At 36.2% G+C, this 57671-nt stretch carries 51 protein-coding genes (2 of these 51 running past the window's edge); 36 read left to right on the top strand and 15 right to left on the bottom strand.

Translation table 11 applies throughout. From position 1 onward, the window contains the following. Both galU and QSH13_RS08100 read left to right on the top strand, forming a co-directional pair. A protein-coding gene (galU, locus tag QSH13_RS08105) for a UTP--glucose-1-phosphate uridylyltransferase GalU (protein WP_006536427.1) crosses the window boundary here: on the top strand, window positions 1-249 show its end. 660 nt of this gene lie to the left of the window's left edge; 249 of the gene's 909 nt are visible here — the last part of the coding sequence; the start codon falls outside the window, past its left edge; the stop codon is at window positions 247-249. 267 nt (window positions 250-516) lie between these two features. Beyond that, window positions 517-1524 carry an NAD-dependent epimerase gene (locus tag QSH13_RS08100; protein ID WP_109397670.1) on the top strand — a complete coding sequence of 336 codons (1008 nt, stop codon included), beginning with the start codon at window positions 517-519 and terminating at the stop codon, window positions 1522-1524. Window positions 1525-1754: 230 nt separating this feature from the next. Here QSH13_RS08100 and hns read toward each other — a convergent pair whose 3' ends face one another. Beyond that, window positions 1755-2159: a histone-like nucleoid-structuring protein H-NS gene (gene hns, locus QSH13_RS08095; RefSeq protein WP_006536429.1), complete on the bottom strand. Its 405-nt coding sequence runs from the start codon at window positions 2157-2159 to the stop codon at window positions 1755-1757. 509 nt (window positions 2160-2668) lie between these two features. Here hns and QSH13_RS08090 point away from each other — a divergent pair. After that, window positions 2669-3265, top strand: coding sequence for a thymidine kinase (locus QSH13_RS08090; RefSeq protein WP_023581977.1), 597 nt, complete (start codon window positions 2669-2671; stop codon window positions 3263-3265). Window positions 3266-4487: 1222 nt separating this feature from the next. Here QSH13_RS08090 and adhE read toward each other — a convergent pair. Beyond that, on the bottom strand, window positions 4488-7154 hold the full coding sequence (gene adhE / locus QSH13_RS08085; RefSeq protein ID WP_185902059.1) for a bifunctional acetaldehyde-CoA/alcohol dehydrogenase: 2667 nt from the start codon (window positions 7152-7154) through the stop codon (window positions 4488-4490). 513 nt (window positions 7155-7667) lie between these two features. Here adhE and QSH13_RS08080 point away from each other — a divergent pair. Continuing rightward, complete coding sequence (locus QSH13_RS08080) at window positions 7668-8312, top strand: YchE family NAAT transporter (RefSeq protein ID WP_109397668.1); 645 nt, start codon at window positions 7668-7670, stop codon at window positions 8310-8312. Between the two features lie 82 nt (window positions 8313-8394). On the opposite strand, the gene QSH13_RS08075 is transcribed toward QSH13_RS08080, so the two are convergent. The 5 genes from QSH13_RS08075 to QSH13_RS08055 form a co-directional block, all read right to left on the bottom strand. Further along, a complete protein-coding gene (locus QSH13_RS08075; RefSeq protein WP_369961344.1) occupies window positions 8395-9111 on the bottom strand; it encodes an ABC transporter ATP-binding protein in 717 nt (238 codons plus the stop codon). Continuing rightward, window positions 9098-9934, bottom strand: a complete 837-nt coding sequence (locus tag QSH13_RS08070) for an ABC transporter ATP-binding protein (protein ID WP_109406206.1) — start codon at window positions 9932-9934, stop codon at window positions 9098-9100. The genes QSH13_RS08075 and QSH13_RS08070 overlap by 14 nt, the downstream gene beginning before the upstream one ends. Next, window positions 9927-10757: an ABC transporter permease gene (locus QSH13_RS08065; RefSeq protein WP_109397665.1), complete on the bottom strand. Its 831-nt coding sequence runs from the start codon at window positions 10755-10757 to the stop codon at window positions 9927-9929. The genes QSH13_RS08070 and QSH13_RS08065 overlap by 8 nt, the downstream gene beginning before the upstream one ends. Continuing rightward, entirely contained in the window at window positions 10757-11800 is a 1044-nt protein-coding gene (locus tag QSH13_RS08060) for an ABC transporter permease (protein WP_109406207.1), read from the bottom strand. The genes QSH13_RS08065 and QSH13_RS08060 overlap by 1 nt, the downstream gene beginning before the upstream one ends. Before the next feature lie 77 nt (window positions 11801-11877). After that, a complete protein-coding gene (locus tag QSH13_RS08055; protein WP_286038991.1) occupies window positions 11878-13443 on the bottom strand; it encodes an ABC transporter substrate-binding protein in 1566 nt (521 codons plus the stop codon). Between the two features lie 328 nt (window positions 13444-13771). Here QSH13_RS08055 and nirB point away from each other — a divergent pair, with 328 nt between their 5' ends. From nirB to QSH13_RS07975, 16 genes are all read left to right on the top strand, one after another. Further along, window positions 13772-16318 (top strand): nitrite reductase large subunit NirB, encoded by a 2547-nt coding sequence (nirB, locus tag QSH13_RS08050; RefSeq protein ID WP_286038992.1) that lies wholly within the window; start codon window positions 13772-13774, stop codon window positions 16316-16318. Next, complete coding sequence (nirD, locus tag QSH13_RS08045) at window positions 16315-16659, top strand: nitrite reductase small subunit NirD (RefSeq protein WP_196544492.1); 345 nt, start codon at window positions 16315-16317, stop codon at window positions 16657-16659. Before nirB ends, nirD begins: the two co-directional genes overlap by 4 nt. Window positions 16660-16673: 14 nt before the next feature. Then, entirely contained in the window at window positions 16674-18056 is a 1383-nt protein-coding gene (gene cysG, locus QSH13_RS08040; RefSeq protein WP_286038993.1) for a siroheme synthase CysG, read from the top strand. Window positions 18057-18693: 637 nt separating this feature from the next. Further along, window positions 18694-20331, top strand: coding sequence for an ABC transporter substrate-binding protein (locus tag QSH13_RS08035; RefSeq protein WP_109397660.1), 1638 nt, complete (start codon window positions 18694-18696; stop codon window positions 20329-20331). A 274-nt stretch (window positions 20332-20605) separates the two neighbouring features. Further along, entirely contained in the window at window positions 20606-22243 is a 1638-nt protein-coding gene (gene oppA / locus QSH13_RS08030) for an oligopeptide ABC transporter substrate-binding protein OppA (RefSeq protein ID WP_109397659.1), read from the top strand. Window positions 22244-22321: 78 nt separating this feature from the next. Beyond that, a complete protein-coding gene (oppB, locus tag QSH13_RS08025) occupies window positions 22322-23242 on the top strand; it encodes an oligopeptide ABC transporter permease OppB (protein WP_069368989.1) in 921 nt (306 codons plus the stop codon). 18 nt (window positions 23243-23260) lie between these two features. Then, the gene (oppC, locus tag QSH13_RS08020; RefSeq protein WP_100160272.1) at window positions 23261-24169 is read left to right on the top strand and encodes an oligopeptide ABC transporter permease OppC; all 909 of its coding nucleotides are present in this window, start codon (window positions 23261-23263) and stop codon (window positions 24167-24169) included. Window positions 24170-24179: 10 nt separating this feature from the next. Then, on the top strand, window positions 24180-25163 hold the full coding sequence (locus tag QSH13_RS08015) for an ABC transporter ATP-binding protein (protein ID WP_109397658.1): 984 nt from the start codon (window positions 24180-24182) through the stop codon (window positions 25161-25163). Further along, complete coding sequence (oppF, locus tag QSH13_RS08010) at window positions 25160-26167, top strand: murein tripeptide/oligopeptide ABC transporter ATP binding protein OppF (protein ID WP_286038994.1); 1008 nt, start codon at window positions 25160-25162, stop codon at window positions 26165-26167. Before QSH13_RS08015 ends, oppF begins: the two co-directional genes overlap by 4 nt. A 791-nt stretch (window positions 26168-26958) precedes the next feature. Beyond that, a complete protein-coding gene (locus tag QSH13_RS08005; protein WP_072064083.1) occupies window positions 26959-27294 on the top strand; it encodes a helix-turn-helix domain-containing protein in 336 nt (111 codons plus the stop codon). A gap of 265 nt (window positions 27295-27559) precedes the next feature. Further along, entirely contained in the window at window positions 27560-28120 is a 561-nt protein-coding gene (fimA, locus tag QSH13_RS08000) for a type 1 fimbrial major subunit FimA (protein WP_286038995.1), read from the top strand. A 65-nt stretch (window positions 28121-28185) separates the two neighbouring features. After that, a complete protein-coding gene (locus tag QSH13_RS07995) occupies window positions 28186-28728 on the top strand; it encodes a fimbrial protein (protein ID WP_109397655.1) in 543 nt (180 codons plus the stop codon). 24 nt (window positions 28729-28752) lie between these two features. After that, window positions 28753-29445: a fimbria/pilus periplasmic chaperone gene (locus QSH13_RS07990; RefSeq protein ID WP_109397654.1), complete on the top strand. Its 693-nt coding sequence runs from the start codon at window positions 28753-28755 to the stop codon at window positions 29443-29445. A 33-nt stretch (window positions 29446-29478) separates the two neighbouring features. Next, on the top strand, window positions 29479-32070 hold the full coding sequence (locus tag QSH13_RS07985; protein WP_286038996.1) for a fimbrial biogenesis usher protein: 2592 nt from the start codon (window positions 29479-29481) through the stop codon (window positions 32068-32070). A 17-nt stretch (window positions 32071-32087) separates the two neighbouring features. Beyond that, window positions 32088-33083, top strand: a complete 996-nt coding sequence (locus tag QSH13_RS07980; protein ID WP_286038997.1) for a fimbrial protein — start codon at window positions 32088-32090, stop codon at window positions 33081-33083. Window positions 33084-33102: 19 nt separating this feature from the next. Continuing rightward, the gene (locus QSH13_RS07975; RefSeq protein WP_109397651.1) at window positions 33103-33660 is read left to right on the top strand and encodes a fimbrial protein; all 558 of its coding nucleotides are present in this window, start codon (window positions 33103-33105) and stop codon (window positions 33658-33660) included. Window positions 33661-33723: 63 nt separating this feature from the next. Here the strand turns inward: QSH13_RS07975 and QSH13_RS07970 are convergent, their stop codons facing one another. Next, window positions 33724-34881, bottom strand: coding sequence for a pyridoxal phosphate-dependent aminotransferase (locus QSH13_RS07970; protein WP_109397650.1), 1158 nt, complete (start codon window positions 34879-34881; stop codon window positions 33724-33726). Window positions 34882-35096: 215 nt separating this feature from the next. Further along, entirely contained in the window at window positions 35097-37133 is a 2037-nt protein-coding gene (locus QSH13_RS07965; protein ID WP_196544335.1) for a choline transporter, read from the bottom strand. 208 nt (window positions 37134-37341) lie between these two features. Here QSH13_RS07965 and betI point away from each other — a divergent pair, with 208 nt between their 5' ends. The 5 genes from betI (at window position 37342) to QSH13_RS07940 (ending at window position 44044) form a co-directional block, all read left to right on the top strand. Continuing rightward, a complete protein-coding gene (gene betI, locus QSH13_RS07960; protein WP_109397648.1) occupies window positions 37342-37932 on the top strand; it encodes a transcriptional regulator BetI in 591 nt (196 codons plus the stop codon). A 35-nt stretch (window positions 37933-37967) separates the two neighbouring features. After that, window positions 37968-39443 carry a betaine-aldehyde dehydrogenase gene (betB, locus tag QSH13_RS07955; protein ID WP_196544336.1) on the top strand — a complete coding sequence of 492 codons (1476 nt, stop codon included), beginning with the start codon at window positions 37968-37970 and terminating at the stop codon, window positions 39441-39443. Window positions 39444-39482: 39 nt separating this feature from the next. Next, window positions 39483-41153, top strand: coding sequence for a choline dehydrogenase (gene betA, locus QSH13_RS07950; RefSeq protein WP_286038998.1), 1671 nt, complete (start codon window positions 39483-39485; stop codon window positions 41151-41153). 373 nt (window positions 41154-41526) lie between these two features. Continuing rightward, the gene (codB, locus tag QSH13_RS07945) at window positions 41527-42777 is read left to right on the top strand and encodes a cytosine permease (RefSeq protein ID WP_109397645.1); all 1251 of its coding nucleotides are present in this window, start codon (window positions 41527-41529) and stop codon (window positions 42775-42777) included. Then, entirely contained in the window at window positions 42767-44044 is a 1278-nt protein-coding gene (locus QSH13_RS07940) for a cytosine deaminase (protein WP_286038999.1), read from the top strand. Before codB ends, QSH13_RS07940 begins: the two co-directional genes overlap by 11 nt. Before the next feature lie 145 nt (window positions 44045-44189). Here the strand turns inward: QSH13_RS07940 and QSH13_RS07935 are convergent, their stop codons facing one another. From QSH13_RS07935 to QSH13_RS07920, 4 genes are all read right to left on the bottom strand, one after another. Then, window positions 44190-44654, bottom strand: coding sequence for an HIT family protein (locus QSH13_RS07935; protein WP_036912868.1), 465 nt, complete (start codon window positions 44652-44654; stop codon window positions 44190-44192). 205 nt (window positions 44655-44859) lie between these two features. Next, window positions 44860-45837 (bottom strand): porphobilinogen synthase, encoded by a 978-nt coding sequence (gene hemB / locus QSH13_RS07930; RefSeq protein WP_036912871.1) that lies wholly within the window; start codon window positions 45835-45837, stop codon window positions 44860-44862. Between the two features lie 406 nt (window positions 45838-46243). Continuing rightward, complete coding sequence (locus QSH13_RS07925; RefSeq protein WP_109397643.1) at window positions 46244-46606, bottom strand: hypothetical protein; 363 nt, start codon at window positions 46604-46606, stop codon at window positions 46244-46246. A 736-nt stretch (window positions 46607-47342) separates the two neighbouring features. Beyond that, window positions 47343-47564 carry a DUF2594 family protein gene (locus QSH13_RS07920; protein WP_006536484.1) on the bottom strand — a complete coding sequence of 74 codons (222 nt, stop codon included), beginning with the start codon at window positions 47562-47564 and terminating at the stop codon, window positions 47343-47345. Window positions 47565-47825: 261 nt separating this feature from the next. Here QSH13_RS07920 and QSH13_RS07915 point away from each other — a divergent pair, with 261 nt between their 5' ends. The 6 genes from QSH13_RS07915 (at window position 47826) to QSH13_RS07890 (ending at window position 51894) form a co-directional block, all read left to right on the top strand. Then, entirely contained in the window at window positions 47826-48710 is an 885-nt protein-coding gene (locus QSH13_RS07915) for an NAD(P)H-hydrate dehydratase (protein WP_109397642.1), read from the top strand. Between the two features lie 142 nt (window positions 48711-48852). After that, a complete protein-coding gene (locus QSH13_RS07910) occupies window positions 48853-49281 on the top strand; it encodes a universal stress protein (protein ID WP_036912874.1) in 429 nt (142 codons plus the stop codon). Between the two features lie 118 nt (window positions 49282-49399). Then, window positions 49400-49738: a hypothetical protein gene (locus tag QSH13_RS07905; protein ID WP_072064066.1), complete on the top strand. Its 339-nt coding sequence runs from the start codon at window positions 49400-49402 to the stop codon at window positions 49736-49738. 66 nt (window positions 49739-49804) lie between these two features. Continuing rightward, window positions 49805-50242 (top strand): universal stress protein, encoded by a 438-nt coding sequence (locus tag QSH13_RS07900; RefSeq protein ID WP_109397641.1) that lies wholly within the window; start codon window positions 49805-49807, stop codon window positions 50240-50242. A gap of 384 nt (window positions 50243-50626) precedes the next feature. Next, window positions 50627-51430, top strand: coding sequence for a threonine/serine exporter family protein (locus QSH13_RS07895; RefSeq protein ID WP_109397640.1), 804 nt, complete (start codon window positions 50627-50629; stop codon window positions 51428-51430). Then, complete coding sequence (locus tag QSH13_RS07890; RefSeq protein WP_109397639.1) at window positions 51421-51894, top strand: threonine/serine exporter; 474 nt, start codon at window positions 51421-51423, stop codon at window positions 51892-51894. Before QSH13_RS07895 ends, QSH13_RS07890 begins: the two co-directional genes overlap by 10 nt. A 4-nt stretch (window positions 51895-51898) precedes the next feature. On the opposite strand, the gene QSH13_RS07885 is transcribed toward QSH13_RS07890, so the two are convergent. Further along, window positions 51899-52081, bottom strand: coding sequence for a hypothetical protein (locus tag QSH13_RS07885; protein WP_036912881.1), 183 nt, complete (start codon window positions 52079-52081; stop codon window positions 51899-51901). 253 nt (window positions 52082-52334) lie between these two features. On the opposite strand from QSH13_RS07885, the gene QSH13_RS07880 reads away from it, so the two are divergent. Then, window positions 52335-53318 (top strand): endonuclease, encoded by a 984-nt coding sequence (locus tag QSH13_RS07880; protein ID WP_235376271.1) that lies wholly within the window; start codon window positions 52335-52337, stop codon window positions 53316-53318. Window positions 53319-53323: 5 nt separating this feature from the next. On the opposite strand, the gene QSH13_RS07875 is transcribed toward QSH13_RS07880, so the two are convergent. Beyond that, window positions 53324-53767 carry a methyltransferase family protein gene (locus QSH13_RS07875; protein WP_109397637.1) on the bottom strand — a complete coding sequence of 148 codons (444 nt, stop codon included), beginning with the start codon at window positions 53765-53767 and terminating at the stop codon, window positions 53324-53326. Between the two features lie 344 nt (window positions 53768-54111). Between QSH13_RS07875 and phoH the strand changes: the two genes are divergently transcribed. The 4 genes from phoH to QSH13_RS07855 form a co-directional block, all read left to right on the top strand. Next, entirely contained in the window at window positions 54112-54897 is a 786-nt protein-coding gene (gene phoH, locus QSH13_RS07870) for a phosphate starvation-inducible protein PhoH (RefSeq protein ID WP_286039000.1), read from the top strand. Between the two features lie 454 nt (window positions 54898-55351). Next, window positions 55352-55942, top strand: a complete 591-nt coding sequence (locus tag QSH13_RS07865) for a fimbrial protein (protein WP_072064062.1) — start codon at window positions 55352-55354, stop codon at window positions 55940-55942. A gap of 45 nt (window positions 55943-55987) precedes the next feature. Then, window positions 55988-56680, top strand: a complete 693-nt coding sequence (locus tag QSH13_RS07860; RefSeq protein WP_109397635.1) for a fimbrial biogenesis chaperone — start codon at window positions 55988-55990, stop codon at window positions 56678-56680. Window positions 56681-56693: 13 nt separating this feature from the next. After that, on the top strand, window positions 56694-57671 hold the beginning of the coding sequence (locus QSH13_RS07855; protein ID WP_286039001.1) for a fimbria/pilus outer membrane usher protein. Its footprint extends 1536 nt past the window's final position; the window shows 978 of its 2514 coding nt (coding positions 1-978); it begins with the start codon at window positions 56694-56696; its stop codon lies beyond the right edge, outside the window.

The following is a 57671-nucleotide window of genomic DNA, read 5'->3' as shown; positions in this document are numbered from 1 at the left end:
GTGTTATCTGAAAGTATTTGGCCACTCTTGGCGAAAACCGCTCCGGGTGCTGGAGATGAAATTCAGTTAACTGATGCAATTGCAATGCTGATTGAAAAAGAAGCTGTTGAAGCTTATCACCTACAAGGGAAAAGCCACGATTGTGGTAATAAATTAGGGTATATGAAAGCCTTCGTAGAGTACGGAATACAGCACGAAGAGTTTGGTGAAGATTTTGCACAATGGATAAAATCATTAAAAATACAGTAAAATAAAGCTTATTAATAATCATTTATATGGTTAATCTCACTGTATAATTCCTGCAAATGTATAATGCATAATAAGTGGATTATTTTGTGGGAAAAGCTAGATAAAGCGATTGTAAGAGATTAAGGTATGGCTCAATGCATTTAGTATTGAGCCATGTTGATTTCTGTAATGTATGATGATGTTAAGCGTTATGATGTTTAATCGAGGTGATATTAAGCATGATAGCGTTGGCATAAAAATAAATTATTGGGCTATTTGAGTGATAATATGAAAATATTGGTAACAGGTGCGGCGGGTTTTATTGGCTATCATATGAGTCAGCGTTTAATCGAAATGGGTTATCATGTTGTTGGAATAGATAACTTGAATGATTATTATGATGTGCGCTTAAAAGAAGCTCGATTAGCTAAATTGCAACAGCAAGAAAATTTCCATTTTGAGAAACTTGATATCGTTGATTCAGCAAAAGTGGCTCAATTATTTGCATCACACCAATTTGATCGAGTTATTCATTTAGCTGCTCAACCTGGGGTTCGTTATTCAATTGAAAACCCAATGGCATATATTGATGCGAATATTGTTGGTCATATAAATATATTAGAAGGATGTCGCCATAATAAAGTCGGACATCTTATCTACTCCTCATCAAGCTCTGTTTATGGTTTAAATCAGAAACAGCCTTTCTCAACAGAAGATAGTGTTGATCATCCTGTTTCATTATATGCAGCAACAAAGAAAGCCAATGAGTTAATGTCTCATAGCTATTCACATTTATATCAATTACCAACAACGGGATTACGTTTCTTCACGGTATATGGCCCTTGGGGACGTCCTGATATGGCATTATTTAAATTCACTAAAGCAATGCTAGCTGGTGAACCTATTGATGTTTATAACGGCGGAAATATGACGCGTGATTTTACTTATGTCGATGACATTGTGGGATCAGTTGTTCGATTGGTTAATGTTATACCAGAAGCAGATGAAAACTGGACAGTAGAGAAAGGCGAAACATCTTCGAGTTCTGCTCCTTATAAAATCTACAATGTGGGTAATGGACAACCAACCAAATTGATGGCATTTATTGAAGCGATAGAAAAATCATTAAATATTAAAGCTAAATTGAATTTAATGCCGATGCAAGATGGTGATGTTCTTTCTACTTGTGCCGATTGCCAAGACTTGTCTGAAACAATAGGTTTCTCGCCAAATACAGAAGTAGAATATGGCGTAAAACAGTTTGTTGATTGGTATTTAAGTTATTATAAAAATTAATAACATTAGTTTCATTAAATCAAAGAAAAAAGGAGCGATAAAGCTCCTTTTTCATTATAAATAAAAATAAATAACGTAGTTATTACAGTTTTTATTTTTGTTTACCCACATCTAATACAAACAACATCAGCACATATTAAAATTAAACGCTTGTTTAATTAAATAGGATAAACAACAAAATACCCTTTTAAGTAATTAAAAGGGTATTTCAAATAGAGTATTGACTTAAATTACAGCAGGAAATCTTCTAATGATTTGCCTTCTTCATCAATAGCACGTTTGATTACAGCTGGTGTACGACCTTGGCCTGTCCAAGTTTTAGTTTCACCATTATCATCAACGTAAGAGTATTTAGCTGGGCGAGCTGCACGTTTAGCACGGCCAGTTTTATTAGTTGCACTTGCTTCAAGTAAGTCTGTTGGATCAATACCGGCTTCTTCTAACATTTCACGGTATTTTTGTAATTTCTGAACACGTTCTTCTTCAGCTGCTTTTTCTAATGAGAATTCTTCACGACGCTCATTAACGACAACTTCAAGTTTCTCTAGCATTTCTTCTAAAGTTTCTAAAGAAGTTTCTCTTGCTTGTGCGCGAAGAGTACGGATGTTATTTAATATTTTTAAAGATTCGCTCATTTTCCTGGTCTCAAATAAATGTTGTTGGCTGATGTAATACTAATAATAGATTGCTATTTAAATTTCTGCAATACCTAAATACAAACCTTACGTAAAATTTCTTTTTTTTAAACTAATATCTCAACGAAAAAAATAATAAAAGCTGAGGCATCTTTAGTCAATAAAGGAAATATTAGTAAGGAAATGCATCTTTTAACTGATGATAGCGCTAATGCTAAAGAATAGAAAGCTTTGTTCATTTTTTTATAATAACGGACTTTTTTCTAAAAATGGAATCGGACTAACTTTCATACTTTAATAAAGGTATATCAAGGTGTGTTTTAATATGTTAAGTACTTATTAAAGCTATTTATTTTTTAAACAAAAATTAGCATTAACAACAAATTTGATCTTTCGATGGTATATCTAGAATAGAAATAAAGGTAATAAATACTTGTTATAGATAACTTGCAGATTGTTTATGTTAGACTGTCGCTCGTGAAAATAAACACTATTTAAGGAGAGAGCTGATGGCTCAGCTTTACTTTTATTATTCAGCCATGAATGCTGGAAAATCAACATCTTTATTGCAATCCTCTTATAACTATAATGAACGAGGAATGCGTACATTGATTTTCACAGCGGCTATTGATACACGTTTTGCAAAGGGAAAGATTAGCTCAAGAATAGGATTAAGTGCGGATGCATTACTCTTTAGTGATGATATGAATATTCGTGATGTTATTGTTGCTGAACATAACAAACAGCCTATTCACTGTGTATTGATTGATGAGTGCCAATTTTTAAGTAAGGCGCATGTTGAACAACTCTGCGAAATAACGGATACCTATGATATTCCTGTTCTCACTTATGGATTAAGAACGGATTTTAGAGGTGAGTTATTTACCGGCAGTGCTTATTTATTAGCATGGGCTGATAAGCTTGTAGAGCTTAAAACAGTATGTTATTGCGGTAGAAAAGCAAATAAAGTACTACGCCTAGATGATAAAGGAAATGTTCTGAGTGATGGTGCTCAAGTTGAAATAGGTGGAAATGAAAAATATGTTTCAGTCTGTCGTAAGCATTATACGCAGGCAACATTAAAAGGGTGTATTGAACAAGAGTAACTTTTTCAATTTCCCTCTTTTACTAATTTGTCAGGGTGAAAGAGGGAGGATGAAATAAGAGTTCAAATAAAGCGTTATATTATGTAATACCAAAAAATGTTTATATATTTTTAATTTTTAGCCAATTTATTGGCTTTTTTTATATCAAAATGCGGTGAGTTTGATTTTCTTTTGTGAAGATATGTTATTTTTTGATAAGAAAATTTATTTATTTCATAGATTTCATTATCATTAATCAAAAAAGACATAATCAAATATACGTAAGGTGTTTATTTTGTGATGTCGATATTGTTTTTTACAAATGACAAGAGAGAGAGACATTTGATGCATTTATATTATTAATAGTTTAATAAAGTTGAATAAAGATAGGCACAAAAGGCTAAAAGATATTTCGTTTATCTATAGTTGGTATAATGAAACGTTTATATCGAGTTTTATAGATGCTGATTATAGACTGCTTAAGTTATTACTGAATAAATAAAACACTTCATTTTGTGGCTGTTAATAGGGATAAAAAGGTTCTTCTCATACTCCTAAAGGAGTAAGTTTCTAAGCGGAATGTACAAATAGTGACCTCTATTACGTTATTATTTTGGCAATAAGTGAGTAAGCTTCATTTTGATAATACTTATTGAAACTATGTCTTTTATAAATTCAACGTGGTTATAGATATAAAATATTTATATCTCCATATTTTGAATACAAATTAATAATCCAGATGATGAAGTCTATTTGTTTTTATCAGATAACAACAAAAATACAATTGTAAGAAATTGTAAGGTAAACACGATGATTTCAAATAACATTTTGTTATAGTCATTTTGTGAAGGACATAAGGTAAGAGTGAAATAATTAAACTAACTAATCAAAGAGGGGAGAGTTTGACGCGTCCTGTAATCATCCCAAAGGCGTTTTTTATAATGTGCTAATGCATTGGTATAGCTAGAGAGATAAGTTGTTCAGCGTCTTTTCTAGAGCTAATTATGAATACATAAAGGAAGACACTATTTTTATAGTAAAAAGAAAATCCATAAGCTAAGTATAAATACCTATAATTTATGGCTAAATAGTGACTTACCACGCCTTATTCCTTAATCTCAGAAACCAGTAGCAAATTACAAATGAGAAATCATAAAAAAACCCAGCCGTAGTAGGGCTGGGTTTTCTATTTAAGGATAAATAACCGAAATATTGAGGATCACACTAACACAGCGTGTTTCGATTATTTTTTACTGTTTTTTTTCGTCGCCTTTGTCTCTTGTTTCACTTCAACAACCGGATGCTCATTAAATTCACGACCGTAGTAAGAATCTAATAACAGTTGTTTTAGTTCAGAGATCAGTGGGTAACGAGGGTTAGCTCCAGTACACTGATCGTCAAATGCATCTTCAGACAATTTATCAACTTTTGCTAAGAAATCACTTTCTTGGACACCCGCTTCACGAATAGAAGATGGAATTCCTAATGAAGATTTCATCTCTTCTAACCAAGCTAATAACTTCTCAATTTTAGCCGCTGTACGGTCACCCGGAGCTGAAAGCTCTAAGTGGTCAGCGATTTCTGCATAACGACGACGTGCTTGTGGGCGGTCGTATTGGCTAAATGCAGTCTGTTTTGTTGGGTTGTCATTAGCGTTATAACGAATAACATTGGAAATTAATAACGCATTAGCTAAACCGTGAGGAATATGGAATTCAGAGCCTAATTTATGCGCCATTGAGTGACAAACACCCAAGAATGCGTTAGCAAAAGCAATACCCGCAATGGTCGCTGCATTATGAACACGTTCACGAGCAACTGGATTCTTCGCGCCTTCATGATAACTTGCAGGCAGATATTCTTTCAGTAATTTTAATGCTTGCAGAGCTTGTCCATCAGAATATTCGTTCGCTAATACAGAAACGTAGGCTTCTAATGCGTGAGTCACTGCGTCTAAACCACCAAATGCACATAGAGATTTAGGCATATTCATAACAAGGTTTGCATCAACGATAGCCATATCAGGTGTTAATGCATAGTCTGCTAATGGGTATTTCTGACCAGTTTCATCATCAGTTACAACGGCAAATGGTGTTACTTCAGAGCCTGTACCTGATGTTGTTGTGATAGCAACCATTTGTGCTTTCACACCCATTTTCGGGAATTTGTAAATACGTTTACGGATATCCATGAAACGTAATGCTAATTCTTCGAAGTGAGTTTCTGGATGTTCATACATAACCCACATGATTTTCGCCGCATCCATCGGGGAACCACCACCTAATGCGATGATTACGTCAGGTTTAAAGCTATTCATCTGTTCTGCGCCTTTGCGCACAACGCTTAATGTTGGGTCTGCTTCAACTTCAAAGAAGACTTCTGTTTCAACGCCAAATTTTTTCAGTACACGAGTTACTTCATCAACATAACCATTGTTGAATAAGAAACCATCGGTCACGATAAAGGCACGTTTTTTACCATCTGTCGCAATCTCTTCCAGTGCGATAGGTAAACAACCACGGCGGAAGTAAATAGATTTAGGAAGTTTATGCCACAACATATTTTCTGCTCTTTTCGCCACGGTTTTAGTGTTGATAAGGTGTTTGGGCCCTACGTTTTCAGAAATGGAGTTACCACCCCATGAACCACAACCTAATGTTAGAGAAGGAGCAAGTTTAAAGTTGTATAAGTCACCAATACCACCTTGAGATGCTGGTGTATTGATTAAAATACGAGATGTTTTCATCTTGTCGCCGAAATAGGCAACATGTTCAGGACAGTTATCTTGGTCTGTATATAAGCAAGAAGTGTGACCAATCCCCCCCATCTCAACTAATTTTTCAGCTTTTAGCACGGCATCTTCAAATGATTGAGCATGATACATTGCTAATAGTGGAGATAATTTCTCGTGAGCAAATGGTTCTGCTTCTGTGGTTTCTTTTACTTCACCAATTAAAATTTTGGTATTGACAGGTACTTCAATGCCGGCCATTTCAGCAATTTTTGTTGCTGGTTGACCTACAATAGCTGCGTTTAAGTTACCGTCTTTTAAGATGATATCTTGGACAGCTTTTAATTCTTTACCTGTTAGCATGTAACCGCCGTGAGTTGAGAAACGCTCACGAACTTGTTTATAAATGCTGTCAACAACGATAACAGATTGCTCTGATGCACAAATTACGCCGTTATCGAAAGTTTTAGACATTAAGATTGAAGCCACTGCACGTTTGATATCAGCAGAGTCATCAATAACAACAGGAGTATTACCTGCACCAACACCGATAGCAGGTTTACCCGAACTATACGCTGCTTTAACCATGCCTGGACCACCTGTTGCTAAAATCAGGTTAATATCATCATGGTGCATCAATGCGTTAGATAGGGCGACAGAAGGCTCATCAATCCAACCAATAATATCTTTTGGTGCGCCTGCAGCGATAGCTGCATTTAATACGATTTCAGCGGCACGGTTTGTCGCTTCTTTTGCTCGTGGGTGTGGAGAGAAGATAATACCATTACGTGTTTTTAAGCTAATTAGTGCTTTAAAAATCGCAGTAGAAGTTGGGTTAGTTGTTGGTACGATACCACAGATGATCCCAATAGGTTCAGCAATGGTTATTGTGCCGTAAGTAAGGTCTTCAGATAAGATCCCGCAGGTTTTTTCGTCTTTATACGCATTGTAGATATACTCAGAAGCAAAGTGGTTTTTTATCACTTTATCTTCAACGATACCCATACCAGACTCTTTGACAGCCAATTTTGCAAGAGGGATACGAGCATCAGCGGCAGCTAATGCAGCAGCACGGAAAATAGCATCAACTTGTTCTTGAGAGAAATTAGCAAATTCACGTTGGGCTTTTTTTACACGAGCAACCAAATCATTGAGTTCAGTAACGTTAGTTACAGACATAAAGAGACTCCTGATAAAATGTTAAATTTTTTAAGCAAATTAGCTGTTTTCATCATAATTAATAAGAATAGCTTAGAAAGATAATAATGTGCTCAATTCAATAATAATTATTAGAGAGTATAATTTGCTTAAAAAACTTAAAAAAAACAATAACCAAGGCAAATGTATTTTCGAAGTAACCCTCTTTTTCTGAATGATAACAGCTTACCATCTTTCTAATTAATTAACGTGATATATGTCACAAAATTAGCAAGCTGACACCTTTCAGCATGACTTTTTATGAGAATGATTCTTATATGTAATAAATCTTCAACGATTTTTTTGTCGTACACTCGATTTCGATATAAAATTAAACCACTAGGTTTTAATCAGTTTACAATAGAATATTTTAGGTAAAAACTTGTTAACTAATAGAATTAACTGGTTTATTGATTTAAAGTAACGCGCATTTTTTAGAGTTAATCTATCTTTTATAGATAATTCGCATGTTTATTAGCCAAGAAGGGGCTTTTCATGGGGTCATTGCTGGATTTATCCGGTTATATTAAATTTTTTGTCGGTCTTTTTGCGATTGTAAATCCAATTGGTATTTTGCCTGTTTTTATCAGTATGACGAGTTATCAAACTGATGCAGGGCGCAATAAAACAAACTTAATTGCGAATGGCTCCGTTGCAATTATTTTAGTTTCCTCTCTGTTAATTGGTGATTCTATACTGAGTATTTTTGGTATTTCTATCGACTCGTTTCGTATAGCAGGTGGGATGCTGATTGTTACCATTGCAATGACGATGATAAATGGGCGTTTAGGGGAAGATAAACAAAATAATCAAGAAAGAAACGAATCCGCAGTACGTAATAGCGTTGCTGTTGTGCCTTTAGCATTACCATTAATGGCGGGACCCGGGGCAATCAGTTCTTGTATTGTGTGGAGCTCTCGCTGGGAAGGTCTTACTAATTTTATAGGATTAGCCGCAACCAGTATCTTTTTTGCCTTTTGCTGTTGGTTGCTGTTTCGCAGCGCAACACTATTAGTAAAATATTTAGGGCAAACGGGCATTAATGTGGTGACTCGTATAATGGGCTTATTATTAATGTCGTTAGGTATTGAATTTATTGTGACCGGATTACGTTCTATTTTTCCTGGTTTATTAGTTTAAACACAGTGTAGAACAATGAAAAAGAGCAGTATTAATAACCTAATACTGCTTGGATCTTTCTTTTTATTTATTCTCTTTTATCTCAATCGAGACGGTGTATTCCCTTTGATAACGCATCCCGATCATAATGTTGTGTTAGTTCACCATTTTCCATTAATGCAGCTCTATCCGACATATGTGCAATCACATCGGCATCATGGCTAACTAATAAGTACGTCATATTATGCTTTTTTTTCAGCGTGTTAAGCAGATTTAAGATCTCGGCTTGTACTGACATATCTAGCGCTGAAGTTGGCTCGTCTAAAAGTAATAATTGAGGTTGTAATAATAGGGCTCTTGCAATGGCGACACGTTGACGTTGCCCACCAGAAAGTTGATGAGGATAACGACTTGCCACATCCCCGGGCAAACCAACTTGGGCTAATGCTTGTTCAATCGTATCTTTATCAAAAGGCATTTGATGGATCTTTAAAGGCTCAGAGAACGCACGCTCAATACGGTGCTGAGGATGTAAAGAGGCATAGGGATCTTGAAACACCATTTGTATATTACGACGTAATGTCCCTTGAAAATGTTGTTGAGGTTTAATTGTTTGACCTAAAAGGGATATAGCACCTTGCCAATGAGGCAATAATCCTGCAATCACTCGTAAAATAGTCGATTTTCCGCAACCAGAACGACCTATTAAGCTGAAAGTTTCACCTTGTTGAACATGTAGATTAATCCCTTTTACAACGTGTTTTGCTTGTTTACCTTGTTCAAATTGAACATGTAAATCATGAATATCAATTAGCATGATGTAGCTCCTTGAAATTAAGCGTTCTATCTAATACAGGCAATTGCGTGCCATAAGTGCTTGCATTAGGTCTGCATGTCCAAAGAGTACGAGTATAAGGGTGTGTGGCAGTCGGTAGCGCTTTAGCATTGAGTTCGTCAACTTGTTCGCCTTGGTACATCACCATAACACGTTCGCAATATTCGGCAACAAGGGGCAAATCATGGCTAATTAACAATAAGCCCATGTTGCGTTGCTCACATTGTATGGTGATCAGTTCAAGAATTTGATGACGTAACTGAGCATCAAGTGCTGATGTCGGTTCATCGGCAATTAAAATAGTAGGGTTATTGATTAGCGCAATAGCTATCATTGCTCGTTGCCCCATACCACCTGATAATTCACCGGGATAGCGATAAATATTCTGTTCAGGTAAACCGACAGACAGTAGTGTATCGATGATAAGTTGGCGTCTATCTTGGCGCGAAAGTTTTTGATGCTGTTTTACGGTTTCTTCTACTTGCTGATAAATGGTTTTTACCGGATTTAAGGCATAACGAGGATCTTGTAATACCATTGAAATCGTATTACCTCGGATGTTATTCCATTGGCGAGATGAGAAATTCAATAAATTATTTCCCTGCAAATTTAGTTTATCTGCACTGACTTTTCCCGGCTGACGAACTAAGCCCATTAATGCACGTGCGGTCATTGATTTGCCTGAACCTGATTCGCCAACAACTGCCAAACGCTCTTGACCTAAAGAGAAAGAGACATTATTGACAACTCTTGCTTTTGGAAAATCGATACAGAGGTTATTTACCTCAATTAATGGTGTTTTATTCATGGGTATCTCCCAGTACGTCGCGTAATCCATCACCCAATAAATTAAATGCCAGACTGCTGATTAAAATCGCTGTACCTGGAATAGCGGCAACCCACCATTGATCAAAAATAACAGGCATACCTTCTGCGATCATTGCTCCCCATTCCGCCATCGGTGGGCGAGCACCCAATCCAAGAAAGCCTAATCCTGCAGCTGCGAGAATAATCACCGCTAAATTCAGCGCTAAACGGACAATGGCTGAAGGTAAACATAGCGGTAAAATATGTCCCCATAACAGCCTGATACCTTTAATCCCCATCATTTCGGCTGCTGCAAGATAATCACTATTGCGTAAATGTTGAATTTCACTGCGTGATTGTCGTGCATAAGCAGGCCATGCAGTTAAAGCCAGTGCTAATGCACCATTTAGCAGACCAGGGCCTAACATTGCAACAAAGGCAAAAGCGAGAATAAGAGAAGGCATTGACATCACAATATCGGTGACGCGCATTAAAATACGTTCAGTCCAACCGCCATAATATCCAGATAAAATACCAATCAATAATCCTAAAGGTAGCGTAATCAGCGCCACCAAGCCGACTAAACCTAGCATTGGGCGGGTACCATAGATAAGACGAGAAAGAATATCGCGTCCATAATTATCTGTGCCTAACCAATGTTCAGCATTGGGAGCTAACAAGCGTTGGGCTGCATGTTGCCAATTTGGATCATAAGGGGCTAGCCAAGGTGCAAAAATAGCAATAATTAACAGTAAAATAAGCAACGATAAACCGATAAAGGCAGAAGGCGAACGCGCTATTTTTCTTAAAAATGAAGATGTCATTAGCGGAGCCTCGGATCAGTCAAACGAATAACGATATCGGTCATATTATTAATAAAGACAAAGCATAAACCGATAATTAAGGTACCGCCCATAATAGCTGTGGTATCACCTGCAAAAAGTGCTGTTGTAAGATATCGACCAATTCCCGGCCAAGAAAAGACCGTTTCTGTCAATACGGCACCTTCTAACATGCCAGTATAAGAGAGGGCGATAATGGTCATTAAGACCCCCCGAATATTAGGCAATACGTGATAAAAAAGAATACGCAACTCACCAATGCCTTTTGCTCTCGCTAGTGTGACATACTCTTTACTCATTTCGTTTAAGCAGGCTGAACGAGTTAAGCGAGTGATAGAAGCAAGGGCAAAATAAGCTAATAGAGAAACAGGCAAAATAAGGTGTGATAACGCATTAAAAAAAGCATCGTTATCGCCAGCTAATAATGTATCAATTAATGCAAAACCAGTTATGGGCTCTATGGTGAATTGATAGATATCGTCTAATCGTCCGGGGCCTGCCGTCCATTGTAATGTGGCATAGAAGATCAATAGTAAAATCAAACCTAACCAGAAAATAGGAACTGAACTACCTAATAACGTTAGAATTCGCAAAATAAAATCGAGAGGTGTTCCTACAAATCGTGCACATAAAACGCCGAATAAAATACCAAGACTGGCACCAATCAGTAATGCAACGGTTGCTAATTCTAATGTGGCGGGGAACGTTGCTAACAAATCATCAAGCACTGGCTGGCCTGTTGATGTTGCTGTGCCTAAATGCCCCTGTAGCAGTGCTTCCACATAGTGAAAAAACTGCATGTAGATAGGTAAATCTAGCCCTAATTCATGTTTGACTTGGTTATAGGTTTCAAGACTTGCGTGATCACCAACAATTTGTAAGACAGGATCGACAGGTGAAAGTGCAGAAAGTGTAAAAGTGATGACAAGAAGCCCTAAAAGAGTCAGCACCAGTGTCAATATTCCTTGAGCAAAGGTAATTAACTGACTTTTTAGACGAAAAGGTAACGTCATAGCAGTATTCATACAGCAATAGCCTAGTGAAATGGCAAAAAATAGACCATCCACAGTAACATGACTGTGGATGGTTTCAGAACAAAATATTACTTAGTTACTTTGTCATAATAGACCATATCTGCATTTAGGCCTTGTGCATAACCTTTGACGTTATCACGCATGACGATTTGGTTTTTACCTTGATCGATAAATACATAAGGTGAGCTACGTTGTAATTCTTTTTGCATTTCAGTATAGAGCGATTGACGTTTTGTTTTGTCCGCTTCATTAAGTGCGGTCAATGTTTGCTGACTTAATTCAGGAATATTCCAGCCATTTAACCAAGCAACAGTATTGGATTGTCCGTCATTATAAGCAAAGGCACTGGCATTTGAGTGAGCATCAAAATAATCAGGGATCCAAAAGCGAATTGCCGCTTGATGCTGTTTAGCACGCACACGGCTATATACTTGGCTACCTGCCGCCGGTAATAAATCCACTTGTACACCTGCTTGAGCAAAGCTTGCTTGAATGGATTGCGCCACAGTGATGTAAGGGACTTTATTTTCTACATCCAATGTAAAGCGTGCATTAGTGATCCCTGCTTTGGCTAAAATTTCTTTAGCTTTTTTGGGATCAAAAGTGAATGGGTTATCTTTTAATGCGCCGGGTAAACCCACAGGTAAGAAACTTTGGTGAATAAAATACTGACCACGCATTAAATCTTCAGTAATACCTTTGTAGTCAATTAAATAACGAGAGGCTTCCCAAAATGCAGGGTTACTCAGTGCTGGATTTCCACTGGCAGTATTAAACGCCATATACACTTGCTCTGCTGAAGGGATATCTAATATTTTTATCCCTGCTTTGCCTGCTAACGCGGCAGTTTGGTCAGTGCCGAGTTCACGTGCAATATCTGCATCACCTTTTTCAATTAATAAGCGACGTGATGCCGGATCGGGCACGTTCTTAATAATAATATTCGCCATTTTAGGCGCACCAGTTGGTGATAGAGGGTTAGCTTCTAACACAATGGCTTGACGTGGTTGATAAGCACGCATTTTGTATGCGCCACTTCCTGCTGAGTTCATTTTCAGCCAGCTATTACCAAAATCATTATTTTTAACATGAGCGGAAACTAGCTTTTCATCAACGATAGAAGCAATTGGTGTTGAAAGAATATTGAGCACAACATCAGGGCTGACATCGGCGGTCCAGCGTACTTCTAATTCTTTGTCGCTGATTTTTTTCAGTAACGAATTAATGTTATCAGCTTTCCAACCCAAGACATTTAGAATAAAGGCTGGTGATTTATTCATGGTGATCGCACGCTGATAAGAAAAGATAATATCTTCAGGACGTACAGCGTTACCTGAAGCAAATTTTGCATCAGGTTTAATTTTAAATACGATTGTTTTTTGTTCAGTATTTGCTTGCCAACTTTCAACTAAAATAGGTTCATTAATTTCTGGATTATCACGATTAGGTTGAACAATACGTTGATATAAACTGGGTACAGTTTGAATACTGGATAGTTCATTACTTTCAGCAGGATCAAGGCTGACAATATCATCAAGCCCTTGTACCACAATTAATGTATTAGCAGGTGTTGCTGCAAATGCCGGTACGGAAAGGGCACCCACAACGAATAATGATAATAATTTTGCTTTCATGAGACGCTCCCTGAAATGGTGTAGCTAAAGTCGTTATGTCAATAACTTATTAGTTATTACTTTGTGAACTTAACTTAGGCAAAACGTGATCAATGCGCAAAGTTTTAATTACGCTTACATATAACACTTCGTTATAAGTGGCCAAAATTAATTATGGTAGAAGAATAATTAACCGCAAGTACAGGGTAATAAAATACTCCTTTAGTAGTAACTCATTGACTATTAAGTTGTAGTAGCTGAATTGATTAAGCTGTATTTGATATTCATCAATATCGCTTATGAGTAGTTTCGTATTTTAGCCTTAGAAATCTTTAAATCTGAGGCAAAAATGAGCAAGAAAACACTCGCAATCATCGGTAATGGTATGGTCGGGCACCGTTATATCGAAGAGCTGATTGATAAAGGTGGTAATGAAGAATTTAATATTGTCGTCTTTTGTGAAGAACCTCGTGTTGCATATGATAGAGTCCATCTCTCCTCTTATTTTTCCCATCACACTGCAGAAGAACTCTCTTTAGTTAAACAAGGTTATTACGAAAAATACCAAATAGAAGTATTAATTGGTGAGCGTGTAATAACCATTAATCGTGACGAAAAAGTGGTACATACAAATACGGGGCGCTGTGTTAGTTACGATAAGTTAGTCATGGCAACGGGCTCTTATCCATGGGTTCCTCCAATTAAGGGAAATAACTCATCAGATTGCTTTGTCTATCGGACTATTGAAGATTTAAATGCTATCGAATCTTGTGCACGTATTAGCCGTAAAGGAGCGGTGATTGGTGGAGGACTTTTAGGTTTAGAAGCCGCTGGCGCGCTAAAAAGTTTGGGTATTGAAACGCATGTTATCGAGTTTGCACCAACATTAATGGCAGAGCAGCTTGATACGTTAGGTGGTGAACAACTTAAGCGAAAAATAGAGCGTATGGGTGTAAAAGTGCATACGTCCAAAAATACACAAGAAATATTATCGACAGGAGAAAATGCACGTAAGACACTGCAATTTGCAGATGGTACTTCTCTTGAAGTTGACTTTATTGTGTTCTCTACGGGGATTCGCCCAAAAGATAAATTAGCTCGTCAATGTGATTTAGATATTGCCCCAAGAGGCGGTATTGTTATTAATGATTATTGCCAAACAACCGATCCTGATATTTACGCCATTGGTGAATGTGCATCTTGGCAAAATAAAACATTTGGCTTAGTTGCACCGGGCTACAAGATGGCACAAGTGGCAGTTGATAATTTATTAGGCCATCACACTGTCTTTCAAGGGGCCGATTTAAGTGCAAAATTAAAACTTCTTGGTGTTGACGTCGGTGGTATCGGTGATGCTCACGGTCGTCAAGAAGGGTGTCGTAGTTATATTTATCTCGATGAAGGCAAAGAAATTTATAAACGCCTGATTGTTAGTGAAGACAATAAATACTTACTCGGTGCTGTGTTGGTGGGAGATACCGAAGATTATGGCAATCTTTTGCAATTATCACTGAACACGATTGAATTACCAGAGCATCCCGACGCTTTAATTTTGCCTGTACATGCGGGAAGTAAGCCTGCAATTGGTGTTGATTCCTTGCCTGAAAGCGCACAGATCTGCTCTTGTTTTGATGTAACAAAAGGCGACATTATTCAAGCAATTGAACGAGGATGTCATACAGTCGCTACTATTAAAGCTGAAACCAAAGCCGGTACGGGCTGTGGTGGTTGTATTCCATTGGTGACTCAAGTCTTAAATGCAGAATTAGCTAAACAAGGTATCGAGGTTAATCATCATCTTTGTGAGCATTTCCACTATTCTCGCCAAGAGCTTTATCATCTTATTCGTGTGGAAGGGCTGAAAAGTTTTGATGAACTATTGAAAAAGCATGGTCAAGGCTATGGTTGTGAAGTGTGTAAACCAACAGTAGCTTCATTGCTTGCTTCATGTTGGAACGATTATATCTTGCGTGATGATTTAGTTCCTCTACAAGATACTAACGATAACTTCCTCGCGAATATGCAAAAAGATGGGACTTATTCCATTATTCCTCGCTCTCCTGGTGGTGAAATTACACCTGCAGGCATTATTGCTATTGGGCAAATTGCTCAAGAATATAATCTGTATACCAAAATTACTGGCTCGCAACGCATGGCTATGTTCGGTGCACATAAACAAGATTTACCTGCTATCTGGAAAAAATTGATTGCTGCCGGTTTTGAAACAGGTCATGCCTATGCGAAAGCTCTGCGTATGGTAAAAACGTGTGTGGGGAGTAGTTGGTGTCGTTTTGGCGTCGGAGATAGTGTCGGTTTGGGTGTTGCATTAGAACATCGCTATAAAGGCATTAGAACACCTCATAAGATGAAATTTGGTGTCTCTGGTTGTACCCGTGAATGTTCTGAAGCGCAAGGAAAAGACGTTGGTATTATCGCCACAGATAAAGGTTGGAATCTCTATTTTGGTGGAAATGGTGGTATGAAACCACGTCATGGGGATCTCTTTGCCTCTGATCTCGATGAAGAAACTTTAGTGCATTATATCGACCGCTTTATGATGTTTTATATTCGCACCGCCGATAAACTTCAACGCACTTCAGTGTGGCTAGATAATTTAGATGGCGGTATTGAATATTTACGTGATGTCATCATTAACGACAAATTAGGCTTAAATGCGCAGTTAGAAAAAGAACTGAACACCTTACGAGAACGTTTCGCTTGTGAATGGAAAGAAACTGTTGATTCTCCAAAAGCATTAAAACGGTTTGCCCACTTTATTAATAATCCAATGCCTGATCCGACTGTGCAAACGGTAAAAGAACGTTTTCAGCACCGTCCCGCACGTTTACATGAACGTATCGATATCAAAATGGTCACTGAGGAGGCGCAATCATGAGCCAATGGATAGCTGTTTGCCAATTAGAGGAGATTACGCCAGGAACAGGTGTTTGTGCGCTGGTGGAACAAGATCACGTTGCTATATTTCGCCCTTATTCTGATGCTCGTTTATATGCGTTAAGTAATATAGATCCCTTTGCACATTCTAGTGTTTTATCTCGAGGGCTGATCGCTGAACATGAAAATGAGTTGTATATCGTTAGCCCGCTAAAAAAACAGCATTTTCGTTTAACGGATGGTTTTTGTCTTGAAGATGAGCGTTTCTCGATCACCCATTTTGACGTCAAGGTTGAAGGCAGTACGGTTAGTGTACGCAGCCACAGTGAATCATCTCAATAAATAGGGGAATGAATATGGATTACTTTCCAATATTCTGTCAGCTCAGAGGTAAACCTTGTTTATTAGTGGGAGGCGGTGATATTGCTGAACGTAAAGCCCGACTACTTATGGAAGCGGGAGCTATTATTTCTGTTATCGCACCTTCGTTTACAGGACAGTTTATGCAGTGGCATTCTGAGCAAAAACTAAACTGTATCACGGGTATATTTACTGCGGATCATCTATCAGGTAAATGGCTTGTTATTGCGGCAACAGATAGTGAGCAAGTGAATCAACAGGTTTTTCAATCCGCAACAGAGAAACAGATATTTTGTAATGTGGTTGATTCACCAGAGCAAGCAAGCTTTATTATGCCTTCTGTTATCGATCGTTCTCCTATTGTAGTGGCGATTTCATCAGGTGGAAAAGCCCCTGTGCTAGCGCGTATTTTGCGAGAAAAAATTGAGCAACTGCTCCCTAATTATCTTGGTGTGTTAGCACAACTCGCCGGCAAGTTACGTAAGCAAATAAAACAGCGTTTTTCATCGATAAATGCCAGACGTTATTTTTGGGAGCAATTTTTCGAAGATAAATCATTACAAGCTGAAATAGAAGCGCAAAGAGATGACGGTATTGAGCAACGTATTAGCGCACTATTATCTGAACATCAGCAACCGCAAGGCAGTGTTGTTTTGGTTGGAGCTGGGCCGGGTGATGCTGGGCTAATGACTATTAAAGGTTTACAGCAGTGCCAGCAAGCTGATGTAGTGGTTTACGATAGATTAGTATCTGATGAGGTAATGGCATTAGTCCGCAGAGATGCACAGCGTATTTATGTTGGTAAGCAAGCCGGTTTTCACTGTGTTCCTCAAGAGGAAATCAATCAAATTTTAATCAAAGAAGCCACTGTAGGAAAACGAGTGGTGAGATTAAAAGGAGGCGATCCCTTTATTTTTGGTCGAGGCAGTGAAGAGCTAGAAGCTTTGATTGAACATCATATTCCCTTTTCAGTGATCCCCGGTATTACCGCAGCTTCAGGCTGTACAACATATGCAGGTATTCCCTTAACACATCGAGATTATGCACAAAGTGTCCGCTTTATTACTGGGCATGGCAAAGGATTAAACGAGGCTGAATGGCAATGTATTGCACAAGAAAACCAAACGTTAGTCTTTTATATGGGATTAAGTAAAGCTCGTTATATTCAGCAAATGTTACTTAGCCAAAATATGCGCGCGACCATGCCGATTGCAATTATTGAAAAGGGCACTTTAACCACACAAAAAGTAATGGTTGGTCAATTACGTCAACTGGCAGAGATGGCAGAAACAATGGAAAGCCCTGCACTAATTATTGTGGGAGAGGTTGTCACACTGAATGAGAAGTTACAATGGTTTCAATCCAAATCGGCTAACTAGCTGATTTTTATTGTTGATATCATTTTAAAATAAAAAACCTCTTTAATATCGATATGTATATTAAAGAGGTTTTTTATCTAACACATAGAAATATAAATGAAAAATTTTTAATTAAACATTTAGATTAAAAATTAAAAACAAATAATAAAATTGAATATTTAATAATCTATAAATATTTTTAGGCTAGAATTGTTATTCAGTCTAAAGATGAATTTATTGTTATTTTAAATTAATTTCAAAGAGAAATTCTTTACAAATAAAGCATCATAAAGTTCTGCAAGTCGGATAAAATCCATCCTAATTATATTAAATTTGTGAGCTAAGTAGGTTTTCTATCTATAAAACTTGCATGATGTTAATTTAATGTTTATTTGTTGTTTTGCTTCTCTCAATATATATATTTTATTTTCTCAGGATAGAACTCTAGAGGGCTCAATAAAGTTAAGTGATAAGAATACCGCATTAATTGACAAAATTTACGATAAGTGTAAAAAAGAAGAGTGTTGGTATCATTTTTATCTTATAAATATCTTTCAACCTTTGAGAGCCACAAATATTACAATCAAAATTTAACAACGATACATATCGTTAATTGAGCGACCCCGCTATAAATTATTGTTTATTAGGAGAGGTACCCATGAAAAATAAAGCCACGTTAAAAACAGTGTTTCCGCTTAGTATTATGTCACTTGTATTAACCTCCTTTTTTTCTCATGCCGTGACTCTTCCTGAAGGCACTATTCTCGCCAAACAACAGAATATTGTGATTAATAACGGTACTGAAGTTTCATCTCTTGATCCGCATAAAGTAGAAGGCGCACCAGAAACTAATATTATTTTAAATTTATTAGAAGGTTTGACCTATGTTGGACCTAATGGTGAAAGTATGCCCGGTGTTGCACAACGCTGGGAAACGGATGATAACAAGGTGTGGACATTCTATTTGCGAGAAGATGCAAAGTGGAGTGATGGTACACCAGTGACCGCAGACGACTTTGTTTATAGCTGGCGCCGAGTGGTCGACCCTAAAACAGGTTCACCTTATGCCAGTTATCTCGAATATGCTTATGTTGAAAATGTTGCAGATATTCTTAGTGGAAAAAAAACGCCTGAAGCACTGGGTGTGAAAGCGATAGATGCTCATACTTTGCAAATCAATTTAACCAAGCCAATTCCCTATTTAGTCGATATGGTCAGCCACACGCCATTAAAACCAGTTAAAAAAGAGATTGTAGAAAAATATGGTGTGAATTGGACTCGTCCCGAAAACTTTGTCGGCAATGGTGCTTATGTTATTGAAAGTTGGGTGGTGAATGAAAAGGTGACGTTAAAACGTAATCCACTTTATTGGGATAATAAAAACACCATTATTGAACAAGCCACATTTTTACCAATTAGTTCAGAAACCAGTGATATAAACCGCTATCGTAGTGGTGAAATAGATATCACTAATAGTGCTATTCCTCCTGTTCTTTATAGAAAAATGAAACAAGAACAGCCAGAGAATTTACATGTCACACCGTATTTATGTACTTTCTATTATGAATTAAATAATAAAAAAGCGCCTTTTGATGATCCTCGTGTTCGTGAAGCGGTGAAACTAACACTTGATAGAGAAGTCATTGCTGAAAAAATAATGGGGCAAGGGCAAATACCCGCTTATTCTTTTACTCCCTCTTTTATTGGTAACGGTAATTTTAAAGCCCCGAAATGGGCTTATTGGACACAACAGCAACGTAATGAAAGGGCGCGTGAATTATTAAAAGAAGCGGGATTTGATGCTCAAAATCCTCTGACTTTTACTTTGCTCTACAATACGTCTGATCAAAATAAACAGCAGGCCATTGCCGCTGCATCAATGTGGAAAAAAAGTATTGGTGCAAATGTGACGTTGCAAAATCAAGAGTGGAAAACGGCATTAGAAAATCGTAATCAAGGGAATTATCAAGTTGCGAGAGCGACGTGGTGTGCAGATTACAATGAACCTACCTCGTTTTTAAATTCATTTCTTTCCACAAGTAGTCTTAATACAGTCTTTTATGAAAATAATGATTACGATGATGCATTAAATAATGCTTCAATTGCGGTTGATAAAGGGGCTCGTCATCAACTCTATCAGCGCGCTGAAGCCTTGCTAGACAAGGACTCGGCGATAGTACCTGTTTATTATCGTGTCAGTGTTAGATTAGTTAGTCCAAAAGTAGGTGGATTTACAGGTAAAGACCCCTTTGATTATACGGACTTAAAGCGCTATTTTATAAAGGCAGATAACTAAAACTGGTAAATTACCGATATTCTATAGTTATGTGCGATTTTAATTATTAAAAGTTATTTAAAAAGTAGTGAAACAATAAAAAAAACTACACAAAAAAGATAACGGCATAAAAAAATGATAATGCTATCAGGCAATTAAGAACTGATAGCAAATAAGCAAAATTGATTTATTTTTTTGTAAAAACAATAAGTTGTGTAAACCGTTCTAAAACACAACTGAACATCACAGAATGGTTGTCTAACAACCCGCTCACTAACTGGGAGTATTTTATAAGATGAGTAATTTAACTAAAAAGAGTGCGTTGGCGATCGCAATAAGCGCAATCTTTGGATTGTCAGCACTAACCGCTAACGCTGCTGTTGTTCCTGACGGGGTGAAATTAGCTGAAAAACAAGTGCTGGTGCGTAATAACGGCTCTGAACCACAATCACTGGATCCTCATAAAATCGAAGGTGTACCAGAGTCTGCATTAGCGCGTGATCTTTTCGAAGGTGTTACGATTGTTGGACCAGATGGTGAAATTTTACCGGGCTCCGCAACTAGTTGGGAAAATAAAGATTTTACTGTTTGGACATTTAAAATTCGTGAAGGCGCTAAATGGTCAAATGGTGACCCTGTTACAGCACAAGATTTCGTTTATAGCTGGCAACGTTTAGCGGATCCTAATACTGCATCTCCTTATGAAAGTTATCTGCAATATGCGCATATCGTAAATATCGACGATATTATTGCAGGTAAGAAAAAAGCAACAGAATTAGGTGTTAAGGCATTAGATAACAACACATTAGAAATCACTTTATCTGAAGCAGTGCCTTATTTACCAAAATTATTAGCTCACTCCTCCATGTCGCCAGTTAACCAAAAAGTGATTGAAAAATTTGGTGAAAAATGGACACAACCCGCTAATTTCGTCGGTAACGGCGCTTATAATTTAAAAGACTGGACAGTAAATGAACGTATTGTGTTAGAGCGTAGCCCGACTTATTGGGATAACAAAAATACGGTTATTGATCAGGTGACGTTCTTACCTATTTCATCAGAAGTCACGGATGTAAACCGCTATCGTGCGGGTGAAATCGACATGACGTATAGCAATTTACCGATTGAATTTTTCCAAAAATTGAAAAAAGAGATCCCCGATGAATTGCGTATAAGCCCATATTTATGTACTTATTATTATGAAATTAATAATGAGAAGGCTCCATTTAACGATCCTCGTGTTCGTGAAGCACTGAAACTGTCAATGGATAGAGATATCATTACTTATAAAGTGAAAAACCAAGGTGATATCCCAGCTTATGGCTTTACCCCTCCATTTACAGATGGAATTAAAGAGAGCAAACCAGAGTGGTTTGCGAATTGGACTCAAGAACAACGTAATGAAAAAGCGCGTCAATTATTAGAAGAGGCGGGCTATAACAAAGCAAATCCACTGAAATTTAAACTTCTGTACAATACTTCTGATCTGCATAAAAAAGTGGCAATCGCCGCTTCTTCAATTTGGAAGAAAAATTTAGGTGCAGATGTGTCTCTTGAAAACCAAGAATGGAAAACGTTCTTAGATACTCGTCACCAAGGAACTTATGATGTTGCGCGTGCAGGTTGGTGTGCAGATTATAACGAACCTTCTTCATTCCTGAACATGATGCTGTCTTACAGCAGTAACAATACTGTTCACTATAAAAACACAGAATTTGACGCATTGATCAAAGAATCTTTACGTGTGAAATCTGATGACGAACGTGCTGCTATTTATCAAAAAGCTGAAGGCATATTAGATAAAGATTCGGCCATTGTTCCACTTTACTACTATGTAAACACCCGTTTAGTTAAACCTTATGTGGGTGGTTATTCCGGTAAAGATCCATTAGATAATTTACATACTAAAGACTTGTATATTATTGCTAAATAATCGGGCGAGACCTTGCCTTTTTAAGGCGAGGTCTTTTTATCGTCACGCCTGAATAGGTTTGTGTTATAGGAACGGGCAATGCTCAAATTTATTTTTCGTCGCTTTTTAGAAGCGATACCGACTCTATTTATTCTAATAACGATTTCGTTTTTTATGATGCGCTTAGCACCCGGTAGCCCTTTTACAGGGGAAAGGAAACTTCCACCAGAGGTCATGGCAAATATTGAAGCGAAATATCACTTAAATGATCCCATTTATAAACAATACTTTGATTATTTAATTCAATTGTCAAAAGGGGATTTAGGGCCTTCTTTTAAATATAAAGACTACAGTGTAAACACCTTAGTCGGTAAAGCATTCCCTGTTTCAGCTAAATTAGGGCTGTCGGCATTTATTTTTGCTGTCATTTTAGGTGTGGGGGCAGGCGTGATAGCCGCACTGAATCAAAACACCAAATGGGATTATACCGTCATGACATTTGCCATGACGGGGGTTGTCATACCGAGTTTCGTTGTTGCACCACTACTGGTTCTTATTTTCGCTATCTCTCTAAGGTGGCTACCGGCTGGTGGCTGGAATGGCGGTGCGGTGCAATATATGTTGCTACCTATGATTGCGTTGTCGCTTTCTTATATTGCCAGTATCTCGCGTATTACCCGTAGTTCAATGATTGAAGTTTTACACTCAAACTTTATCAGAACGGCAAAAGCGAAAGGCTTGCCGATGAAAAGAATTGTACTGCGTCATGCTTTAAAACCTGCGTTGCTACCTGTTATCTCATATATGGGGCCGGCATTCGTCGGTATTATTACGGGCTCAATGGTGATTGAAACCATCTTTGGATTGCCGGGTATCGGACAATTATTCGTTAATGGTGCTTTAAACCGAGATTACTCATTGGTATTAAGCCTAACCATTATCGTTGGTGCATTAACGATTTTCTTTAATGCGATTGTCGATATTTTATATGCCGTTATTGATCCGAAAATTCGTTATTAATAGACACTGGAGCGCGTTATGTTATCACTGAAAGAAAACAGCGAAGCTTTGGGGAATTTCTCGGAGCAATTAGATATTGAAGGTCGTAGTTTATGGCAAGACGCTCGTCGTCGTTTTATGCACAATAAAGCTGCCATCACGAGTCTTATATTACTTTTCTTTATTTTATTATTTGTCATTTTTGCCCCTATGTTATCGCCTTTTGTTTATGACGATACTGATTGGGAAATGATGTCAATGGCACCTGATTTTGCCTCTTCTCACTATTTTGGCACTGATTCATCTGGACGAGATTTATTAGTCCGTGTTGCGATTGGTGGACGTATTTCATTAATGGTCGGTATCGCGGCTGCCTTTGTTGCTGTTATTGTTGGTACGCTGTATGGTGCAATGGCAGGCTATATAGGTGGACGTGTTGACTCTGTGATGATGCGTTTATTAGAAATCCTAAACTCATTCCCATTTATGTTCTTTGTTATCTTACTGGTGACATTCTTTGGTCAAAATATCTTACTGATTTTTGTTGCGATCGGGATGGTATCTTGGCTCGATATGGCACGTATTGTAAGAGGACAAACTTTAAGTCTAAAACGTAAAGAGTTTATTGAAGCTGCATTAGTTTGTGGAGTGTCATCACGCAATATTGTGCTAAGACATATCGTACCTAACGTACTGGGTGTGGTTGTGGTTTATGCCTCTTTATTAGTCCCTAGCATGATTTTATTTGAATCCTTCTTAAGCTTCTTAGGCTTAGGAACACAAGAGCCATTAAGTAGTTGGGGAGCACTATTAAGTGATGGTGCAAACTCAATGGAAGTTTCTCCTTGGTTATTACTTTTTCCGGCTTCGTTCTTAGTTGTCACACTGTTCTGCTTTAACTTTATCGGTGATGGCTTACGTGACGCATTAGACCCGAAAGATCGTTAAGGAGAACAAAATGAATTCAACAAACAAATCGTTATTAAGTGTTAAAGATCTCTGTGTGACGTTTGGTACACCGGATGGCGATGTTACCGCAGTTAATAAACTCAACTTTGAATTATCTGCAGGTGAAACTCTGGGGATCGTCGGGGAATCGGGCTCAGGTAAATCTCAAACGGCATTCGCATTAATGGGATTATTAGCGAAAAATGGTCGCACAGCAGGTAGCGCGAACTTTAATGGTCGTGAGATCTTAAATCTTCGCCAAAGTGAATTAAATAAAATGCGTGCCGAAGAAATATCCATGATATTTCAAGATCCCATGACCTCATTAAATCCCTATATGAAAGTGGGATCACAGCTTATTGAAGTATTAATGCTTCATAAAGGCATGAGTAAAAACGATGCTTATGCAGAATCTGTGCGTATGTTAGATGCCGTAAAAATGCCGGAAGCCCATAAGCGTATGAGCATGTATCCTCATGAGTTTTCTGGAGGTATGCGTCAACGTGTAATGATTGCTATGGCATTGCTTTGCAAACCAAAACTTTTAATTGCTGATGAACCGACAACCGCACTTGATGTGACTGTTCAAGCACAGATCATGACCTTGCTCAATGAGCTTAAGAATGATTTAAATACCGCGATTATCATGATCACCCATGACTTGGGAGTCGTTGCGGGTATCTGCGATAAAGTATTAGTGATGTACGCAGGACGCACTATGGAGTACGGTAAAGCGCGTGACATCTTCTATCAACCATCACATCCATACTCTATCGGATTGTTACAGGCTGTTCCTCGCTTAGATGGTGAAGATGAACGACTAGCTACCATTCCCGGAAATCCGCCTAACTTATTGCGTTTACCAAAAGGCTGTCCATTCCAACCTCGTTGTCAGTATGCAACAGAACAATGCTTAACGAGTGAACCTCAATTAGCGCAATTTGCACAAGGGCGATTACGTGCCTGTTTTAAAGCGGTGGAGGAATTGGTATGACTCAGGCCATCTTACAAAATAGAAAAGTTATTCTAGAAGTGAATGACTTAAAAGTTTATTTCGATGTTCAAGATAATAAACAGTGGTTCTGGCAACCTAAAAAAAGCCTCAAAGCCGTCGATGGTGTCACACTGCGTTTATATGAAGGTGAAACATTAGGGGTTGTTGGTGAATCTGGTTGTGGCAAATCGACATTTGCGCGAGCCATTATTGGGTTAGTCAAAGCCTCAGGCGGTACAGTCACTTGGTTAGGTAATGATTTACTGGGTATGGGGAATAAGCAATGGCGCGATATTCGTCAAGATATCCAGATGATTTTCCAAGATCCGCTGGCGTCTTTAAACCCAAGAATGACGATTGGCGATATTATTGCTGAACCGCTTAAAACCTATCATCCTAAAATGAAACAGGTTGAAGTTGTTGAAAAAGTGAAAGCCATGATGATGAGAGTTGGATTATTGCCAAACTTAATCAACCGTTATCCTCATGAGTTCTCAGGTGGACAGTGCCAACGTATCGGTATTGCTCGCGCGTTAATTCTAGAACCTAAATTGGTGATTTGTGATGAACCCGTTTCAGCATTAGATGTATCAATTCAGGCTCAAGTGGTGAACTTGCTGAAAGATATTCAAAAAGAGATGGGATTATCTTTAATCTTTATTGCTCATGATCTGGCGGTGGTAAAACATATTTCAGATCGTGTTTTGGTGATGTATTTAGGGCATGCTGTGGAATTAGGAACTTATGATGAAGTTTATCATCAGCCATTACATCCTTATACCAAAGCATTGATGTCCGCAGTGCCTATTCCTGATCCTGATAAAGAGCGTAACAAGCATATTGATTTATTAGAGGGAGAATTGCCTTCTCCAATTAATCCACCATCAGGTTGTATTTTCCGTACACGTTGTCCAATGGCGGATGAAGAATGCGCTAAAACACGTCCTTTACTAGAGGGGAGCTTCCGCCATGCGGTCTCTTGCTTAAAGGTGGATCCGCTTTAAACTAATTTAGATATTCTGTTTCATAAAAAAGCCTGAATTTTATTCAGGCTTTTTTATCTAAAATATGAACGTCAATTCTATGTTATTTAATAAGCAAAAAATATTTTATTAATACATCTTGTTTTTGTGCTTATCATTATTTTTCAAAAAGCTTAAAAAGCCTAGTTTATAATTAATATTCTAATTATAAATCAATTAAGTTTCTTATTTTTAATATTAACTATATCTATTGTGTTTAGATATTTTAATATATTGAAAAACATTATTTTTTAATGAGTTAGGTGCGATTTAAGCGAGATTTATGCTTTCACTATTGTAATGAAATACTAATTAACACAAAGTTTGATTTTTATCAACAAAACTCAGCAGGAATTAGTTACAATTTACAATTGATAAGATTACTTAATGCCTTTATCTCTTTAACTTAATTCAAAAAGATGAAAAAGACTATTTTTTAACTTTGTCTTTGTCTTTACTTTTAATTAAATATTAATCCCTTCCAAATTATCCACTAATCATAAAATGATAAGTATTTATCTTTCCCATAAATGCAGAATATTATCTTTTATTTTGTCAAATAATCATTGTTTTTTAGATTTTATCACCTTACAAAAAAGATGATATAAAGAAAATAAATTATTAACCTCCTGATATAAGGTGATTGAGTATATTTACTTACACTTATTTAGTGTTTTATTATGTGCATTTTAATTGGTTAGAAAATTTTGAATGTTTGATTTTATTAATCTTATATCGTAAATTAAATACAAATACATTTGGGGAAGATAATTTTGGAAATAAATGATTTCTCATTGAATTTTAAATATATTTCAGAAAGAAAGATATTTTGTCATTCGATAGGATATGAACTTTCTCTCTTACGACAACGTAATTTTATGACGGGGGCTGAACTAGGAAAAATATTAAATATTTCTCAACAACAGATATCTCGTTATGAACGAGGTATAAATAAAATACCTGTAGATATATTATTTTATATACTAAATATATTTGATATTTCAATTAGTGATTTTTTTGATCGAGTGAGAAATAGAGTAATTACACTAAAGTATAAAATAAAATATGATACTGATAATAACATTCCTTTTTTTAAAAATGTTATTTAATATTTTTTGTTCTTTAAATTTATATAGATATACCAATATTACACTTTTAATAAGGATTTAATTTAAATCCTATTTATGTAATATCGACATGTCTATTGAGTTATTGTTACTTAATACTTTATTTTAATATCCATATCTTGATTTAATATTTAGATATAGAAATCCATTATTAATATTGCTCTTTAATATGAGTTTTATTGCCTTGAGTATATTTTGAAGTGAAGATGTTGTTTATATTTACCTGTAATATAAAAAGGAAAAGTCAATGCTTAAAAGAAAAATGCTAGTTAAAACCGTATTAGCTGTATCAGTTTTATCACTGAGTGGTATTGCTTCGGCGGCTACTATTGTTAATGGTGGTAAAATTAATTTTACGGGGCAAATAGTAAATGCTGCATGTGCTGTTAGTGCAAAGTCAATGAATCAAACTATCAATATTGGTCAATATCGAACAGCCCAATTTGATAGTGTTGGTAAAACTGTTGGAAACACTGATTTTTCGATTGATTTAGAAGAGTGTGATACTACAGTTGCAAAAAATGCCTCAGCATCATTTTCAGGTGTTAGTGATTCAAATGACAAAACAGTATTAGCTGTCAGTAATATTACAACTGGTGGCGCAGGCGCAGCTACAGGTGTTGGTATTGAGATTACAGACCATACGGGTAAAATTTTATCACCAGATGGTTCCGTGTTCTCTACCGCCAAACAGTTAATTGACGGAGCTAATACTTTGAATTTTGTTGCCCGCTATAAATCAACATTAGATACCGTAACACCGGGTCAGGCGGATGCCAATGTGACTTTCAGAATGCAATATGAATAAGTCTAATTAGTTTATTGAGAAGTATGGCCTAATAATAAAGGCCATACTTTTATATCGAGGCAAATATGAAATATAGTTTAATATATTCTATTGCACTGTTTTTTTCTATTTCATTTACAACACATTCTATAGAAAGGAATAAAATATTTTTAGATGATGGTATTGTTTATTTTAGGGGAGGTATTGTTGAGCCAGCATGTACAGTATCTCCAGAAAGTAAAAATCAGATTGTTGATTTAGGTATTATTAGTAGTAATCAATTTAGTGGTATAGGAACTCATTCAATAAAGCTCCCTTTTTTTATTAAATTAATGAATTGTAATGAAAATATGGCTGACAAAGTCAATTTGTATATTTTAGGTGATGTCAATAGCAGAGATAAACGATTATTTAATATTACAGAAAAACAAAATTCAGCTTCAGGTGTTGGTGTTGCACTATTTAATTCTGAAGATGAGATAATAATTCCAAATAATATTAATAAATATAAGTTTATTAAAGAAAATGAGTTAAAAATAGAATTTAAAGCAAGCTATTTGGCAACAAAAGAAACGGTTATTGGCGGTAAGGCCGATAGTGTTGTGTGGTTTGTTTTTAGTTATCACTAATTAAACCTGTTACTCGAGGCTCATATGTATTTAATATATAGAAACTATATTATTTTATTTTTTCTCTTTTGTTTTTCTTCATTCTCTAATGCTGGAGGTGTAGCATTGGCTGCAACTCGCATAATATATCCAATGGATGCTAAACAAACATCAATTACTATTAATAATACAGATAAAAAATTACGTTTTTTAATTCAGTCGTGGATTGATGATAACGATGATAAAAAAACAAATGAATTTATTGTGACTCCACCTCTTTTTGTGAGTAAGCCTGAAAGTGAAAATAAATTAAGAATTATATATGCAGGAAAAATTTTACCCACTGATAGAGAAAGTCTATTTTGGCTAAATATGAAAGCAATACCTGAAATTGAAAGAGAAGAAATTAAAGATAAAAATATATTGCAATTAGCCGTGTTATCTAGAATAAAAATATTTGTTAGGCCACAAGGTTTGGTATTTAGAACGGAAGATGTTCCTAATAGTATCGAATTTATATCTTCAGGGCAAAAATTAACAATAAAAAATCCAACACCATATTATGCAACCTTAATTAACATAAAAATCGGAGAAGAAAAGTTGAATAGTACTATGGTGCCGCCAAAAGGATCTATAGAAATAAAAGTCAACAATCCTAGCTATAATCAAATATCTTATCAAACTATTAATGATTATGGTGCCAGTACGCCAATAATAATAAAAAAGGTTAGTAAATAATATTATAAGATTAATTAATGATAAGGTTTTATTATGTTAAAATCTAAGACTATAATTTTTAATCTCTATTTCGTTTTAGGATCTTTTTATTCTAGCATTAGTTATGCAGATAGCTTTTTTAATCCTAATTTGATATCAAGCATTGATAGTGAAGTTGCAGATTTATCACGCTTTGATAAAGGTGAAGGCCAGCCTGAAGGAATCTATTCAGTCGAAATCTATGTCAATAATGAATATATTGAAACTAAAAGTATTCCCTTTTATGAAAATAAAAAATCATCTGATGGAACTGGGTTACTACCTTGTTTAAACAATAAAGAATTAAAAAATATAGGTGTGAATTTAAATGAAGATAGTAAACAAATTAATAGTAAAAATTGTATTGATATATTAGGTGAGATTGAAAAGTCAAACATTAGATTTGATTTTGAAAGTCAAAAATTATTTTTAAGTATTCCACAAGTAATGTTTAAAAATAATGTTCGCGGTTATATTCCACCAGAAAAATGGGATAACGGAATTAATGCTCTTTTATTAAATTATAATTTCAATGGAAGAAATAATAAAAATGATAAAGATGGCTCAAATAATAATAACTATTTCTTAAACTTAACGCCAGGTATTAATATAGGTTCATGGCGCTTTAGAAATGAAAGCTCATGGATCTATGCTAGAGGACAAAATAACCAAAACAAATGGAGAAATATTAGAACATATGTACAAAAGCCGATTATCTCGTTAAAGGCCGATTTGACGGTAGGTGATTCATTTTCTAATGGAGTTATCTTTGATAGCCTTGGTTTTAGAGGTGCTAAACTAGAATCTGATGATAATATGTTACCTGATAGTATGCGTGGATTTGCCCCGACAATTAAAGGAATTGCAAATAGCAATGCTATTGTGACCGTAAAACAAAATGGTTTTGTGATTTATCAAATTTCGGTGCCACCTGGTGCTTTTGAAATAAAAGATCTCTACGCAACTTCAAGTAGCGGTAATTTAGATGTTATTGTTGAAGAGAATAATGGAAAGATTACTCAATTTGTTGTTCCATATTCTAACGTGCCTATTTTACAAAGAGAAGGTCGATTAAAATATGAGCTTATTGCTGGTGAGTTTAGAAGTGGCTCAAATAGTCAAGATAAACCTAATTTTGGACAATTTAGCCTAATATATGGCTTGCCTTATAATACAACCCTCTATGGTGGTAGTCAGTTCTCTAATAATTATCAATCATACGCTATTGGGTTAGGGGGAAATTTAGGTAGTTTAGGCGCTATCTCAGCAGATATTATACAAGCAAATAGTATATTACCCAATGAAGAGCATAAAAAAGGGCAATCTGTTCGATTACTCTATGCTAAGTCAATAAATGAGACTGGCACTAATTTCCAAATTATGGGATATCGATATTCAACACAAGGCTATTATACGCTAAATGAAGTTAGCTATAAAAGAATGAAAGGGTATGAGATCAGACAACCTGATGGATTATTTGAAGGTAAGGATCAACTTTCTGATTACCATGATTTAAATTATTCTAAAAAAGGACGTTTTCAAGTTAATATAAATCAGCAAGTGACGGATAACAGTTCTTTATATTTATTGGGTTCTTATCAAAATTATTGGCGAACAACGGAAACAGAACAATTATGGCAGATTGGTTATAATGGAAATATAAAGCAAATTAATTATAGCTTGAATTTTTCTAAATCTAAATCGCCAGGTATGAATGGAGATAATAAAAATATTGCATTTAATATTTCTATTCCTATTAATGATCTTTTTAATCGAAATAGAGTTAATGATTTAAACTCTAGTCGAAATAGTATGTATGCCGTTTATTCTATGAACAGAAGTAATGACAATGTATGGGTTCAACAAGCTGGATTAACAGGAACACTACTTGAGGATAATAATTTAAATTATAATATCCAACAAGGGTATGCTCATAACGGTGGTGGTTATTCTGGAATGGTTTATGCTAACTATAAAGGGAAGTATGCTAATCTAGGGAGCGGATATAATTATAATAACGATTGGCATGAATTAAATTATAATTTAAATGGTGGTGTTGTTGCACATTCTGGTGGAATTACTTTAAGCCAACCTTTAGGCGATACAAATATTCTTATTAAAGCAAATGATGCTAATAATATTAGAGTTGAGAATGCTAATGGTATATTAACTAATAATAAAGGATATGCTGTTCTACCTTATGCATCTATTTATAAGAATAATCGTGTTTCTTTGGATATAAATTCGTTAGGTGAGAATGTTGAATTAGAGAATTCAATTCTAAATGTTGTTCCTACAAAAGGTGCACTGGTTCAAGCTGAATTTAAGACAAATATTGGTTACAGAGCAATGGTTACTTTATCAAAACAGAATGGTTCAGTGATCCCATTTGGTGCGATTGTTATTGATGAGGAACGTTCTGTGAGTGGCATAGTGGGTGATGATGGTCGAGTATTTATTTCTGGATTAGCGCCTGTAGGTAAGTTAAAAGCCAAATGGGGGCAGGCAGAAGATCAACAATGTTTATTTAATTATGAGATTAGCGAGACATCATCTAAAGAGAAAGGAATTTATTTTATATCTTCTACTTGTCAATCTGATAAATAACAACTTAATGGGTTTTTATGATGAGAATATTATTATTTATGATAATGGCCATTGCTTCAAATAGTGCTATTGCTGTTAACTGCATCAGTGGTTGTAATGCTAATGAAATTTCAACACTCAGCGGACAGTTAACAAAGAATGAAAATAAACTAGGGGTCACTAAAGATGCTTCTGATATTAATTTAACAAATAGAACAACATTAAGGTGGAATGCAGGTCAAGGACAAACCTGGGCAACATATTCTAATGGTAATATTCCTACAGCTAACACCAGTAATAATGATTGGGTATATTCAAGAATAGATGACTATATATCTGTAGCTTTAAGGATGACAAATAATTGTAGAACAATTTATGTTCCTTATAATGTACCAACTTTAAGTTCTACTTGTGGTCCTCGTTCTTATACTGAAGGTGAAGAAGGGGTCGTTTCTACACGAAAATATCAGACACGAATAAAAATAGATAAAGCGATTATTTCAGGTACTTATGTAAATAATATATTTGTTGGTGAATTTGGATTCTGCCAACCACAAAATTGCGCAACAAAACAAGCTGTGATCACTAAGTTATTTTTAAATCTTTCGATATCTGTACCACAATCTTGTGTGATTAATTCTGGTCAAGTATTAAATATTGATTTTGATAATATTCCTGCATCAAGTTTTAAAGAAGCGGGGAAAAGAGCGGAAGGAGTAAATACAATTTCGCGTAATTTAAATATTCAATGTGACAATATAGAGGCTAGTGCAGATTTGACAATGCGTTTACAAGCCGATTCTGTACGAGGCAATGCAATTGTTTCTAATAATAAAAGTGTTGGATTTATTATTGCGAACGCTAATGGTGCGGAATTAACCCCTAATGATTTATCTAGTTTTATTCCTTTTAAACTAAATGGAAATTCTGACTCTAATGTTACTATTAATGTGTATCCTGTCAGTATTGATGGAAAAACACCAGCAGAAGGTTCTGTGACATCTAGTGGTTTCTTAAGAGTCGATTTTCCTTAAATTTATATAGGCTCACATCATGAATGAGTTATTTTATAGTAACAGAATAATGCGCTCTTTATTATGGATACTATTTTTATTGATAGGGTGTTCAATATTTCGAGTTCAAGACGCAAAAGCTGAATTGGCAAATACCAATATCGTTATAAAAGCAAATATTGTTGCAAATACATGCAGAGTAAGCCCTGAATCAATGAATAAATTTGTAGATTTAGGTGTGTGGGGAACGAAAGATTTTCAGCAAAACAAAACAACAGAACCGATAAAGTTTACACTTAACTTAACGGATTGTAGTGTATTTACGACGGGAGTGAAAGTGACCTTTAAAGGGGATACTGATAATCAAGATAATACACTATTTAAATTGTCAGAAAATGACTCTGCAAAAAATGTTGGGATCGCAATTTTAGATAAAAATAAAAATAAGGTATTACCAGGTAAAAGTAGTGTTATTTATCCAGTAGGAACAATCAATAATATTGCTCTTGATTTTTATGCGCAATATGCATCAACAGGGGCAGCCGTTGTTAGTGGCAGTGCAAATGGCGAAGTTTTATTTTCTTTAGAATATCTTTAAATTATAAAGGGAACGTTTTAGTTCCCTTTATACATAAACTATTATGAGTGAATTTGAATAAAATCAAATCCAACCTTTAACCCGAAATTCTTTTAATGTTGCGACAAAATAGCTCATCTCTTCGGGTGTACCTAAAGTTAAACGGCTCCAGCCCAAAGCGGGTGGAAATTCACGGCCAACCATAATATTCGCGTCTTTCATTCTATTTTGATAGGTTTTTACATCGCCTTTAACTTTATGGAATATAAAGTTTGCATGAGAAGGTGCGTATTCAATATTGAGATCTTTTAAGGTATCAACGACTATCTGACGTGAAACATCAATCGATTTACGACTATATTCCACATAAGCTTTATCTTTTAGTGAGGCTAATGCGGCAACTGCACCTGCAGTGTTGGTATTATCAATAGAAACAAACACATCAACATCCGCAATAACCTCAGGTACAGCAACACCATAACCGACACGTAGCCCAGCTAAAGCATAAATTTTAGAGAAGGTACGAGTCACAATCAGGTTTTTATAACCCTCAGCCACTAGGGTAATTGCACTGACAAATGCAGGGGTAGAAACAAACTCGGCATAAGCTTCATCAATAATAAAAAAGACATTCTCTTTTGCTGATTTCACCCAATTCGATAGTTCTGCACTAGGGGTTAACATCGCCGTTGGGTTATTTGGATTGCACAAATAGACCATACTAATACCATCAAACTCTTGTGCTTTTTTCTGCATAGTTGCTAAATCGAAAGCTAGCGTTTTATCAACGGGTACTTTAACGATTTTTACACCTAAGGGTTCTGCATAAAGCTCGGCATAGTTAAATGTCGGATCAGGAACAATAAGTTGAACTGCTTTACCTTCTTTTTGTGCTTTGTTTGCCACAAATTGAACGGCTGCTTGAATTGTCTCAGATGAGCCATTTCCCAAGGTAATATGTTTATCTGAAAGTTTAAACTCTTTGCCTAATTCACTAATTAATTCGCTACGTGCATCATCTGGATATCTAAATGCATTGGGTAAAGCAGCAATAATCGCTTTTTGGGCGTTAGGCGACATACCTAATGAGTTTTCATTGAAATTAAGTAGTAACGGATTTTCTGCATTAAATGCCAATTTATTTTTCAGTGCTTCATTGGCATAAGCAGAGCTAACAAAGGAACTTAACGAAAGCCCCCCAATCACTAGGCTGGATGATGTTAAAAATGACCGACGATTCATGTGATGTTTTCCCAAGTAAATTATTCTATGTTTTATTAGTTCACATAGATTACTAAAAAGAAAACCAAAGTAAATATTTATGTAATAAAAATAATTAAATATTCATCTTTCTTAGTGTGGATCTTTGGAAAACATTGTCTAACACGGTTCAATATAATAAAAAAGGGAAATCGTTTATTAGATTTCCCTTAGATATTAATGGCTATTTATAGCTTTTATTCAGGAAAAGTTAATGTCGCGCCGGGTGCTTCACGACTAAGATGAATAAAATTCAGGTGTTTTTCATATTGGTCTAAAATATCTGTAATAATTTGCTCTTTGGTGTAATCCATTAAATCATTACCTTGTGTACCTTCCCATAAATATGTTTCTAAACGGTAATAATCTGATTTACCTCGACGAGCACGATAGGTAAATGCAGGTACTGAGTATTTTTGTGGCCAAATTTGATAAATAAAGTTCTGCTCTTGCGCAAGATCGACGACAAGTTCTAAATGATGTAAGCGTTCATTATCTTCAATTGGGTAGTAATTGAATTCAACTTTAGCCCCGCGCAATAAAAGTTCTTTAGCCACATCTTGCATTGCTGGCATACAAGTTAAATCTAGCATACGTTGTGTATATGTCGTTCCCGGAAAGTTCATAACTCGCCCTAAACGTTGTTTCCAATTCATAGTCGTATTGCCATAAAGTGGCGCGGGGGCATTGGTATTGAGTGAACTAACACGTCGAAAATCTTCTACTTTTAATGATTTATAAAGTCCCGCCATTATAAAGAAAATAACAAAACTAAAGGGCAATCCCATTATTATAGTCGTGTTTTGTAAGGCAGAAATACCATCAGCCATGAGCATACCCAATGTTAATAACCCAATGGCAATAGACCAGAAAATACGAAGCCAGTTAGGTGCATCGTTATTAACATGACTTAATTGAGAGGTAAAATTACCTAATACTAATGAACCAGAATCGGCAGAGGTGACATAAAATAATAGCCCTGTAATGGTGGCGACAGAAGCCGTTAAACCGAAACCAGGATAGAGTTCTAATAGTGAATAGAACCCTTTTTCAGGGGCTTCTAATACAGTTTGTGCTAATTCTTTATTGCCATGGATCACTTCATATAAAGCACTATTACCAAAAATTGATAACCATAGCAGTGTAAAAACAAAAGGAATAATCAATGTACCTATAACAAACTGTCTGATTGTTCGTCCTCTTGAAATCCGAGCCAAAAATAGACCAACAAAAGGGGACCATGCAACCCACCAAGCCCAGAAAAAGAGTGTCCAGCTATTCATCCAATCAGTTGGTTTATCAAATGCAAAGCTATTTAGTGTCATCCCCAAAAAGCGATTAGTATAATCACCGACATTCAATACCAATGCATTTAATAAAAACTCAGTATCACCAGCAAATAAGATAAATAAAATAAGCCCTAGTGCGAGCAATACGTTAAGTTCCGATAAAATTCTGATCCCTTTGTTAACACCTGATGTTGCTGAAATAACGGCCATAATAACCGATAACAGAATTAATCCGCCTTGAACACCTAATCCTTGGGGCAAGTTAAAAAGAACTTTTAAGCCATAATTAAGCTGTACAACACCAATTCCTAGCGTTGTTGCAATACCAAAAATAGTTCCTAAAACAGCAGCAATATCGACAGTATGACCAATTGGACCATAAATACGATTTCCAAAAATAGGATAAAGTGCAGAACGTATAGTTAAAGGTAAATTATAACGATAGCTAAAATAGCCTAGTGCAATACCAATTAACGCATACATAGACCAGCCCGTCAGGCCATAGTGGAATAAAGTCCACACCATCGACTGACGGGCTGCTTCTATTGTTTCACCTTCGCCGGTTGGCGGTAACATATATTGTGTAATCGGCTCTGCTACAGAGAAAAACATCAAATCAATCCCAATACCGGCCGCAAATAACATTGCAGACCAACTTAAAACACTAAATTCAGGTTTCGATTGTTCAGGCCCTAATTTGATATTTCCAAAACGAGATGTGGCAACAAAAATAACAAAAACAATGTATAACGTGGCCGCCAATAAATAGTACCAACCAAAGGTTTTTGATACCCATCCTAGTGTTGCCACAATCCAGGTATTTGCTGTTTCTGTCATCAAAATAGTGAAAAAAGAAAATGCTAAAATTAGCGTTGCGGAAGCGAAAAAAACGACAGAGTTTAGCTTATCTTTCTGTGGTTTTTTTGTGCTGTTAAGAGTTGTCATCAGAAATTCCAAAAATTTATTTATCTAAAAGTTAAAAGTTGCATTCTTTGTTAACTAATTGAATTAGTTGCAAAGATTCAATTTTTCACAATATCCTCCCAAATCAAATTGTAAATTAATTGTGATAAACAATAGTTAATATTGATTGAATGTTCAATTAAAAAAACGTTTAATAACTGTGTTCAATGTATTTTTTAGGTCTAAAAACATGCCGAAGATAGGAATGCAGTCGATACGTAAACAGCAATTAATCCAAGCGACGTTAGCAGTCATTAATGAGGTTGGAATGCAAGAGGCGAGCATCGCATTGATAGCTCGAAAAGCCGGTGTTTCTAACGGCATTATTAGCCACTACTTTCGTGATAAAAATGGATTACTGGAAGCAGCGATGCGTCATATTCAGTACCAACTCGGTTTTGCAGTAGCGATACGTTTAAGAATGTTAAGTGATGCAACACCAAAGCAACGCATTCAAGCCATTGTTGAAGGTAACTTTGATACGACTCAAACCAGTGAAGCTGCAATGAAAACATGGCTAGCGTTTTGGGCGAGTAGTATGCATCAGCCTAATTTGAATCGTTTACAAAAGGTTAATGATAAAAGGCTTTATTCCAACCTAAGTTACGAGTTTGGGCGTGTTCTTACCAAAGATCAAGCTCGTTTGGCTGCAAAAGGTTTAGCTGCATTAATTGATGGTTTATGGCTACGAAGTGCACTGAGCAATGTGCCTTTCTCTTTGGAGGAAGCCAAAACTATTACGAATGAATATATCGATATGCAACTGAAAAATCGGAGTTAAATAAAGACTGAACATACGAATAATAAGGAGAAAATATGTCAAACCCACCCTTACATAAACTCTATATTCATGGTGGATATGTCGATTGTGCAGAGCCGGAGTGTGAGCAATTTGATGCGATCAATCCAGCTAATGGCGATGTGATTGCACATTTACAATCTGCAAGTGAAGAAGATATCAATTGGGCAGTCGAAAGTGCAAAGCAAGGGCAACAAATTTGGTGTGCGATGACGGCGATGGAACGAGCACGAGTTTTGAGACGTGCTGTTGATATTTTACGCGAACGTAATGATGAATTAGCTCATTTAGAAACCTTAGATACAGGTAAGCCACTCTCTGAAACACGTTATGTCGATATTGTGACAGGTGCTGATGTTTTAGAGTACTACGCAGGTCTTATTCCCGCACTTGAAGGAACGCAAATCCCTCTTAGAGAAACCGCTTTTGCTTATACTCGCCGTGAGCCTTTAGGTGTAGTTGCTGGTATTGGTGCATGGAATTATCCCATTCAAATAGCATTATGGAAATCTGCGCCTGCACTTGCTGCGGGTAATGCCATGATCTTTAAACCAAGTGAAATGACTTCACTTACGGCATTAAAATTGGCCGAAATATACACTGAGGCAGGATTACCTAAAGGGGTTTTTAACGTCGTTACAGGAAAAGCTAATGTGGGGCAATGGTTAACGCAACATCCTGACATTGCTAAAGTTTCTTTTACTGGTGGAATTGAAACAGGCAAGAAAGTGATGGCAAATGCCTCTGCATCGAGTTTAAAAGATGTGACAATGGAACTCGGTGGAAAGTCACCTTTAATTATTTTTGATGATGCCGATTTAGATACCGCTGCGGATATTGCAATGATGGCTAATTTCTATAGTTCAGGCCAAGTATGTACTAATGGAACGCGTGTATTTGTACCAGAAAAATTAAAAAAAGCATTTGAAGCCAAAATCACTGAGCGTGTCTCCCGCATTCGAGTCGGTTCTCCTCTTGAAATGGACACTAATTTTGGGCCATTAGTCAGCTTTTCTCATCTTGAAAAGGTCTTAAATTATATTGAGTTAGGAAAAAGACAAGGAGCAAGATTACTTTGTGGGGGGCATCGCTTGTTAGACGGTGATTTTGCGCAAGGTGCTTATGTTGAGCCGACTGTTTTCACTGATTGCACGGATGATATGAAAATTACGCAAGACGAAATATTTGGCCCAGTGATGAGTATTCTGAGTTACCAAACCGAAGATGAAGTGATTATACGTGCTAATAATAGCATATATGGTTTAGCCGCAGGCCTTGTTACTAACGATCTTACAACTGCTCACCGTGTTATTCATCAATTAGAGGCTGGAATTTGTTGGGTTAACACATGGGGTGAGTCTCCAGCAGAAATGCCAGTTGGGGGTTATAAACATTCTGGAGTAGGGCGTGAAAACGGACTTGTCACATTACAGAATTATACGCAAATAAAATCTATTCAAATCGAACTTGGGGAGTTTTCATCCGTTTTTTAATCCATTCTTTTTTTAATGACTGAAACAGAGGAGATAACAATGGTCTATGACTACATTATTATCGGTGCTGGTTCAGCCGGTAACGTTCTTGCAACCCGCTTGACAGAAGATCCTGAAGTTACTGTGCTGCTCCTTGAAGCTGGAGGTCCGGACTACAGGTTCGATTTTCGTACACAAATGCCAGCAGCATTAGCGTATCCGTTACAAGGTAGGCGATATAACTGGGCTTATGAAACTGAGCCTGAACCTTATATGAATAACCGACGCATGGAGTGTGGTCGTGGTAAAGGGCTGGGTGGTTCATCGTTAATTAATGGTATGTGTTACATTCGTGGTAATGCTATGGATTTTGATGGTTGGGCTAAATTACCCGGTCTTGAAGAGTGGGACTACTTAAGTTGTTTGCCTTATTTTCGTAAAGCGGAAACGCGTGATATTGGTGCTAATGATTATCATGGTGATAAAGGGCCTGTGAGTGTCACAACACCAAAACAAGGCAATAATATTCTATTTCATGCGATGGTTGAGGCTGGTGTACAAGCAGGATATCCCCAAACCGCCGATCTTAACGGCTATCAGCAAGAAGGTTTTGGTCCGATGGATAGAACCGTCACACCTAAAGGCCGCCGAGCAAGCACAGCAAGAGGCTATCTTGATCAAGCTAAAGCACGCAAAAACTTAACGATAGAGACACATGCTACAACAGATATTATTGAATTTGAAGGTAAAAAAGCCATTGGGGTTCGCTATTTTTCGGGAGAAAATACCACACCTCACCATGCGAAAGCCAAGCGAGAAATATTACTTTGCGCGGGTGCAATTGCTTCGCCTCAAATATTACAACGTTCTGGGGTCGGACCTGAGGCAGTATTAAATGAATTTAATATCTCCCCCGTACATGTATTACCTGGTGTTGGGGAAAATCTTCAAGATCATTTAGAAATGTATTTACAGTATGAATGTAAACAACCCGTTTCACTTTATCCTGCTTTAAAATGGTATAACCAGCCTAAAATTGGTGCGCAATGGCTATTTCAAGGAACAGGGATCGGGGCAAGTAATCAATTTGAAGCGGGCGGTTTTATTCGTTCTAGTGAAAAGTTTGCGTGGCCTAATATTCAGTTCCATTTTCTGCCCGTTGCCATTAATTATAATGGAACCAATGCAGTAGAGGTTCATGGCTTCCAAGCGCATGTAGGTTCAATGCGCTCTCCAAGTAGAGGACGTGTAAAATTAACATCTACAGATCCTCATCAACATCCCAGTATTTTGTTTAATTACATGTCAACAGAACAAGATTGGGAAGAGTTTCGAGCCGCAATTCGGATCACACGAGAAATTATGGCACAACCGGCATTAGATGCTTACCGTGGTGAAGAAATTAGTCCGGGTAAACATATCCAAAGTGATGAAGAGCTTGATACCTTTGTTAGAGAACGAGCAGAAACCGCATTTCATCCTTGTGGTACTTGTAAAATGGGCACAGATGAAATGGCTGTTGTTGATAGCGAAGGGCGAGTGCATGGTATCGAAAACGTAAGAGTTATTGATGCGTCGATTATGCCTTTAATCATCACGGGCAATTTGAATGCAACGACCATTATGATGGCAGAAAAGATAGCGGATAAGGTGAGAGGGATTAAACCTTTACCGAAAAGTCAGGCTAAATACTATGTTGCAGATGATACTCCGGTGAGAAGACGAAATTAAGCGAATTATTTACAATATGCAAAAGAGGGATGAAAGTTCCTCTTTTGTGCTTTTATCAATAATTCCTTTTTATCGTTTTCAAGTTAAATAAGAAATGTTTATGTAAATTGAGGTTTGCGAGAGAGGAAACATGATTAATTTCTATCATAAATATTTCTAAATAAAATTACTTTATAAGTCGTATTCGAAATAACGAGATAACTTCAAGTAAAACAACGATTGTTCTGCCATTTTTGTGACGAATATCAACTCTCCATAATTGAAGCATTCCATTAATTATAATAAACAGACAACGAAAACGTTTGCATAATATTTTTATACAGATAGAATTCGTCAGATTTTTTTGGCCTGGTGAAATTAATAGGGGGTTAAAGTGTCTCAGGACAACAATTATAGTCAGGGCCCGGTGCCCATATCCGCAAGAAAGGGTGGATTGGCGTTAACCTTTGTGATGTTGGGATTAACGTTTTTTTCAGCCAGTATGTGGACTGGCGGCGCTCTTGGTACTGGTCTTTCCTTTAATGATTTCTTCCTCGCAGTTCTAATTGGTAATCTTCTTCTTGGTATCTACACCGCATTTCTTGGTTTTATTGGTTCAAAAACAGGTCTTACTACTCATCTCCTCGCGCGTTACTCTTTCGGTATTAAAGGTTCTTGGCTTCCCTCATTTTTACTCGGTGGTACTCAGGTTGGTTGGTTTGGTGTGGGTGTGGCAATGTTTGCTATTCCAGTAGGAAAAGCCACAGGTATTGATATTAATCTCCTTATCGCCATTTCCGGCATTTTAATGACCATCACTGTATTCTTCGGCATATCCGCTCTCACCGTTCTCTCTATCGTAGCTGTTCCTGCTATCGCTATCCTTGGAAGTTACTCTGTTTATCTTGCCATACATGATATGGGTGGGCTTTCAACATTAATGGCTGTTAAACCTGCTCAGCCATTAGATTTCAATTTAGCGTTGGCGATGGTTGTTGGTTCGTTTATCAGTGCGGGAACGCTCACGGCTGACTTTGTCCGCTTTGGACGAAACCCTAAAGTTGCAGTGATTGTCGCAATTATTGCTTTCTTCTTAGGTAATACATTGATGTTTGTCTTTGGTGCTGCAGGTGCGGCTTCTCTGGGGATGGCAGATATTTCAGATGTGATGATTGCGCAAGGATTATTACTTCCGGCGATTGTTGTACTTGGCTTAAATATTTGGACAACTAATGATAATGCGTTATACGCCTCTGGATTAGGTTTTGCCAATATTACGGGCTTATCAAGTAAGAAACTTTCCGTGATAAATGGCATTGTCGGTACACTGTGTGCATTATGGCTCTATAATAACTTTGTAGGTTGGTTAACCTTTTTATCTGCAGCAATTCCACCTGTCGGCGGGGTTATTATTGCAGATTATCTGATGAATAAAGCGCGTTATAACTCTTTCACTGTTGATAAGATGCAATCAGTTAACTGGATTGCGTTGCTGGCAGTTGCAATTGGTATTATGGCAGGGCACTGGTTACCGGGTATCGTACCTGTTAATGCGGTATTAGGTGGTGCAATTAGCTACGCGGTGTTAAATCCAATATTAAATCGTCGTGCAGCTCGACAAGCGGAGATAAGTCATGCTGGGTAAGAATATCGAACAAATTAATCATGCTCGTCTCGTTGGTAAAGAAGGTTTATGGCGCATTACGCTTAAAAACAACAAAATTGAAACGATAGAGCCACAACCTGAAAATAATTTTCATTCAGAAGCATTAGATGTGCAAGGTGGATTAGTTCACGCTCCTTTTGTTGAACCTCATATTCATTTAGATACAACACAAACAGCAGGACAGCCGAATTGGAATCAATCAGGAACATTATTTGAAGGTATTGAGCGTTGGGCTGAAAGAAAAGCGTTGTTAACGCATGACGATGTTAAACAACGTGCATGGCAAACACTTCAATGGCAAATAGCTAACGGTATTCAACATGTTAGAACACATGTTGATGTTTCGGATGCATCGCTGACAGCATTAAAAGCAATGCTGGAAGTAAAAGAAGAAATTAAACCTTGGGTTGATTTACAAATCGTTGCTTTTCCACAAGAAGGCATTTTGTCATACCCTAATGGTGAAGCTTTATTAGAAGAAGCATTAAAATTAGGTGCTGATGTTGTCGGTGCTATTCCACACTTTGAATTTACGCGTGAATATGGTGTTGAATCACTGCATAAAACCTTTGCATTAGCACAAAAATATGATCGTTTAATTGATGTTCATTGTGATGAAATTGATGATGAGCAATCTCGTTTTGTTGAAACTGTTGCTGCTTTAGCACATAAAGAAAATATGGGCTCAAGGGTAACTGCAAGTCATACAACCGCAATGCATTCTTATAATGGGGCTTATACTTCACGTTTATTCCGCTTATTAAGAATGTCTGGTATTAACTTCGTGGCGAATCCTTTAGTTAATATTCACTTGCAGGGACGTTTTGATACCTATCCAAAGCGTCGTGGTATTACTCGCGTAAAAGAGATGCTAGAAAGTAATATTAATGTCTGCTTTGGTCATGATGACGTTTTTGATCCTTGGTATCCACTAGGTACAGCAAATATGCTCCAAGTTTTACATATGGGGTTGCATGTGTGCCAATTAATGGGGTATGGCCAAATTGATAACGGATTACAGTTAATTAGCCACAACAGTGCTAAAACACTCGCTTTAACGGATTATGGTGTTGAAGTAGGAAACAGTGCAAACTTTATTATTCTACCCGCAGATAATGGTTTTGATGCTTTACGTCGCCAAGTACCGGTACGTTATTCCGTTCGTCAAGGTAAAGTCATTGCACAAACAGAACCCGCAAAAACAGAAATTATGTTAGATAAACCAACACTGGTTAATTATAAATAATCTGATAAGTTTTATTTTGGCGTAGCGAATAAGTTTACTAATGGCTTATTCGTTATTTTGAACTGCACCCCAAAAGTTGGACACCAACTTTGGGGTGTTTTTTATATCTGAAAATGAGATATAAGAAGAGCCGATTAGATTTTTACTATTGGTTGTTTTTTCTGATCAGTGCCGCTAATTGTGCAAGCTCTTCATCACTGGCTCGTTCAAAATCGTGAGATGAAAGATAACCCGGATATGTATCAAAGAAAATTTTCTGTTTGTTTTCAATGGGCGCCCATTTTGTCATATCACCAGTGCCGTGCATTGGACTCAGTTTACTATGAACATGATCAACCCCAAATCCTTCAAAAAACATGCCTGAACGGGAAACATCAGGGAATGTTTTATCTAAGATTTTCGCCACTTTTTTTGTGGCAATCACTAATAAAGCTAAGGCTTCATCACTAAGATCAAAAGCGTAACTTGGATAGTGTTTTTTAGGAATAACAACAGTAAAGCCTTTGGTATTTGGAAATATAGACAGAAATGCAAGGTGGTGTTCGTCTTCCCAAATTTTATGGCAAGGTGCCTTTCCAGCAACGATTTGACAGAAAATACAATTATCCATAGTAACCTCATAGCCAAAAATGAGCTGATATCTCAGCAAAATTAATGTTGAAAAGATAGCCCTATGTGTAATTTATTTCAAAATTAAACTAAATAATGACAAGAGAATCAAAATGATAAGAATCAAGGCAGAAGAAAGAGAATATTACAAAAGAAAACCCTTAGCGAGTCACTTAACTTACTAAGGGTTTGTAATAGTTGGTGAATTACAGTAGGTTTCTTTCCGCTAAATCAAGCGCAAAATATGACAGGATCAAATCTGCCCCAGCACGTTTAATTGAACCTAAAGTTTCCATTACCACACGATCTTCATCAATTGCACCCGCTAATGCTGCAAATTTAATTTGCGCATATTCACCGCTGATTTGATAAGCGGCTAAAGGCAATAAAGTACGTTCACGCACATCGCGAATAATATCTAAATAAGCGCCCGCTGGTTTTACCATCAGCATATCAGCGCCTTCTTGCTCATCAATTAATGATTCACGGATCGCTTCACGGCGGTTCATTGGATTCATTTGATAAGTTTTACGATCACCAATTAAGCGAGAGCCTGCTGCATCACGGAAAGGGCCATATAAGGCGGAGGCAAATTTAGTCGAATAAGAAACAATTCCTGTATCGCTAAACCCTGCTTTATCAAGTGCGGCACGAATAGCAGCGACTTGACCGTCCATTGCAGCTGATGGCGCGATAAAATCAGCACCAGCTTGTGCAGCTGCAACAGCTTGGAGACCTAAATTATGGATGGTTTCGTCATTATCAACATGTTCACCATGTAAAACACCACAGTGACCATGTGATGTGTATTCACAAAAACAGGTATCAGACATGACAATCATTTCTGGTACTGCATCTTTGCAAATACGAGACATGCGAGAAACTAAGCCATCACTTTTCCAAGCATCACTTCCGGTTTCATCAAGATGATGCGATACCCCAAAAGTCATGACAGTTTTGATGCCTGCTTTTGCAATGCGTTCAATTTCATAAGCAAGACGTTTTTCAGGAATACGAACGACACCTGGCATGCTTTTTATCGGTTGGTAATCATCAAGCCCTTCTTCTACAAATATAGGGAGAGCGAGATCATTTTTAGTTAGTGTTGTTTCTTGAAAGAGCGCACGCAGGTTTTCGGACTGGCGTAGTCTTCTTAAACGCTGGATGGATTGTTCGTTGCTCACAATATCTCCTTTTTATGGCCAGTACTAACAAGTATTTACCGAGGTATTATAAACCTTAATATCGATAGATAGATACTGCATAATTGATACTCGTTATACTTCAAGCTGAAGCGTTGTTGATTGTATTCACTCACACTCGTCACATAATTATGTATGCCCCTAGCGATTCGTTCATTTGTTGACTCGCTATATCTTGAATTATTTAGACAGACGGTTGCGGTCTAAGAAGTGGGAAGCCTCGCCCGACAGGGCGGGGAGCAGTCACGGTATAGAAAGTCATTTATAGAGAAAGAGAAAAAAGCAAAAGAAAAGGGAAAACGAATAAGTGATAAAGAAGGCGAAATAAAAAAGAGCAGGATAATTTCTACTCTTTAAATTGATTGCTACTCATTTTTTAATGAGAAGATTATTTTTTTGGCTCTTCTAATGCCGCGACCATTTGAATTTTACAAGCAGCAACAATTTGAGTTAACCCGTCTTGGAATTCTGCCCGAGAGCCAATTTCAGATTTAGCTTCACGTAAAGAATTAACAACCTCAATAGCACCTTCTGTGAATTGCGCTTCAGTTGCTTCCAGTTTTGCAAAATCAAATTTCTTTGCATTCAGAGAGGCCATTGCATCTTTAGCAATTTTCTCTGCTGGTTCTTTTGTATCATAAGCTTTAATTGAGATATCTTTAAAGGTATCGCAGTAATCATCAGCCATTTTTGTTGGATTTGCAAAAGCAACAGCAGGTAATAATAGCAGAGATAAGAGAAGTGGTTTCATTTTAGCCTCATGTTTATTTTTAGTACGTACTCATTAAGTGTAACATATAAACAGTAGTGACGATAAATCAGAATAAGTGTAAAAATATAAATAGTTAATATTTTTAATCCTATTGATTTTAGCTATTTTTACTATAATTGTGTTTAGGGACAATAAGCTAGCAAATTTTGACTTAATAAAATTTTACAATTCACAATAAATAAAATAACACAAAATATAATAATATTAGGATTTATCTTTATTTACATTTTATACGACTAGTTTTTATTTGTATTAAGAGTAACTAAATGTACGTTTTAAATATAAAAATTAGAACAAACAAGAGGTAAGTGATCATCACGGAGCATTAACATAATTTTAATGTATTGTATTTAATAGGTTAATCTATGTTTGAATAGGTAATAATAACAAAGCTTCTAATTCTATTATTTAATCTAAATAACATTAAGAATATTAAACAAAAAAAATTTGATAGAAGTGATTAGATAAAAAACGAAAAAAATTCATTATCATTTTGATAGTATGAAAATAATTTGAATAGAAAAATTGAAAGGGATAAAAGAGAAAAAAATCCCCTCTATAGGGATAGAGGGGTAGCTAAATGAATAAAGAATGGTTTATTTCGAGATTGAGTATATAGGAAATTTTAAACCCATTTTTGTTTATTTGTGCAGCACAAAAAGTTTAGAAAACAGAATAAAAATATGTGCAAATACTCAATTAGGAAATAAACGTATTATTGACGATAGGCTGTTTTAATTTGGCTAATCGTATTACGGAATGTCTCTGCTTGTTTTTCGTCATCAACTTCTGCAATTGCACGTTCAATATTTAAAATAACACGTCCAGCATCTGCTTGACCTAATGCTTTTAACATATAGGTGACTAGTGTTTTTAAGCAAGCCACTTCTTCTGCTAATGTTTCCACATCTGCTTGTGTTTTAAACTTCTCGTTCATTATTTACGTTCCTTTGTCTTCAATTTATAAATCATATCAAGCGAGATCATTAGAATAGCAAAGTCTCAGCAAGGTATGAATAGTGATAATGAAAGCATTTTATCATATTGAAATAGTTAGCATGATAAAGAGACAAAATAGCCAGCGAACTCATTTATTTGTTGAAATCACGCTATACTTTGAACGTTAATACAAACAGAATGTGGCAAAGCAATCATTGCAAGAAATAAGAAAAAATGCAGAAAAAAGGAGGGGAATAATATGAATGAAGAACAATTATTACAGGCAATCACTCATTATCCCGCACTTTATCAGCGCAAATCAGGCGATACACATAAAGGGACATTTGGCACATTAGGTATTGTAGGTAGTGCAGAAGGAATGAGTGGTGCTATTGTGTTGGCAGGTAAAAGTGCGTTAAAAGCAGGGTGTGGAAAAGTATTTCTCGGTTTTGCTCAGCCACAACTTCCTATCCCTTTTATTGATAGTGCACCAGAGCTTATGCTTAAAACAGCACAAGAATTGATAAATCAGCAAGACATTTCTGCTTGGGCGATTGGTTGTGGATTGGGATTATCTGCAAATTCTGAAAAGATCTTATCAATAGCTTTAGCACAGCGTAATGAAAATAGACCCTATGTGTTTGATGCAGATGCATTAGTGTTAATGGCTAAATTTAAATCAAAACTCTCACTTAATCAGCACTGTGTATTAACGCCACATCCTAAAGAAGCCTCTATTTTGCTTAATTGCACCCCCAATGATATTCAAAACAATAGAGAAGAAGCGGCAAAAGAAATTGCGAAGATTTATCATTGTTGGGCAATTATTAAAGGTCAAAATACCGTCGTGACTTCTCCGAAAGGTGAAATCACAATTAATACAACCGGTAATAGTGGATTATCAACAGCAGGGAGTGGTGATGTGCTAACAGGCGTGATGGGCAGTTTTTTAGCACAAGGAATGACAATGTCTGATGCGGTAAGAAGTGCAGTTTGGATACATGGAATGTCGGCGGATATCTTAGTTAAAAAAGGTATTGGTCCAATAGGGTTAACTGCATCAGAATTGATTGATACGATCCGCAATATTCGCAATCAAATATGGTCGTTAACACAGCAACATAATGCAAACTATTTTGAATAATCACTTTTATTTTTTAGCTTAACATATTAATAATTAAAGTAGGTTTATATTAAGATTAGGTTGTTTTTAGTTAATTCACTCACAGTAATCTTTGGGTTATTGCGATAGGATTAAGGCAAATGGAGAGTTGAGAGGGGTTATTATGTATAAAACGATTTTAGTGCCTATTGATATTGTGGAAGAAGAGTTAACCAGTAAAGCGGTACGACATGCTGTGTATTTAGCAAAAGAAACAGGAGCTAATTTACATTTAATTCATGTTCTTCCTATCTCTTCAGCAATCATTAATGCTTATTCATTGGGTTATCCAGAAATTAAAGATAAAGCAACAGTAAAAGCAGAAAATGATATGCAAATGTTGGTAGATTCGGTAGATTTGCCTGCTGAAAAGGTCGCTTATACGGTTACTTTTGGCTCACCTCGTGATGAAATTCTAGTCACAGCAAAAGATATTCAAGCAGACTTAATTGTGATTGGCTCACGTAGACCTAATATTAGCACTCATTTATTAGGCTCTACAGCTGCGGGCGTTGTTCGCTATGCTGAAATTTCAGTGTTAGTTGTTCGTTAATATATTACTAATATGCTATGAGCATCCCTCATAGCATATTTTTTAGTTTTTTTGCGTAGCTTATCTTATTTATTTAATCAGCAGTTTATTGAATAAACAGTCTAGAAAGTGGATAAGAATGGAAAAATTTACCGAAGAACTTTTAAGGCTCGATCATTTTATTCTACGCATCTTACGCTATTATGTAATAGGCTCTATTTTCTTTTTTTTAGGATTATTACCAGGCGTATTAGGATTTTATTTAATTGAAGGACATACCTTTATGGAATCTTCATTAAATGCAATCTCTATGTTAAGTGGTCAACCTGTAGAGCCAGCACCTGCAACCCCAACAGGACGCTTTTTTATTGCAATCTATGGTTTATTTCTTCAGTGTGTTTTTATTTTATCAATTGGGCTTGTAGTGACACCTTTTATTCATCGACAATTGCATAAATGGCATCTTGAGGAAGATTAAATAAGCAAGCTGTGGGTTTAACGCTACAATAATAAACAGACAATAATCTGATAATGAGGAGTTGCTATGTACAAGACAATTCTAGTACCTGTTGATATTTCAGAAGATGAGTTAACGACTAAAGCCTTACAACACGCTGTTTATATTGCCAAATTAGAAGGTGCGAAACTGCATCTTTTCCATGCTATTCCTGATATTTCACGTTTCTCTATTAGTTATAGTTACCATTATGACATGCTCAGTTCTTTTGCAAATAAAGCACTTGAGCGTGTACAAGAACAACTGCAAGAATTAGCTGATAGTATTGATTTGCCAAATGAACAAGTTGAATTTTCAGCTGTATTTGGTTCTGCTAGAGATAAGGTTTTAGAGCTTGCTGAAAAAATTCATGCTGATTTGATTGTAATAGGCTCTCGTCGCCCAAGTATTTCAACACACCTATTGGGATCAAATGCATCAGGTATTGTCGCTTATGCTAAGCAATCCGTGTTAGTCGTTCGCTAACATTTGTATAAAATTAGAAAATAGTATGCAACCCCTAGATCTCTATTTAGGGGTTTTTATTTTTTGGTTCAAGCCTTGTCATTTTAAATTGATTTGTGAATGTAATTGCTTAAATTAGTTTATAAAGCACTTGTATGCGTGTTTTTTATTAAACCAGTGATAGCCATTTGATTGAGCAAGCTAAAAATAAGAGAGCGTAATTTATCATGATACCGTGCTTCTTATGTCAATATTTATATCCATCCATCTATAAAATTGATCTGCTTACTGCCTAAAATATTTTATTTGTTCATAATAGAATTGAAAGATGATAGAACGAGGAGCGAGCTATACGATAAATTTTATAGTAGTAATAGCTCGTTTTGATTAAAACTAAGGCATAGTATGGATAATGAGATAATGGCAGAGTGCACTGCCATTTCACAAGATAAACAGCGTGAAATTACCAAGTTATGTATTCAAACTGCGTTGTTGCTATTGCAACATGGTGCAGAAAGTATGCTGGTTGAACAGCTTTCTACTCGCCTAGGTTTAGCTTTAGGTGTACATCAAGTCGAAAGTGCAATTTCTGCTAATGCGGTTGTATTAACCACGATTGTTAACGGGCATTGTCAAACATCAACACGAAAGATAGCCGACCGTGGCATTAATATGCATGTTGTGACAGAAGTTCAGCATATTGTTATTTTGGTTGAACATCATCTTGCAGATATTCATGAAGCAAGAAAACGATTTGAGCATATAAAACCATTACGTTATCCACGTTGGGCGATTATTTTTATGGTTGCCTTATCGTGTGGTTGTTTCTCTAAACTAAATGGTGGTAATTGGGATGGCTTTTTAGTTTCGACTATTGGTGGTGGCTTTGGTATGTTTGTCCGCCAAGTATTAACACATCGCCAAATGAATCCATTAATTAATTTCTGTATTACGGCATTTGTGGCGACTTCAGTCTCAGGTCTATTATTAAAACTCTCTTATTTTCAAGCTACGGCGACTATTTCAATGGCTGCTAGCGTCTTATTATTAGTTCCCGGATTTCCTTTAATTAATGCTGTTGCTGATATGTTTAAAGGGCACGTTAATACTGGTTTAGCGCGTTGGGCAATGGCAACAATGTTAACATTGGCAACCTGTTTAGGGGTTATTTTAGCCATGGCAGTATGGGGATTAAGAGATTGGGCATAATAACGATAATTCTTACCTTGATTGAAGATATGATTTTAGCAGCTATTCCTGCTGTGGGTTTTGCGATGGTGTTTAATGTGCCTATAAGAGCATTAAAATATTGCGCACTATTGGGAGCAATAGGCCATGGCTCTCGTACTCTATTAGTAATGAGTGGTATGAATATTGAGTGGGCAAGTTTTTGTGCTGCTATTTTAGTGGGATGCATTGGTATTCAGTGGTCACGCTGGTGGCTTGCACATCCTAAAGTCTTTACTGTTGCAGCTATTATTCCGATGTTTCCCGGAATAAATGCATATATAGCGATGATCTCGGTGGTGAAGTTAACGCAAATTGGTTATAGCGCAGAAATTTTTGAAGCTTTAGTTACGAATTTCCTTAAAGCTTCATTTATTGTCGGTGCGCTTTCTATCGGGCTATCTTTGCCGGGATTATGGTTATATCGCAAGCGTCCGAGTGTATAATGACTTACATCGCGTGTTGCAGAGAGTTTAATGTAATATCCAATTCATTTTTATCGGAAATAATAATTTGAATTCGTAATTTATTTTCAGATTCTAAACTGGCATGTGCTTTAACATCTTCGTTATTCGCATGCTTTTTTGTTATTTCGACTAATTCATCCATCAAATTCAGCATATTCTCATTCATTTTTAAGCTTCTCCAAATCATTGATGGATTAAACCATAGCAAATCCCTTTTACGTTAATGTCGAGAATAACGGCTTTTTCTATCACCATTCACGCTTATTGTTTTATTTTTTCTATAAAAAATAGCTAGAAAGATTGCCAAAAATAAATAAAAAAAAGGTAAGATTAGGCGAAATAAAAATAAGATTATCAGTTGGTTATTAAAGATAATTCTTATTGGGTTTAATAAAACAAAGAGTAAGGCAGATACCACTTTGAGAAAAATATTACACTATACCGCGGTTGTGTTGGGTTTGTTTTTTATTACGCTAAATATTCAAGCACAGGCACCTGAAAATTTTACAAAAGCGAAAGAGATAGCAAAAGAACGTATTTATTATGATCAAAATCAAAAGTCACAAGGTACTATTTATTGTGGTTGTGATTGGAAATGGGTAGGTAAATCTGGAGGGCGTGTTGATTTAGCCAGTTGTGGCTATAAAGTCAGAACCCAGCAAACAAGAGCGGAACGTATAGAGTGGGAGCACATTGTACCTGCATGGGTTTTTGGGCATCAACGTCAATGTTGGCAAAATGGAGGCAGAACTAATTGTGTGAAAAATGATCCTATATTTGGCAAAATTGAAGCTGATTTACACAATTTAGCACCATCTATTGGTGAAGTTAATGGTGACCGTAGCAATTTTAGTTTTGGCCAATTACCTGTACAAGCGCCTTACCAATATGGTCAATGCCGTAGTCGCGTTGATTTTGCTTCACGGACTTTTGAACCTCGTAATGAAGTTAAAGGCCAAGTAGCAAGGGTGTATTTCTACTTACATGATCGCTATAACCTTTCTATGTCTCGTCAGCAACAACAGTTATTAATGGCTTGGGATAAAGCTTATCCACCAACAGCATGGGAAAAAGAGCGTGATAATCGTATTGCTCATATTGTTGGATATCATAATCCCTTTGTAACAGGTGAAATGAAATGGCAGTTAGGGCATAAAAATAGTGGTATCGGATTAGCTGCAACAAATAGTACGCAGACCACTAAAGCTAAAACTGAAACAGTTAAACCCGTAGATACATCACAATCTCAAGATATTAAAGGTAATGTAAATAGCAAGATCTACCATTTTGCACATTGCTCTGGTTATAAAACAATGTCAGATAAAAATGCGGTTTTGTTTAAAACAGAGAGGGAAGCTATTAAGGCCGGTTACCGTTTAGCTAATAACTGTAAACAGCCCTAATCGTACTACATCCAACGACGAACGTGGCGACAATATTGTTGCCACGCTTGTGGAAATAACTCACTTAAAATTTTCTCTTCACGTACTATCGTATAGCGATCAGTAATAAAATAAAACGCAATTGCAGCCCCCAAAAATCCCCAATTACCAAAAATAAAAAACAACCCAATACTAATATCTAAAAAACCGAGATACATAGGATTGCGACTTATTTTATATGGGCCACTTGTCACTAATTGTCGAGGTGTGTGATTGGGATTAGGAGACGTTTTTTGTTTAATAAAAAATGAGAGGCAGTAAAAAAGCCAAATCCCAGAAGTCGTAATGGTAAGCAAACCAAGGTAAAAAAAGAAGCCCATTTTGATAGAGCCAGAGTGAAGTTCAAAACCAATAAATGGAATTAGGTTAAGTAGTAACCAATAAATAAAAGGTAATCGCAAGAAATTCATTTACTCCCCCTAAAATAACACTTATTTTTTTGTTAAGTCCATCTGGTTATAAATCATCTCAGTGTTGAAAATATTTTTCTTTTGTCATTATACTGTCATAAAGCTTCGCTAATTTTCACTCTAACTCCATGATGGGGAATATGAATGACAGAAGCAATGGAAATATCTCATTACTCACAGAAAACCGGCAACAACCGTTCATTGATGTTTAATGTTCAGGATTGTGACCGGTTTTTTTGTTTTCCGCGACTAAACAGAGTCTGAAGGGGACTCATCGGTAAGTGAATGAAATACAAACAGAGATGTCGATGACTTTTTGAAGACTAACAAGGGTAAATACCACTATGAGTAGACAAAAAGCAGCAACACGTTTACGCCGAGAAAATAAACGCACTTCACGTAAAGAACAACGTAATGGGGCATACCGAGATAATGTTATGGTTTTACCGGGATTTGGAGATATTGATACTATTGGTATGGCGAGAGAAAAACGTGATGAACGTGTGTTATCTCCTCGCAATGAAGTGCAACGCCAATATATGAATGCAATAAAACATCAGAATCTTATTTTTGCCACAGGGGAAGCCGGCTGCGGTAAAACGTTCCTTAGTGCTGCAATGGCTGCTGATGCTTTAATTAATAAAGAAATAGAACGTATCATTGTTACTCGACCTGTGTTGCAGGCTGATGAAGATCTCGGCTTCTTACCTGGTGATATTGCTGAAAAGTTTGCACCCTATTTTCGTCCTGTTTACGACGTATTAGTTAAACGTTTAGGTGCGTCATTTTTACAATATTGTCTACGGTCTGAAATCGGTAAAGTCGAAATTGCGCCTTTTGCTTATATGCGAGGTCGTACTTTTGAAAATGCATTTGTTATTTTAGATGAAGCACAGAATGTTACGGTAAATCAAATGAAGTTATTTCTAACCAGAATGGGCGAAAATGTCACTGTTGTGGTTAATGGTGATATTACACAGTGTGATTTACCTGCTAGCGTACCTTCTGGATTAGCGGATGCACTTATTCGATTTGAGGCGAATAATCGAGTGGGGGTGATTAAATTTATGCAAGAAGATTGTGTACGCTCTACATTATGCCAGCATGTATTAGCTGCTTATAATAATTAAATAGAACAGAAGAGTTTTTATATAGAGCGATAAAGGCCACATTAATATGTGGCCTTTATCATTATTTTTTAGGTTTTGTTTTTATCTATTTTTATTAATCAAGGAATAATTAATTCAAATAAATAATTCCAATGATGTTTTTTAGTATCTTTTTTCGATTTATTGTTAATAAATTAATTGTTATTGTTTTTATATTTATTGTTTTTTGAGTTTATAGTATGTCAATTTAGTGATGAAATGAAAATTCAATGTTTTATATGTTGGTAAAGAGTAGTTGTTAATTATATTTGACTTAAATCACAATTTTTAAAAAATAAAAAAATTTATTTGTTGAGTTTTTAAAGTATGGCTAATATCAAATTGACTAGGGTATCCTTTCACACCTTTAGTTAATGATGGCAATAATAGAATCTTATTTTTGCTAATTAAATATTTATCTATTCTGGAGTTATATATGTTTAAAAATAAACTCCCACTGTCATTATTATCAGTGGCTATATTGTCGTCGTCGGCATTTGCTGCAACAAATAGCGCTGGGGGAATAATTTCTTTCTCTGGTGCTATTAGTGATACCACTTGTACTATTAATGGAGGAAATAGTGCGGACTTTTCTATTCTATTAGATCCTATTACCGTAACGGATGCAGGAACAACAGCAAATACTGTTATTGCCAAAAATCAAAAAGAGTTTGCTTTGACATTCTCTGATTGCGCTCCAGCATCTACACCAAGTGGCAGTAATTTAAAGATACATTTCTCATCTGCAAATACTATTTCAACAAGTGGATTATATTTAGTTAATGATACTGCAAATGAAAATGATCCATTAGTTGCAAAGAATGTTGGCTTTAGTTTATCAACACCTGCTGCGCCAACAGTTGCTATACCTCTAAATGCAACTTTTGATACAGGTATTAAAGGCGATAAAACGGCGCCAGATTCAGATACTCTACGCTTAATTGCCAGTTACTATAAAACAAATGCAACCGCAGCTAAAACAGGACCCGTACACTCTAACGTTATTTATACAGTATCTTATTTATAATATAAAAAGCCAGACTCATGGGTCTGGCTTTTTTGGGTGCTTATAATGAAAAAATTAATATTACTTTTAATTATCTTGATATTACCTTCGGCTGTATTAGCAAACATTATTATTAATGGTACCCGCGTTCTTTACTATGAAGGTGTTGATAGTGTTAATATCGAATTGACAAATAATGGTGATTTAGCTTCTTTGGTACAAAGTTGGATAGATGATGGAAATATAAATTCAACGCCTGAAGATGCGAATTCTCCTTTTTATTTATATCCGCCGATTGTAAAAATTGCAGGAAGGCAAGGGCAAACATTAAGAATAAAAAATTCCGATAAGATACCATCGGAAAATCTTGAAAAAGTATATTATTTAAATGTATTAGATATTCCAGAAAATGTGGAAGCATTAAAAGGAAAGAGTTATCTTCAATTAGCAATGAAAACAAGAATTAAAGTTTTTTATCGCCCTAAAGGACTTACTGATAACCCAGAGACTGTTAATGAAAAAATCACTTACCAATTAAATGGTAATAAAGTTCTAGTAAAAAATAACTCACAGTATCATTTCACAATAGCATCTATTTCTACACAAGAAACACCTCGTATTACGCTTGTTGATTCTGAAATGATCCCACCGTTATCTTCTCGTGAGTTACCATTAATTAATACATTAAAAAGTAATTCCGTTGTTGTTATTTATGTTGATGATTTTGGTGTTTATAAATCACAGAATATTAAACTCTAATCGAGATAACATCGTGAATAATCCAAGATATCTCTCAATCCTTATTTTTTTAGGAATACAACATTACACTCAGAATCTGTACGCAGAGGGATTTGATACCTCTTTGCTTGTTGGGAATTCAAAGAATGGAGATATTTCACGATTTTATATTGATGATAAAATTCCTGAAGGAAAACAACTTGTTGATGTTTATGTTAATCAAGAATGGAAAGGGCAATTTGAAATAAATGTAATGGGTGAACATGCAGAGATTAGTTTTGAGCCAGTAGATGTAAATAAATTGGGCTTAAATTTATCTTTATCCGCAAAACAAAAACTGGCGCAACAAAAGACAATATTATCAAATGAATTGGCAAAAGGGGTAACATCGGTATTAGATATAAACAAATTAAGACTTGATATTAATGCTCCCCAAATTTCGGTGAAAAAATCAGAAGTTGGGTATGTTGATCCGAGTTATTGGCAACAAGGTATTTCTGCCCTGATTTTGTCTTATAATTTAAATTACTATAACTATAAAGAAAAAAAAGGAAGTAAAAGTAATAACGAAAATTTTTTTGCCAATATTCATTCAGGTATTAATTTAGGTGCGTGGCAGTTTAGAGATGAGTCTAACTACTCTTATTATTCTCATGGTAACAGCCAATGGAAAAACAATACACGCTATGTTTATAAGGCGTTTAGTCAGATAACTTCTGGATTAACAATTGGTGATTTTTATACGCCAGCAACACTTTTTACTAGCATTTCATTTAGAGGAGCATCGTTGGCAACAGAAATGGGAATGCTACCTAACTCAAGTCAAGGTTTTGCTCCTATTATTCGAGGTGTTGCACAAACAAACGCATTAGTTAGTGTTTATCAAAATGAAAATCTAGTTTTTCAAGAAAATGTACCTCCGGGCGAGTTTTCTTTTCGAGATATTCAACCCACAGCCGGTGGTGGTGATCTATTAGTGGTTGTTCAAGAAGCAGATGGTAGAAGAGAGTCA

The sequence above is a fragment of the Proteus faecis genome, assembly GCF_030286765.1.
Classification (GTDB): domain Bacteria; phylum Pseudomonadota; class Gammaproteobacteria; order Enterobacterales; family Enterobacteriaceae; genus Proteus; species Proteus faecis.
Note: the sequence above shows the minus strand (reverse complement) of the source record. Positions and strands in the feature narration are given on the sequence as shown.

Coding starts and splice junctions, on each gene's coding strand:
- adhE (WP_185902059.1), bottom strand. CDS start 7,154: ATGTCTGTAACTAACGTTACTGAACTCAATGATTTGGTTGCTCGTGTA.
- QSH13_RS08080 (WP_109397668.1), top strand. CDS start 7,668: ATGGGGTCATTGCTGGATTTATCCGGTTATATTAAATTTTTTGTCGGT.
- QSH13_RS08090 (WP_023581977.1), top strand. CDS start 2,669: ATGGCTCAGCTTTACTTTTATTATTCAGCCATGAATGCTGGAAAATCA.
- QSH13_RS07920 (WP_006536484.1), bottom strand. CDS start 47,564: ATGAACGAGAAGTTTAAAACACAAGCAGATGTGGAAACATTAGCAGAA.
- QSH13_RS07900 (WP_109397641.1), top strand. CDS start 49,805: ATGTACAAGACAATTCTAGTACCTGTTGATATTTCAGAAGATGAGTTA.
- QSH13_RS07905 (WP_072064066.1), top strand. CDS start 49,400: ATGGAAAAATTTACCGAAGAACTTTTAAGGCTCGATCATTTTATTCTA.
- fimA (WP_286038995.1), top strand. CDS start 27,560: ATGCTTAAAAGAAAAATGCTAGTTAAAACCGTATTAGCTGTATCAGTT.
- nirB (WP_286038992.1), top strand. CDS start 13,772: ATGAGCAAGAAAACACTCGCAATCATCGGTAATGGTATGGTCGGGCAC.
- QSH13_RS07965 (WP_196544335.1), bottom strand. CDS start 37,133: ATGACAACTCTTAACAGCACAAAAAAACCACAGAAAGATAAGCTAAAC.
- QSH13_RS07910 (WP_036912874.1), top strand. CDS start 48,853: ATGTATAAAACGATTTTAGTGCCTATTGATATTGTGGAAGAAGAGTTA.
- QSH13_RS08060 (WP_109406207.1), bottom strand. CDS start 11,800: ATGAATACTGCTATGACGTTACCTTTTCGTCTAAAAAGTCAGTTAATT.
- QSH13_RS07990 (WP_109397654.1), top strand. CDS start 28,753: ATGTATTTAATATATAGAAACTATATTATTTTATTTTTTCTCTTTTGT.
- QSH13_RS07975 (WP_109397651.1), top strand. CDS start 33,103: ATGAATGAGTTATTTTATAGTAACAGAATAATGCGCTCTTTATTATGG.
- QSH13_RS07885 (WP_036912881.1), bottom strand. CDS start 52,081: ATGAATGAGAATATGCTGAATTTGATGGATGAATTAGTCGAAATAACA.
- QSH13_RS07875 (WP_109397637.1), bottom strand. CDS start 53,767: ATGAATTTCTTGCGATTACCTTTTATTTATTGGTTACTACTTAACCTA.
- QSH13_RS07860 (WP_109397635.1), top strand. CDS start 55,988: ATGAAAAAATTAATATTACTTTTAATTATCTTGATATTACCTTCGGCT.
- QSH13_RS07940 (WP_286038999.1), top strand. CDS start 42,767: ATGCTGGGTAAGAATATCGAACAAATTAATCATGCTCGTCTCGTTGGT.
- QSH13_RS07995 (WP_109397655.1), top strand. CDS start 28,186: ATGAAATATAGTTTAATATATTCTATTGCACTGTTTTTTTCTATTTCA.
- QSH13_RS07915 (WP_109397642.1), top strand. CDS start 47,826: ATGAATGAAGAACAATTATTACAGGCAATCACTCATTATCCCGCACTT.
- QSH13_RS07985 (WP_286038996.1), top strand. CDS start 29,479: ATGTTAAAATCTAAGACTATAATTTTTAATCTCTATTTCGTTTTAGGA.
- QSH13_RS07925 (WP_109397643.1), bottom strand. CDS start 46,606: ATGAAACCACTTCTCTTATCTCTGCTATTATTACCTGCTGTTGCTTTT.
- nirD (WP_196544492.1), top strand. CDS start 16,315: ATGAGCCAATGGATAGCTGTTTGCCAATTAGAGGAGATTACGCCAGGA.
- oppB (WP_069368989.1), top strand. CDS start 22,322: ATGCTCAAATTTATTTTTCGTCGCTTTTTAGAAGCGATACCGACTCTA.
- oppF (WP_286038994.1), top strand. CDS start 25,160: ATGACTCAGGCCATCTTACAAAATAGAAAAGTTATTCTAGAAGTGAAT.
- oppA (WP_109397659.1), top strand. CDS start 20,606: ATGAGTAATTTAACTAAAAAGAGTGCGTTGGCGATCGCAATAAGCGCA.
- QSH13_RS08035 (WP_109397660.1), top strand. CDS start 18,694: ATGAAAAATAAAGCCACGTTAAAAACAGTGTTTCCGCTTAGTATTATG.
- betI (WP_109397648.1), top strand. CDS start 37,342: ATGCCGAAGATAGGAATGCAGTCGATACGTAAACAGCAATTAATCCAA.
- betA (WP_286038998.1), top strand. CDS start 39,483: ATGGTCTATGACTACATTATTATCGGTGCTGGTTCAGCCGGTAACGTT.
- QSH13_RS07980 (WP_286038997.1), top strand. CDS start 32,088: ATGATGAGAATATTATTATTTATGATAATGGCCATTGCTTCAAATAGT.
- QSH13_RS08055 (WP_286038991.1), bottom strand. CDS start 13,443: ATGAAAGCAAAATTATTATCATTATTCGTTGTGGGTGCCCTTTCCGTA.
- QSH13_RS08065 (WP_109397665.1), bottom strand. CDS start 10,757: ATGACATCTTCATTTTTAAGAAAAATAGCGCGTTCGCCTTCTGCCTTT.
- QSH13_RS07935 (WP_036912868.1), bottom strand. CDS start 44,654: ATGGATAATTGTATTTTCTGTCAAATCGTTGCTGGAAAGGCACCTTGC.
- QSH13_RS08100 (WP_109397670.1), top strand. CDS start 517: ATGAAAATATTGGTAACAGGTGCGGCGGGTTTTATTGGCTATCATATG.
- betB (WP_196544336.1), top strand. CDS start 37,968: ATGTCAAACCCACCCTTACATAAACTCTATATTCATGGTGGATATGTC.
- cysG (WP_286038993.1), top strand. CDS start 16,674: ATGGATTACTTTCCAATATTCTGTCAGCTCAGAGGTAAACCTTGTTTA.
- phoH (WP_286039000.1), top strand. CDS start 54,112: ATGAGTAGACAAAAAGCAGCAACACGTTTACGCCGAGAAAATAAACGC.
- QSH13_RS07865 (WP_072064062.1), top strand. CDS start 55,352: ATGTTTAAAAATAAACTCCCACTGTCATTATTATCAGTGGCTATATTG.
- QSH13_RS08070 (WP_109406206.1), bottom strand. CDS start 9,934: ATGAATAAAACACCATTAATTGAGGTAAATAACCTCTGTATCGATTTT.
- oppC (WP_100160272.1), top strand. CDS start 23,261: ATGTTATCACTGAAAGAAAACAGCGAAGCTTTGGGGAATTTCTCGGAG.
- QSH13_RS08015 (WP_109397658.1), top strand. CDS start 24,180: ATGAATTCAACAAACAAATCGTTATTAAGTGTTAAAGATCTCTGTGTG.
- QSH13_RS07895 (WP_109397640.1), top strand. CDS start 50,627: ATGGATAATGAGATAATGGCAGAGTGCACTGCCATTTCACAAGATAAA.
- hns (WP_006536429.1), bottom strand. CDS start 2,159: ATGAGCGAATCTTTAAAAATATTAAATAACATCCGTACTCTTCGCGCA.
- QSH13_RS07970 (WP_109397650.1), bottom strand. CDS start 34,881: ATGAATCGTCGGTCATTTTTAACATCATCCAGCCTAGTGATTGGGGGG.